General features: G+C 72.1%; 50 protein-coding genes (1 of these 50 running past the window's edge). 15 read left to right on the top strand and 35 right to left on the bottom strand.

From position 1 onward, the window contains the following. Window positions 1-292 carry the 5' portion of a GNAT family N-acetyltransferase gene (locus AB0D48_RS11710; RefSeq protein WP_362393941.1) on the bottom strand. Its footprint begins 254 nt before the window's first position, so the window shows 292 of its 546 coding nt (coding positions 1-292); the start codon lies at window positions 290-292; the stop codon falls past the left edge of the window. A 77-nt stretch (window positions 293-369) separates the two neighbouring features. Between AB0D48_RS11710 and AB0D48_RS11705 the strand changes: the two genes are divergently transcribed. Next, window positions 370-1,071: a nitroreductase family protein gene (locus AB0D48_RS11705; protein ID WP_362393938.1), complete on the top strand. Its 702-nt coding sequence runs from the start codon at window positions 370-372 to the stop codon at window positions 1,069-1,071. Window positions 1,072-1,122: 51 nt separating this feature from the next. Beyond that, on the top strand, window positions 1,123-2,049 hold the full coding sequence (locus AB0D48_RS11700) for a zinc-binding dehydrogenase (protein ID WP_362393935.1): 927 nt from the start codon (window positions 1,123-1,125) through the stop codon (window positions 2,047-2,049). A gap of 73 nt (window positions 2,050-2,122) precedes the next feature. On the opposite strand, the gene pruA is transcribed toward AB0D48_RS11700, so the two are convergent. Continuing rightward, window positions 2,123-3,754 carry an L-glutamate gamma-semialdehyde dehydrogenase gene (gene pruA, locus AB0D48_RS11695; RefSeq protein ID WP_362393932.1) on the bottom strand — a complete coding sequence of 544 codons (1,632 nt, stop codon included), beginning with the start codon at window positions 3,752-3,754 and terminating at the stop codon, window positions 2,123-2,125. A gap of 31 nt (window positions 3,755-3,785) precedes the next feature. Further along, the gene (locus tag AB0D48_RS11690) at window positions 3,786-4,712 is read right to left on the bottom strand and encodes a proline dehydrogenase family protein (RefSeq protein WP_362393929.1); all 927 of its coding nucleotides are present in this window, start codon (window positions 4,710-4,712) and stop codon (window positions 3,786-3,788) included. Between the two features lie 160 nt (window positions 4,713-4,872). Here AB0D48_RS11690 and AB0D48_RS11685 point away from each other — a divergent pair, with 160 nt between their 5' ends. Next, complete coding sequence (locus AB0D48_RS11685; protein WP_362393926.1) at window positions 4,873-6,105, top strand: helix-turn-helix domain-containing protein; 1,233 nt, start codon at window positions 4,873-4,875, stop codon at window positions 6,103-6,105. A 209-nt stretch (window positions 6,106-6,314) separates the two neighbouring features. Here AB0D48_RS11685 and AB0D48_RS11680 read toward each other — a convergent pair whose 3' ends face one another. Together AB0D48_RS11680 and AB0D48_RS11675 are read right to left on the bottom strand one after the other, a co-directional pair. Next, window positions 6,315-6,446 carry a hypothetical protein gene (locus AB0D48_RS11680; RefSeq protein WP_362393923.1) on the bottom strand — a complete coding sequence of 44 codons (132 nt, stop codon included), beginning with the start codon at window positions 6,444-6,446 and terminating at the stop codon, window positions 6,315-6,317. 190 nt (window positions 6,447-6,636) lie between these two features. Further along, window positions 6,637-7,236, bottom strand: coding sequence for a TetR/AcrR family transcriptional regulator (locus AB0D48_RS11675; RefSeq protein WP_362393920.1), 600 nt, complete (start codon window positions 7,234-7,236; stop codon window positions 6,637-6,639). A 102-nt stretch (window positions 7,237-7,338) separates the two neighbouring features. Here AB0D48_RS11675 and AB0D48_RS11670 point away from each other — a divergent pair, with 102 nt between their 5' ends. Further along, entirely contained in the window at window positions 7,339-8,895 is a 1,557-nt protein-coding gene (locus AB0D48_RS11670; RefSeq protein ID WP_362393918.1) for an MFS transporter, read from the top strand. 80 nt (window positions 8,896-8,975) lie between these two features. Here AB0D48_RS11670 and serA read toward each other — a convergent pair whose 3' ends face one another. The 6 genes from serA to AB0D48_RS11640 form a co-directional block, all read right to left on the bottom strand. Beyond that, window positions 8,976-10,565, bottom strand: a complete 1,590-nt coding sequence (gene serA, locus AB0D48_RS11665; RefSeq protein WP_362393916.1) for a phosphoglycerate dehydrogenase — start codon at window positions 10,563-10,565, stop codon at window positions 8,976-8,978. Between the two features lie 299 nt (window positions 10,566-10,864). Further along, window positions 10,865-11,866 (bottom strand): ketol-acid reductoisomerase, encoded by a 1,002-nt coding sequence (gene ilvC / locus AB0D48_RS11660; RefSeq protein ID WP_362393913.1) that lies wholly within the window; start codon window positions 11,864-11,866, stop codon window positions 10,865-10,867. 139 nt (window positions 11,867-12,005) lie between these two features. Then, window positions 12,006-12,530: an acetolactate synthase small subunit gene (gene ilvN, locus AB0D48_RS11655; RefSeq protein ID WP_267824446.1), complete on the bottom strand. Its 525-nt coding sequence runs from the start codon at window positions 12,528-12,530 to the stop codon at window positions 12,006-12,008. A 31-nt stretch (window positions 12,531-12,561) separates the two neighbouring features. Beyond that, window positions 12,562-14,442 carry an acetolactate synthase large subunit gene (locus AB0D48_RS11650; RefSeq protein WP_362393909.1) on the bottom strand — a complete coding sequence of 627 codons (1,881 nt, stop codon included), beginning with the start codon at window positions 14,440-14,442 and terminating at the stop codon, window positions 12,562-12,564. Window positions 14,443-14,646: 204 nt separating this feature from the next. After that, a complete protein-coding gene (locus AB0D48_RS11645) occupies window positions 14,647-17,562 on the bottom strand; it encodes an EAL domain-containing protein (RefSeq protein ID WP_362394348.1) in 2,916 nt (971 codons plus the stop codon). A gap of 237 nt (window positions 17,563-17,799) precedes the next feature. Next, window positions 17,800-18,747: a 2-hydroxyacid dehydrogenase gene (locus AB0D48_RS11640; RefSeq protein WP_362393906.1), complete on the bottom strand. Its 948-nt coding sequence runs from the start codon at window positions 18,745-18,747 to the stop codon at window positions 17,800-17,802. Between the two features lie 80 nt (window positions 18,748-18,827). Between AB0D48_RS11640 and AB0D48_RS11635 the strand changes: the two genes are divergently transcribed. The 3 genes from AB0D48_RS11635 (at window position 18,828) to AB0D48_RS11625 (ending at window position 21,605) form a co-directional block, all read left to right on the top strand. Next, entirely contained in the window at window positions 18,828-19,835 is a 1,008-nt protein-coding gene (locus AB0D48_RS11635; RefSeq protein WP_362393903.1) for an aldo/keto reductase, read from the top strand. Between the two features lie 280 nt (window positions 19,836-20,115). Then, window positions 20,116-21,354 carry a PQQ-dependent sugar dehydrogenase gene (locus tag AB0D48_RS11630; RefSeq protein WP_362393900.1) on the top strand — a complete coding sequence of 413 codons (1,239 nt, stop codon included), beginning with the start codon at window positions 20,116-20,118 and terminating at the stop codon, window positions 21,352-21,354. A 62-nt stretch (window positions 21,355-21,416) separates the two neighbouring features. After that, window positions 21,417-21,605, top strand: a complete 189-nt coding sequence (locus AB0D48_RS11625; RefSeq protein WP_362393898.1) for a DUF6191 domain-containing protein — start codon at window positions 21,417-21,419, stop codon at window positions 21,603-21,605. Here the strand turns inward: AB0D48_RS11625 and AB0D48_RS11620 are convergent. From AB0D48_RS11620 to AB0D48_RS11595, 6 genes are all read right to left on the bottom strand, one after another. Beyond that, on the bottom strand, window positions 21,550-24,609 hold the full coding sequence (locus AB0D48_RS11620) for an AAA family ATPase (protein WP_362393895.1): 3,060 nt from the start codon (window positions 24,607-24,609) through the stop codon (window positions 21,550-21,552). The two genes, AB0D48_RS11625 and AB0D48_RS11620, sit on opposite strands and share 56 nt — an antisense overlap. A 77-nt stretch (window positions 24,610-24,686) precedes the next feature. Further along, window positions 24,687-24,851, bottom strand: a complete 165-nt coding sequence (locus tag AB0D48_RS11615) for a hypothetical protein (protein ID WP_362393892.1) — start codon at window positions 24,849-24,851, stop codon at window positions 24,687-24,689. Between the two features lie 167 nt (window positions 24,852-25,018). Further along, window positions 25,019-25,588 carry a hypothetical protein gene (locus tag AB0D48_RS11610; RefSeq protein WP_362393889.1) on the bottom strand — a complete coding sequence of 190 codons (570 nt, stop codon included), beginning with the start codon at window positions 25,586-25,588 and terminating at the stop codon, window positions 25,019-25,021. Between the two features lie 79 nt (window positions 25,589-25,667). Continuing rightward, window positions 25,668-26,222, bottom strand: coding sequence for a GNAT family protein (locus tag AB0D48_RS11605; protein ID WP_362393886.1), 555 nt, complete (start codon window positions 26,220-26,222; stop codon window positions 25,668-25,670). 21 nt (window positions 26,223-26,243) lie between these two features. After that, window positions 26,244-28,481 carry an MMPL family transporter gene (locus AB0D48_RS11600; RefSeq protein WP_362393883.1) on the bottom strand — a complete coding sequence of 746 codons (2,238 nt, stop codon included), beginning with the start codon at window positions 28,479-28,481 and terminating at the stop codon, window positions 26,244-26,246. 208 nt (window positions 28,482-28,689) lie between these two features. Further along, window positions 28,690-29,106 (bottom strand): signal peptidase I, encoded by a 417-nt coding sequence (locus AB0D48_RS11595; RefSeq protein ID WP_362393880.1) that lies wholly within the window; start codon window positions 29,104-29,106, stop codon window positions 28,690-28,692. Between the two features lie 53 nt (window positions 29,107-29,159). Between AB0D48_RS11595 and AB0D48_RS11590 the strand changes: the two genes are divergently transcribed. From AB0D48_RS11590 to AB0D48_RS11575, 4 genes are all read left to right on the top strand, one after another. Further along, window positions 29,160-29,966: a GNAT family N-acetyltransferase gene (locus AB0D48_RS11590; protein ID WP_362393877.1), complete on the top strand. Its 807-nt coding sequence runs from the start codon at window positions 29,160-29,162 to the stop codon at window positions 29,964-29,966. A gap of 163 nt (window positions 29,967-30,129) precedes the next feature. After that, window positions 30,130-30,630 (top strand): DinB family protein, encoded by a 501-nt coding sequence (locus tag AB0D48_RS11585; RefSeq protein ID WP_362393874.1) that lies wholly within the window; start codon window positions 30,130-30,132, stop codon window positions 30,628-30,630. A 157-nt stretch (window positions 30,631-30,787) separates the two neighbouring features. Beyond that, window positions 30,788-32,872 (top strand): penicillin acylase family protein, encoded by a 2,085-nt coding sequence (locus tag AB0D48_RS11580; RefSeq protein ID WP_362394345.1) that lies wholly within the window; start codon window positions 30,788-30,790, stop codon window positions 32,870-32,872. Next, window positions 32,869-33,486 carry a GNAT family N-acetyltransferase gene (locus tag AB0D48_RS11575; RefSeq protein WP_362393872.1) on the top strand — a complete coding sequence of 206 codons (618 nt, stop codon included), beginning with the start codon at window positions 32,869-32,871 and terminating at the stop codon, window positions 33,484-33,486. The genes AB0D48_RS11580 and AB0D48_RS11575 overlap by 4 nt, the downstream gene beginning before the upstream one ends. Here AB0D48_RS11575 and AB0D48_RS11570 read toward each other — a convergent pair. Then, window positions 33,452-34,237 (bottom strand): alpha/beta hydrolase, encoded by a 786-nt coding sequence (locus tag AB0D48_RS11570; RefSeq protein ID WP_362393870.1) that lies wholly within the window; start codon window positions 34,235-34,237, stop codon window positions 33,452-33,454. The genes AB0D48_RS11575 and AB0D48_RS11570 overlap by 35 nt on opposite strands. A 178-nt stretch (window positions 34,238-34,415) precedes the next feature. Here AB0D48_RS11570 and AB0D48_RS11565 point away from each other — a divergent pair, with 178 nt between their 5' ends. Further along, complete coding sequence (locus AB0D48_RS11565) at window positions 34,416-35,876, top strand: serine/threonine-protein kinase (protein WP_362393867.1); 1,461 nt, start codon at window positions 34,416-34,418, stop codon at window positions 35,874-35,876. Between the two features lie 5 nt (window positions 35,877-35,881). Continuing rightward, on the top strand, window positions 35,882-36,247 hold the full coding sequence (locus tag AB0D48_RS11560; protein ID WP_362393865.1) for an NPCBM/NEW2 domain-containing protein: 366 nt from the start codon (window positions 35,882-35,884) through the stop codon (window positions 36,245-36,247). A 57-nt stretch (window positions 36,248-36,304) separates the two neighbouring features. Here the strand turns inward: AB0D48_RS11560 and gatB are convergent, their stop codons facing one another. The 11 genes from gatB to AB0D48_RS11505 form a co-directional block, all read right to left on the bottom strand. Next, window positions 36,305-37,816, bottom strand: coding sequence for an Asp-tRNA(Asn)/Glu-tRNA(Gln) amidotransferase subunit GatB (gatB, locus tag AB0D48_RS11555; RefSeq protein ID WP_362393863.1), 1,512 nt, complete (start codon window positions 37,814-37,816; stop codon window positions 36,305-36,307). 16 nt (window positions 37,817-37,832) lie between these two features. Next, window positions 37,833-38,078, bottom strand: a complete 246-nt coding sequence (locus AB0D48_RS11550) for a hypothetical protein (protein ID WP_362393861.1) — start codon at window positions 38,076-38,078, stop codon at window positions 37,833-37,835. Continuing rightward, on the bottom strand, window positions 38,075-39,568 hold the full coding sequence (gatA, locus tag AB0D48_RS11545) for an Asp-tRNA(Asn)/Glu-tRNA(Gln) amidotransferase subunit GatA (protein ID WP_362393859.1): 1,494 nt from the start codon (window positions 39,566-39,568) through the stop codon (window positions 38,075-38,077). Before gatA ends, AB0D48_RS11550 begins: the two co-directional genes overlap by 4 nt. 5 nt (window positions 39,569-39,573) lie before the next feature. Beyond that, window positions 39,574-39,870, bottom strand: a complete 297-nt coding sequence (gene gatC / locus AB0D48_RS11540; protein WP_030010586.1) for an Asp-tRNA(Asn)/Glu-tRNA(Gln) amidotransferase subunit GatC — start codon at window positions 39,868-39,870, stop codon at window positions 39,574-39,576. Between the two features lie 392 nt (window positions 39,871-40,262). Next, window positions 40,263-42,293 (bottom strand): bifunctional diguanylate cyclase/phosphodiesterase, encoded by a 2,031-nt coding sequence (locus AB0D48_RS11535; protein WP_362394342.1) that lies wholly within the window; start codon window positions 42,291-42,293, stop codon window positions 40,263-40,265. A gap of 546 nt (window positions 42,294-42,839) precedes the next feature. Then, entirely contained in the window at window positions 42,840-45,041 is a 2,202-nt protein-coding gene (gene ligA / locus AB0D48_RS11530) for an NAD-dependent DNA ligase LigA (RefSeq protein WP_362393857.1), read from the bottom strand. A gap of 30 nt (window positions 45,042-45,071) precedes the next feature. After that, window positions 45,072-46,055 (bottom strand): methionine synthase, encoded by a 984-nt coding sequence (locus AB0D48_RS11525; protein ID WP_362393854.1) that lies wholly within the window; start codon window positions 46,053-46,055, stop codon window positions 45,072-45,074. After that, window positions 46,052-46,741: an SDR family oxidoreductase gene (locus AB0D48_RS11520; RefSeq protein WP_362393851.1), complete on the bottom strand. Its 690-nt coding sequence runs from the start codon at window positions 46,739-46,741 to the stop codon at window positions 46,052-46,054. Before AB0D48_RS11520 ends, AB0D48_RS11525 begins: the two co-directional genes overlap by 4 nt. Before the next feature lie 21 nt (window positions 46,742-46,762). Then, complete coding sequence (locus AB0D48_RS11515) at window positions 46,763-47,713, bottom strand: hypothetical protein (protein WP_362393848.1); 951 nt, start codon at window positions 47,711-47,713, stop codon at window positions 46,763-46,765. A 1-nt stretch (window position 47,714) separates the two neighbouring features. Next, window positions 47,715-48,059, bottom strand: a complete 345-nt coding sequence (locus AB0D48_RS11510) for a DUF1330 domain-containing protein (RefSeq protein ID WP_362393845.1) — start codon at window positions 48,057-48,059, stop codon at window positions 47,715-47,717. 88 nt (window positions 48,060-48,147) lie between these two features. Next, complete coding sequence (locus tag AB0D48_RS11505; protein WP_362393842.1) at window positions 48,148-49,185, bottom strand: helix-turn-helix domain-containing protein; 1,038 nt, start codon at window positions 49,183-49,185, stop codon at window positions 48,148-48,150. 127 nt (window positions 49,186-49,312) lie between these two features. Here AB0D48_RS11505 and AB0D48_RS11500 point away from each other — a divergent pair, with 127 nt between their 5' ends. After that, window positions 49,313-50,242: an NADP-dependent oxidoreductase gene (locus AB0D48_RS11500; protein WP_362393839.1), complete on the top strand. Its 930-nt coding sequence runs from the start codon at window positions 49,313-49,315 to the stop codon at window positions 50,240-50,242. Between the two features lie 74 nt (window positions 50,243-50,316). Here AB0D48_RS11500 and mnmA read toward each other — a convergent pair whose 3' ends face one another. Further along, window positions 50,317-51,459 carry a tRNA 2-thiouridine(34) synthase MnmA gene (gene mnmA, locus AB0D48_RS11495; RefSeq protein ID WP_362393836.1) on the bottom strand — a complete coding sequence of 381 codons (1,143 nt, stop codon included), beginning with the start codon at window positions 51,457-51,459 and terminating at the stop codon, window positions 50,317-50,319. A 68-nt stretch (window positions 51,460-51,527) separates the two neighbouring features. On the opposite strand from mnmA, the gene AB0D48_RS11490 reads away from it, so the two are divergent. Beyond that, window positions 51,528-52,202 (top strand): N-acetylmuramoyl-L-alanine amidase, encoded by a 675-nt coding sequence (locus tag AB0D48_RS11490; protein WP_362393833.1) that lies wholly within the window; start codon window positions 51,528-51,530, stop codon window positions 52,200-52,202. Here the strand turns inward: AB0D48_RS11490 and AB0D48_RS11485 are convergent. The 5 genes from AB0D48_RS11485 to AB0D48_RS11465 all read right to left on the bottom strand — a co-directional run. Then, window positions 52,195-53,358: a cysteine desulfurase family protein gene (locus AB0D48_RS11485; protein ID WP_362393830.1), complete on the bottom strand. Its 1,164-nt coding sequence runs from the start codon at window positions 53,356-53,358 to the stop codon at window positions 52,195-52,197. The genes AB0D48_RS11490 and AB0D48_RS11485 overlap by 8 nt on opposite strands. Before the next feature lie 206 nt (window positions 53,359-53,564). Further along, window positions 53,565-54,422, bottom strand: a complete 858-nt coding sequence (locus tag AB0D48_RS11480) for a thioesterase family protein (RefSeq protein WP_362393827.1) — start codon at window positions 54,420-54,422, stop codon at window positions 53,565-53,567. Window positions 54,423-54,480: 58 nt separating this feature from the next. After that, window positions 54,481-55,137, bottom strand: coding sequence for a trimeric intracellular cation channel family protein (locus AB0D48_RS11475; protein ID WP_362393824.1), 657 nt, complete (start codon window positions 55,135-55,137; stop codon window positions 54,481-54,483). A 221-nt stretch (window positions 55,138-55,358) separates the two neighbouring features. Beyond that, on the bottom strand, window positions 55,359-56,459 hold the full coding sequence (locus AB0D48_RS11470; protein ID WP_362393822.1) for a dipeptide ABC transporter ATP-binding protein: 1,101 nt from the start codon (window positions 56,457-56,459) through the stop codon (window positions 55,359-55,361). Between the two features lie 5 nt (window positions 56,460-56,464). Beyond that, on the bottom strand, window positions 56,465-56,816 hold a 352-nt coding region (locus tag AB0D48_RS11465), incomplete at its 5' end, for an oligopeptide/dipeptide ABC transporter ATP-binding protein (protein ID WP_362393819.1).

Raw genomic sequence — 56,816 nt, 5'->3', positions numbered from 1 at the left:
TGATCAGGCCGCCGATCCCCCGTCGGCGCCGGTCGGCCCGTACGCCCACCCCCTCGACGTACCCGACGCGCAGCGCCCGCCCCCGGTGCACGATCCGCCGCTGCACCACGCTTCCGTGCCCGATGAGCTCGCCGCCCTCGTGCACCAGGACGTGCATCCCCCCGAGCCCGTGCTCGAAGTCCTCGTCGGAGAAGTCCCCCTCGAACGCCGCGTCGAGCAGGGCCCGGATCTCCTCCAGCGCGCCGGTGCCCAACTGCGAGGTGTGCGCGAGGCGTGTCCGTGTATCGGTCATGGAACCAGTGTCCCTCCGCCACGAATCGGCCTGCACGTTCCTGGCGGGCCCCGGGGCCGCGACCGCACACTCACCGCATGTCGCCTGATACCCAGCAATGGACCCCCACCCACGGACTGCCGTACCGTCCCGCCGCCTACCGGCCCGCGCGGATGCCGACCCGGGAATCCCTCGCCCGTGCGGCCGAGTTGCGCGTCCGGATGGACGAGCGGCGGACGGTGCGCCACTTCTCCCCCGACCCCGTGCCCGAGCAGGTCGTCCGGGACGCCGTCGCGTGCGCCGCTACCGCCCCTTCCGGGGCGCACCAGCAGCCCTGGACGTTCGTCCTCGTCAAGGACCCGGCGGTACGGCAGCAGATCCGCGCCGCCGCCGAGCAGGAGGAGGCTCTCTCCTACGACGGCCGCCTCGGCGACGAGTGGCTCGCGGCCCTGCGCCCCCTCGGCACGGACGCCGTGAAGTCCCACCTCACGGACGCCCCGGCCCTGATCGTGGTCTTCCAGCAGCGCTACTGGCTCGGCCCCGACGGTACGAAGCGCAAGCACTACTACGTCGACGAGTCGGTCGGCATCGCGGTCGGCATGCTCCTGTCCGCGCTCCACCTGTCCGGGCTGGCGGCCCTGATCCACACGCCGAGCCCGATGCGCTTCCTCTCCCACGTCCTGGACCGCCCGGAGAACGAGAAGGCCTTCGCGGTCATCCCGGTCGGCTACCCCGCCGACGACTGCGAGGTCCCGGACCTTCGGCGCAAGTCCCTGGACCAGGTTCTGACGGAGGTGTAGGGGCCCGCTCCTATCCTGGGAACCGGTCAAGATCCAAAACAGGGGGTTCCCATGATGCGCATCCGGTACGAGGTTCCCGGCGGGCCCGAGGTGCTGTTCGCCGAGGACGTGCCGGTCCCCGCGCCCGGGCCGGGCGAGTTGCTCGTCGCCGTCGAGGCCGTCGGGGTCACGCTGCCCGTCGTACGCAAGGTGCGGGAGCACGGCGAGGCCATACCGCTCGGCGGGGAGGTCGCGGGGGCCGTCGCGGCCCTCGGCGAGGGGGTGCGGGGGTTCGCGGTCGGAGACCGGGTCACCGGGCTGTGCTTCGGCCACGGGTACGCCGAGTACGCCCTCCTCGCCGCGCCGTTCGCCTCGCCCCTGCCCGAGGGGGCGGGCTCCGTGGACGCCGTCGCCCTGGTGCGCAGCGGACTCGTCGCCCGCGGCGCCGTGACGGCGGGGCAGATCGAACCGGGCGGGTCCGTGCTGGTCACGGCCGCCGCGAGCGGGGTCGGCAGCCTCGCCCTGCAGCTCGCCCGGGCCGCGGGGGCGCGCCGCGTGGTCGCCGCCGTCTCCAGCCGGGACAAGGCGGACTTCGTGCGCGGCCTCGGCGCCGACGAGGTCGTGCTGTACGACGAGCCCGCCGCCTGGGGCGAGCCGTACGACGTGGTCCTCGACGGGGTCGGCGGCGAGCTGCTCGGCCCCGCGGTGCGGGCCCTGGCCACGGGTGGCCGGCTGGTGGCGTACAGCTCGGGCGGCGGCACCGTGGAGGCGTACGAGCTGCTGGTGCGCGGCGCGTCGGTGATCGGCTTCCAGATCCGGGCCGTCGCACAGGGCCGGCCCGAGGTGTACGAGGGCTGGCGGCGCGAGCTGTGGGAGGCGCACGGCAGCGGTGCGCTGCGTACGTCCGTGCACGGGGAGATCCCGCTGGCCGAGGCCGCCCGCGCTCACGCGCTGATCGAGGGGCGGCGCAATCTGGGGAAGGTGGTCCTCACGGTGTGAGCCGGCAACTGGAACCGCCCCCGCTCCGGACTTGGGGGTACCGGAGCGGGGGCGGGGTTCAGCCGGGCTGGGATCAGCCCATGTGGGGGTAGCCGTACTCGGTCGGCGCGACCAGGGTCTCCTTGATGGAGCGGGTCGAGGTCCAGCGCTGCAGGTTGGTCGCGGCGCCCGCCTTGTCGTTGGTACCCGAGGCGCGGCCGCCGCCGAACGGCTGCTGGCCGACCACGGCGCCGGTGGACTTGTCGTTGATGTAGAAGTTGCCCGCCGCGAAGCGGAGCTTCTCCATCGCGTCCGCGGCCGCGTAGCGGTCCGCCGCGATGATCGAGCCGGTCAGGGCGTACGCCGAGACGGACTCCATCTGGGCGAGCATCGCGTCGAAGTCGGCGTCCTCGTAGACGTGCACGGCGAGGATCGGGCCGAAGTACTCGGTCGTGAAGACCTCGTTCTCCGGGTCGGTGCACGCGATGACGGTCGGGCGGACGAAGTAGCCCTCCGAGTCGTCGTACGTGCCGCCCGCGACGATCTCGCAGGTCGGGTCTGCCTTCGCCCGGTCGATCGCGGCCTTGTTCTTCGCGAACGAGCGCTCGTCGATGACGGCGCCGATGAAGTTGGTCAGGTCGCGGACGTCACCCATGGGGATGCCGTCGACCTCGGCCGCGAAGGCCTCCTTGAAGCCGTCGTTCCAGATCGAGGCCGGGACGTAGGCGCGGGAGGACGCCGAGCACTTCTGGCCCTGGAACTCGAAGGAGCCGCGGGTCAGGGCGGTCTTCAGGACCGCGCGGTCCGCGGAAGGGTGCGCGACGACGAAGTCCTTGCCGCCGGTCTCGCCGACCAGGCGCGGGTACGACTTGTACTTCTCGATGTTGTTGCCGACCGTCTTCCACAGGTACTGGAAGGTCTTGGTCGAGCCGGTGAAGTGGATGCCGGCCAGCTCGGGGTGGTTCAGGGCCACCTCGGAGACGGCGATGCCGTCGCCCGTCACCAGGTTGATGACGCCCTTGGGCAGGCCGGCCTCCTCCAGGAGCTCCATCAGGAGGACCGCGGAGTGGGTCTGCGTCGGGGACGGCTTCCACACGACCACGTTGCCCATGAGGGCGGGGGCGGTCGGCAGGTTGCCGGCGATGGCCGTGAAGTTGAACGGCGTGATCGCGTAGACGAAGCCTTCGAGGGGACGGTGGTCGCTGCGGTTCCACACGCCGGCGGAGTTCGCGACCGGCTGCTCGGCCAGGATCTGGCGGGCGAAGTGGACGTTGAAGCGCCAGAAGTCGACGAGCTCGCACGGGGTGTCGATCTCGGCCTGCTGCGCGGTCTTCGACTGGCCCAGCATGGTGGAGGCGGCGAGCTTCTCGCGCCACGGGCCGGACAGCAGCTCGGCGGCGCGCAGGATGATCGCGGCGCGGTCGTCGAAGGACATCGAGCGCCAGGCCGGGGCGGCGGCGAGGGCGGCGTCGATGGCCTCCTGCGCGTCGGCCTGGGTGGCGTTGGCGTAGGTGCCGAGCACCGACTTGTGGTCGTGCGGCTGGACCACGTCGAAACGCTCGCCGCCGCCCATCCGCTTGACGCCGTTGATCGTCATCGGGAGGTCGACCGGGTTCTCGGACAGCTGCTTGAGCTGCGTTTCGAGCCGCGCGCGCTCCGGGGTGCCGGGGGCGTACGAGTGGACCGGCTCGTTGACCGGAGCGGGGACCTGGGTCACAGCATCCATGGGGCTGGTAACTCCTTGACCTAGTTCTTGGCTAGTTCTTGGTGATCATCGAGCGGAGGAAGAACAGGAGGTTGGCCGGCTTCTCCGCGAGGCGGCGCATGAAGTAGCCGTACCAGTCGGTCCCGTACGCGGTGTAGACCCGCATCCGGTGGCCCTCGGCGGCCAGCCGCAGGTGCTCTTCGCTGCGGATGCCGTACAGCATCTGGAACTCGTACTCGTCCAGTTTGCGCCCGGCCTGGCGGGCGAGCTCCTGGCCGATGGCGATGAGCCGCGGGTCGTGGGACCCGATCATCGGGTAGCCCTCGCCCTCCATCAGGATCTTCATGATCCGGACGTACGCCTTGTCGATCTCGCCCTTGTCCTGGTAGGCGACCTCGGCGGGCTCCTTGTAGGCGCCCTTCACGATCCGGACGCGGCTGCCGGCGGCGGCCAGGCGGCGGGCGTCGGCCTCGGTGCGGAAGAGGTAGGCCTGGATCACGCAGCCGGTCTGCGGGAAGTCGCGGTGCAGTTCCTCGTGGATGGCGAACATCGAGTCGAGGGTGGTGTGGTCCTCGGCGTCGAGCGTCACGGTGGTGCCGATGGCGGCGGCGGCCTCGACGACGGGGCGCACGTTGGCGAGGGCGAGCTCGTGGCCGCCGGGGAGGGCCTGGCCGAACATCGACAGCTTGACCGACATCTCGACGGTCTCGCCGAGCCCGAGCTCCGCGAGGCGCTCGATCAGCTGGAGGTAGGCGTCACGGGCGGCGTGCGACTGCGCCACCTCGGTGATGTCCTCGCCCACGACGTCGAGGGTGACCTCCAGGCCTTTCTGCGTGAGGTCCTCGACGATCGGGATGACCTGGTCGACGGTCTCGCCGGGGATGAACCGGTTCACCACGGGCTTGGTCACCGGGGCGGCAGAGACGATACGACGCATCTTGTCGCTGCGCGAAGCGGCGAGGATCACGGGACCCAGCACGGGGGCACCTCCAGCGGGTGGCAGAAGAAAAGCGCAAGTAAAACCACCGTGAAACCTAAGGACCGGTTTGATCCTCTGCCATCGACAGCTGTCACGCATCCGTGTCCCGGATCTCATACATCTGTCTGAAGGTCCGGTTCGCGGGTGGGAGAATGCTCGGGTGAAGGGCGATTACCAGGACCTGGTGGACGAGATCTCGGCGCTGCTCGGCGCCCCGGCGACCCTGGAGAACCGGGACTTCCGGCTGATCGCGTTCGGCGCCCACGACAGCGACGACGACCAGGCGATGGACCCGGTACGGACCCGCTCGATCCTGACCCGCCAGTCGACCGCGGCCGTCCGTTCCTGGTTCGAGGGCTTCGGCATCGCCCGTGCCACCGGACCGGTCCACATCCCGGCGGCGCCGGAGGCCGGGGTGTTCCGGGGGCGGATCTGCCTGCCGGTGCGGTTCCGGGGCATCGTGCAGGGCTACGTGTGGCTCCTCGACCAGGAGCCGGGCCCGGGGCCGGCGGAGCTGGCCGCGGCCATGGAGGTGGCCCAGCGGATCGGGATCCTGCTCGCCGAGGAGGCGAAGGCGGGGGCGGAGGTGTCGCGGGAGTTCCTGGCGGTGCTCACGGCCGGGCGGGGCTGGCAGCAGGACATGGCGGTGGCCGCACTGCGGGTCGCCCTCGGCCCGGGCGGGGACGGACTGCACGCGGCGGTGTGCGTGGCGCCGTGGTCCGGGGAGGCCCCGGCGTCGGTGCCGGGCGCGGCGGCACTGTGCGTCGTACCGCGGCGCGGCGGCGGGGACACGGCTGGGACCGCGGGTGCGGGTCCGGGCGCGGGCGCGGGAGGCGAGGCGGCCGGAGGCGGCCCGGCTCTGGCGGTCCTGCTCCGGCTGCGCTCGACGGACGCGCTGGCTCCGGCCCTGACGGCGGTGGCCCGGCTGCTGCCGCGCACGACGGGACCCGCGGCGGACGGCGGGGCGGCGGCTCCGAGGACGGTGACCGCCGGGGTGGCCGATCCCTTCCGGACCCTCGTGGCGCTGCCCGACGCGTGGGAGCAGGCCGTCGCGGCGGCCCGGGCGGCCGCCGCGCAGCCCCGGTTCGGCCCGGTCGCCCGGTGGTCGGCGATCGGCCCGTACCGGCTGCTGGCGGCCTTGGCCGCCGATCCGGTGGACGATCCGGCGACGCGAGCCCTGCTGGGCCCGGCCCACCGCGAACTCGCCCGTACCGCCGAGGTGTTCCTGGACTGTGCCGGCCAGGCGGGCCGCGCGGCGGCGGCCCTGGGGATCCACCGCCAGACGCTGTACTACCGCCTCGCCCGGGTGGAGCAGCTCACCGGCCTCGACCTGGACGAGGGCGAGGACCGGCTGCTGCTCCACATGGCCCTGAAGGCCGCCCGCATGACCTGAGGCCGCGGCCCCTTTCCGGGGCGCGGACCGCCCTCACGGGCTTGCTCGGCCAGGCGCGGGCCTGCCTGCCGCACCGAGCCGCCGAGGGCGTCGGGTGCCGGGGAGGGGACCACGTGCACCCGGAAGGGGAGCACCCCCGCGCGAAGGCCGTCCTCACCGCCTGACGCACTGTCGGGCCGCCTGCGCCGACGCGCCCCGCATCACGCGATCTACCCTGCGGCGAAGGCGAGCTTGCCGGGGGCGAGGACCGCGCGGATCCCGACGGCGAGGTCCTCCCGGACCTCCGGTACGACCACGCCGACCAGCGCCCCGTCCGCGAGGGCCGGCGAGAGCCGCTCCATGAGGGTGAGCAGCGCGAGCGACGCCGACTCGCGCTGTACTCCAGCGGGCCGAGCGGTTCGGCGGCGCCGGCGCGGGAACGCGGGGCAGCCGCCCCTCGGCGGCGCCGCTCCCGCCCTCTCAACTCCCCCTCGCGCCGGGCCGGTCCGGAGGCGGGAAAGGGTGGTCGCCCGGCGGCGGTTCCGGCTCCGCCTACTCCGGATCCCCGGCTGGCTCCGGTCGCGGGCACTTCAGCCCTTCGGCCGCCGCCCGCATGCCCTCGGTGAACTCCTCGGCGCTCGCCGCCGACTTCGGGTCGAACAGCCACTGGATCATCAGGCCGTTCAGCAGCGCCTGGTAGAAGCCGCCCAGCGTCCGCTCCTCCCGCTCGGTGATCTCTTCCTCCGGGGTGCCGGTCAGCATCGCGATCAGGCCGCGGCGCCCCTCGGCCTGCGAGGCCGCGAGCATCGCCCGCAGGTCCGGCATCCGGTCACGGCTCAGCGCGACCTCCAGGCTGGCCGCCCAGACCGGACCGGCCTCCTCACGATGGGTCAGGAAGCCCTCCCAGACCGCGCGGAACCGTTCCAGCGAGCCGCCCTCCCCCGCCACGCCGTCCTGGAAGACGGCGCCCAGCTCCTGCATCAAGGCGATGAAGGCCTCGGTGAGCAGGGCGTCCTTCGAGCCGTAGTGGTAGCCGATGGAGGCCAGGTTCGCGCCCGAGGCCTTCACGATGTCGCGCGCCGTGGTGCGCACGAATCCCTTCTCGACCAGGCACTTCTTGGCGCCTTCGAGCAGATCTTCACGATGTCCCATGGCGCCACGGTAGCAAGACGCATGTCATAGACGGAAGTTCCATACGAATGTTCCATACGATCGTCATAGACAAACGTTTATGACGTCTGTACATTGCTTCTCATGACGAACCCCGCCGCCACAGCACATCTCGCCGGCCGTCGCGAATGGACCGCCTTCACCGTCCTCGTGCTGCCGCTGCTCCTGGTCTCGATGGACGTCTCCGTCCTCTACTTCGCCATCCCCGCCATCACCGAGCAGCTCGACCCGAGCGCCACCCAGCAGCTCTGGATCTTCGACAGCTACGCCTTCGCCCTCTCCGGCCTGCTGATCACGATGGGCTCGCTCGGTGACCGGATCGGCCGCCGCAAGCTGCTGTTGATCGGCGCGACCGCCTTCGGCCTCGCCTCGGTCGGCGCCGGGTACGCCACCAGCGCCGAGATGCTCATCGCCTGCCGCGTCCTGCTCGGCATCGGCGGCGCGACCCTGATGCCCTCCACGCTGGCCCTGGTACGGAACCTCTTCCAGGACGCGAAGCAGCGCGGCCAGGCCATCGCCATCTGGTCCGGCGCCATGACCGGCGGTATCGCCCTCGGTTCGGTCCTGAGCGGCGTGATGCTGAACCACTTCTACTGGGGCTCGGTCTTCCTCATCAACGTGCCCGCGATGCTGCTCCTGCTGGTCCTGGTCCCGGTGCTGGTCCCCGAGTTCAAGGACCCGGCCCCCGGCCGCTTCGACCTGCTGAGCGTGCCGCTGTCGATGGCCGCCGTGCTGCCGGTCGTCTACGGGCTCAAGGAGATCGCCGCCGAGGGCTTCGAGCCCCTCTACCTCGGCTGCCTCGTCGTCGGCCTGGCCTTCGGGTACGTGTTCGTCCGCCGCCAGCGCACCCGCGAGGACGCCATGGTCAGCCGGGCGCTGTTCCAGCGCCGTGGATTCGGCGCGGGCATCGGCCTCAACACGATCGCCGCCTTCGCCATGATGGGCTCGGCCTACTTCACCACCCAGTACCTGCAGTCCGTGCTCGGCATGGGCACCCTGGAAGCCGCCCTGTGGAGCCTCGCCCCCTCGGTCGTCATCGGCGCCGCGGCTCCCGTCTCCGCCGCCCTGGCCCAGAAGGTGGAGCGGGCCTACGTCATCGCCGGCGGGTTCGCCCTCGCCGCGACCGGATTCGCCCTGGTCAGCCTGGTCGACACCGACTCCCTGTGGCTGCTCCTGACCGGCGCCGGCGTACTGGCCTCGGGCATCGTCACCGTCATGTCCCTGGTCTCGGACATGGCGCTCGCCTCGGCCCCCGCCGAGAAGGCCGGTTCCGCCGCCTCCCTGCTGGAGACGGGCCAGGAGTTCGGCGGCGCGCTCGGCATGGCGGTACTGGGCAGCCTGGGCACCGCGGTCTACCGCAGCGACCTGGCCGACTCCGAGCCCGCCGTGCGGGAGACCCTGGGCGGGGCGGTGGCCACGGCCCACCAGCTCGGCGGGGCCGCGGGCGAGCAGGTGCTGGCCCTGGCCCGCGCGGCCTTCGTCCACGGAATGCAGTACGCGGCCTGGGGCGGTACTGCGCTGCTGCTCGCTGCGGCGGTGCTCGCCGCGGCTCTGATGCGGGGTGTCGAAGCCCCTGCCCCGCCCGCGGCGGAGCAGGCCCCGGCTCCCGCGAACGGCGTGCAGGAGCCGACGTACAACTGATTCCGCCGGTACGGGGTGAGCAGTGGAACGCGAAAGGGCCCGGGGGTCTCCCCCCGGGCCCTTCCCCTGCGTCCTGCAGGTCAGCCGAGGCTGACGGTGCGCGCCGAGACGGCGCCGATCTCGGTGGCGATGTCCGCGAGGACGTTCGCCGGGACCTCGGCGTCGACGGTGAGGACGGCGAGCGCCTCGCCGTGCTCCTCGGCACGGGCGACCTGCATGCCCGCGATGTTCAGGCCGGCCTCGCCGAGCAGCTGCCCGACCTTTCCGACCACGCCCGGGCGGTCGGTGTAGCGCAGCACGACCATGTAGTCGGCGAGCGCCAGGTCCACGTCGTACTCGCCGATGCCGACGATCTTCTGCAGGTGCTTCGGGCCGGCGAGCGTGCCGGAGACCGAGACCTCCTGGCCGTCCGACAGGGTGCCGCGGACGGTCACCACGTTGCGGTGGTCCGGGGACTCCGAGCTGGTGGTCAGGCGGACCTCGACACCGCGCTCCTGCGCGAACAGCGGAGCGTTGACGTACGAGACAGTCTCGTCGACGACGTCCTCGAAGACACCCTTGAGCGCGGAGAGTTCGAGCACCTTGACGTCGTGCTGGGTGAGCTCGCCGCAGACCTCGACGTCGAGACGGACCGCGACCTCGCCCGCGAGGGCGGTGAAGATCCGGCCGAGCTTCTCGGCGAGCGGCAGGCCCGGACGTACGTCCTCGGCGATGACACCGCCCTGGACGTTGACCGCGTCCGGCACGAGCTCACCGGCGAGCGCGAGGCGCACCGACTTGGCGACCGAGACGCCGGCCTTCTCCTGGGCCTCGTCCGTGGACGCGCCGAGGTGCGGGGTGCAGACGACCTGGTCGAGCTCGAAGAGCGGGGAGTCCGTGCAGGGCTCCTTCGCGTACACGTCGAGGCCGGCGCCGGCGACGCGGCCCTCCTTGATGGCCGAGTACAGCGCGGCCTCGTCCACGATCCCGCCGCGGGCGGCGTTGACGATACGGACGGACGGCTTCACCTTGTGCAGGGCCTCGTCCCCGATGAGACCGAGGGTCTCGGGGGTCTTGGGCAGGTGCACGGTGATGAAGTCGGCGACCTCCAGCAGCTCGTCCAGCGTCAGCATCTTGACGCCCATCTGGGCGGCGCGCGCGGGCTGTACGTAGGGGTCGTACGCGACGACCTTCATGCCGAAGGCCGACATGCGCTGGGCGACCAGGACGCCGATGCGGCCGAGGCCGACGACGCCGAGGGTCTTCTCGCTGAGCTCGACGCCCGTGTACTTGTTCCGCTTCCACTCGCCGTTCTTGAGGGCGGTGTTGGCCTGCGGGATGTTGCGGGCGGTGGCGACGAGCAGGCCGCAGGCGAGCTCGGCGGCGGTGACGATGTTGGAGGTCGGGGCGTTCACGACCATCACGCCGGCCTTGGTGGCGGCGGAGACATCGACGTTGTCGAGGCCGACACCGGCGCGGGCGACGACCTTCAGCTTCTTGGCGGCGGCGATGGCCTCTGCGTCCACCTTGGTGGCGGAGCGGACGAGGATCGCGTCGACGTCGACGATCGCGGGGAGCAGCTCCGCGCGGTCGGCGCCGTTGCAGTGCCGGATCTCGAAGTCCGGGCCGAGCGCCTCGACGGTGGCAGGCGACAGCTCTTCGGCGATGAGTACGACAGGTTTCGAGCTCACGTGGGTCCTCACAAGTCCAGTGCGGACGGCCGTCCCGACGGCCGCAGGCGGTGGAGGGGGTAGCCGCGTGGAAGACGCACGACACTGTGGGCCTGACGCGTATGTGTTGAGCAGTGTAGTGGCGCCGACGGGCCGGATTTCCGCCTGTACGGAAGGATCACCCGTCCGTGGTTGGCCGGGTTGGACAACCCGGGCTCGCAGATGCCGCGCGCCCGGCCTTCCCGACCGTCCGTGGTGTACGGGCGGCGCCCTGTGCGGCGGGGCCGGGACACGCCGTCCCGGCCCCGCCGCACGCGCGATCAGCTCTCGCTGCTGTCGACCCAGCTCATCAGCTTGCGCAGCTTCTTGCCGGTGGTCTCCAGCAGGTGCGCCTCGTCGGCCTTCTTGTACTCGTTGTACTTCGGCAGACCGGCCTTGTACTCGGCCATCCAGGTGTTGGCGAACTCGCCGCTCTGGATCTCGGCGAGGACCTTCTTCATCTCGGCCTTGGTGGCGTCGGTGATGACGCGGGGGCCGGTGATGTAGTCGCCCCACTCGGCGGTCTCGGAGACCGACCAGCGCATCTTCTCCAGGCCGCCCTCGTACATGAGGTCCACGATGAGCTTCAGCTCGTGCAGGCACTCGAAGTACGCGATCTCCGGCTGGTAGCCGGCCTCGGTCAGGGTCTCGAAACCGGCCTTGACGAGCGCGGAGGCGCCACCGCAGAGGACGGCCTGCTCACCGAACAGGTCGGTCTCGGTCTCCTCGGTGAAGGTGGTCTTGATGACGCCGGCGCGGGTGCCGCCGATGCCGGCCGCGTACGAGAGCGCGAGGGCGAAGGCGTTGCCCGAGTGGTCCTGCTCGACGGCCGCGATGCAGGGAACGCCACGGCCCTCCTCGTACTGGCGGCGGACCAGGTGGCCCGGGCCCTTGGGGGCGACCAGGGCGACGTCCACGTTGGCCGGGGGCTTGATGAAGCCGTAGCGGACGTTGAAGCCGTGGCCGAAGAAGAGCGCGTCGCCGTCCTTGAGGTGGTCCTTGATGGACTCCTCGTAGATCTCTGCCTGCAGCGGGTCCGGGGTCAGGATCATGATGACGTCGGCCCACTCGGCGGCCTCCGACACGGAAACGACCTTCAGGCCCTGCTCCTCGGCCTTGGCCTTGGACTTCGAGCCCTCCTTCAGGCCGACGACGACGTCGACGCCGGAGTCACGGAGCGACAGCGCGTGGGCGTGGCCCTGGCTGCCGTAACCGATGACCGCGACCTTGCGGCCCTGGATGATGGACAGGTCGGCGTCGTTCTCGTAGAACAGCTCGGCCACTGGGATATCTCCTTGGTGCGCTGGTGTTGCACCCACCGTACGGCGGGGAACGGATTCTGAGTCTGTCGGTCTCGCCATGCGAGCGTGAGCGTGTCCGACGTGTCTTGCGTGTCTTTTGTGTGAGGCGGTGTCAGGCCCGTCAGGCACTGCGGTCGAGCGCCCGCAGGCTGCGGTCCGTGATGGACCGTCCGCCACGCCCTATGGCGATCGTGCCGGACTGCACGAGCTCCTTGATGCCGAAGGGCTCCAGCATCTTGAGCATCGCGCCGAGCTTGTCGGTGCCGCCGGTCGCCTCGATGGTCACGGCCTCCGGGGAGACGTCGACCGTCTTGGCGCGGAACAGCTGGACGATCTCGACGATCTGCGACCGCGTCTCGTTGTCGGCGCGGACCTTCACCAGGACGAGTTCGCGCTCGATCGCGTTGTGCGACTCCAGCTCGACGATCTTGAGCACGTTGACCAGCTTGTTGAGCTGCTTCGTCACCTGCTCCAGCGGGAGGTCCTCGACGTTCACGACGATGGTGATGCGGGAGATGTCGGGGTGCTCCGTGACACCGACCGCGAGGGAGTCGATGTTGAACCCGCGGCGGGAGAACAGCGCGGCGATCCGGGCGAGGATGCCGGGCGTGTTCTCGACCAGGACGGAGAGCGTGTGCTTGGACATGTGAGGCGTTCTCTCTCTCGGCTCTCTCGGCTCAGTCGTCTTCGTTGTCGCCGAAGTCGGGACGGACGCCCCGGGCTGCCATGACCTCGTCGTTGGAGGTGCCGGCGGCGACCATCGGCCACACCATGGCGTCCTCGTGGACGATGAAGTCGATGACCACCGTACGGTCGTTGATCGCGTTGGCCTCGGCGATGACCTTGTCCAGGTCGGCCGGGTCCTCGCAGCGCAGGGCGACACAACCCATGGCCTCGGACAGCTTGACGAAGTCCGGGACGCGGGTGCCCTTGCGGGGAGCGATCGACTCGCCCAGCTGGGAGCCGACGGTGTCGTGGCCGGTCTCGTCCGCGTGGAGGACGGTGTTCGAGTAGCGCTGGTTGTAGAACAGCGTCTGCCACTGCCGGACCATGCCCAGCGCACCGTTGTTGATGATCGCGACCTTGATCGGGATGTTGTTCAGGGCGCAGGTGACCAGTTCCTGATTGGTCATCTGGAAGCAGCCGTCGCCGTCGATCGCCCAGACCGTGCGCTCGGGCATGCCGACCTTGGCGCCCATCGCGGCCGGGACCGCGTAGCCCATGGTTCCGGCGCCGCCGGAGTTCAGCCAGGTGCGGGGCTCCTCGTACTTCACGAAGTGCGAGGCCCACATCTGGTGCTGGCCGACTCCCGCCGCGAAGACCGTGCTCTTCGGCGCGAGCGCGCCGATCCGCTCGATGACCTGCTGCGGCGAGAGGCTGCCGTCCTCGGGCAGGTCGTAGCCCAGCGGGTACGTGTCGCGCCAGCGGCTGAGGTCCTTCCACCAGGCGGTGTAGTCGCCCGCGTTGCCCTCGGTGTGCTCGGCCTGGACGGCCTGGATCAGGTCGGCGATGACCTCGCGGGCGTCACCCACGATCGGGACGTCGACCTCGCGGTTCTTGCCGATCTCGGCCGGGTCGATGTCCGCGTGGATGACCTTGGCGAAGGGGGCGAAGCTGTCCAGCTTGCCGGTGACGCGGTCGTCGAAGCGGGTGCCGAGGGCGATCAGCAGGTCCGACTTCTGCAGCGCGGTGACGCCGGTGACCGAACCGTGCATGCCGGGCATGCCGACGTGCAGCGGGTGGCTGTCGGGGAAGGAACCGAGCGCCATCAGGGTGGTCGCGACCGGGACGCCGGTCAGCTCGGCGAGGACCTTCAGCTCCGCGGTCGCGCCGGACTTCATGACGCCGCCGCCGACGTACAGCACCGGGCGCTTGGCCTGGCAGATGAGCTTGGCGGCCTCGCGGATCTGCTTGGCGTGCGGCTTGGTGACCGGCCGGTAGCCGGGGAGGTCCATGGCGGGCGGCCACGTGAAGGTGGTCTTCGCCTGCAGGGCGTCCTTGGCGATGTCGACCAGGACCGGGCCGGGGCGGCCGGTGGCGGCGATGTGGAACGCCTCGGCGATCGTCCGGGGGATGTCCTCGGCTTTGGTGACCAGGAAGTTGTGCTTGGTGATCGGCATCGTGATACCGACGATGTCCGCCTCCTGGAAGGCGTCGGTGCCGATCGCCTTGGAGGAGACCTGGCCGGTGATCGCGACGAGCGGGACGGAGTCCATGTGCGCGTCGGCGATCGGGGTGACCAGGTTGGTGGCGCCCGGGCCGGACGTGGCCATACAGACGCCGACCTTGCCGGTGGCCTGCGCGTAGCCGGTGGCGGCGTGGCCGGCCCCCTGCTCGTGGCGGACCAGGATGTGACGGACCTTCTTGGAGTCCATCATCGGGTCGTACGCGGGGAGGATGGCGCCGCCCGGAATACCGAAGACGGTGTCGCACCCCACCTCTTCGAGAGAGCGGATGAGGGACTGCGCACCCGTGACGTGCTCAACGACGGCGGACTGCTGTCCGCCGGAACGGGGCCGCGGATGGTGGGCCCCGGTGGCCTGCTCGGTCATCGGCATTCTCTTCTCGAAGCTGAGGGTTTTACGAGGATTCGGCTCTGTGCCAGTGCAACAAAAAACCCCTCGTGCCGGGAGGCAAGCGAGGGGAGCGCGTCGGGTGCGTTGAGCGGGGACATGCTGGTCCCGGCTTCAGCCGACGCGCTTTCCAAGTACGAGAATTCGGGTGCGCATGGCATTGACCCTCCCTCCGGCGGGAGGGTGATGTCAAGTAGGTGGGACGGGCGTCTCATTATGTGAGCCCCTATGGATGGCCATGGATCCCCCCGGCGAACCACCGGCCAGGGCGGGCTGCACCGCTCCGCCCGGTACTGGGAAACTACCGCGCACCAGGGCGCGCCGCAGCCTGTATTCGTCGAGTGGCCCGGAGAAGGCCATTCCCTGGCCGTGGGTGCACCCCATGGCGCGCAGGGCCGTGACCTGCTCCGGAAGATCCACCCCGTCGGCCACCGACTTCATGCCCAGGTCGTTTGCGATCCGCAACAAACCGGCGGTGATCTTGTGGAGGCGGGCGGACTCGACGACGCCCTCCACCAGCCCCCGGTCCAGCTTGAGCATGTTCACCGGGAGGCGGCGCAGGGCACTGATCGCCGCATAGCCGCTCCCGAAGCCGTCCAGTGCGATTCCCACGCCGAGCCGGTGCAGGGCCGTGAGGCGTCGCTCCAGGTCGTCGAAGGGCACTCTGGGGTCGGAAACGGCGAGCTCCAGCACCAGGGCCCCGGAGGGCAGCCCGTGCCTGGTCAGCAGGGCCTCCACGGAGCCCACGGGCACGGCGCGGTCGAGGAGCCGCTGGGCGGTCATCCGGACGGCCACGGGCACGTCGTGCCCGGCCCGGTGCCGGTCGGCGGCCTGCTCGACGGCCTGCTCCAGCAGCCAGTGCCCCAGCTCGGCGGTCCGCGACGCGTCCTTGCCGACCGTGGCCGAGGACCCCTCGCTGTACTCCGCCACCCGGAGGAACTCGGCGGGGGTGAAGAGGATCCCCTGGGCGGAACGCCAGCGGGCCTGGGCGGCCACGGCGGAGACCTCGCCGGTGGACAGTGAGACCACGGGCTGGTGCAGCAGGGCGAACTCGCCCTCGTGCAGCGCGGTCCGCAGCCGCCCCGCCAGCTCGGCCTTCCGGACGACCTCTGCCTGCATCTGCGGGGCGTACATCTCGACGCGGTCCTTGCCTCCCGCCTTGGCCCGGTACATCGCGAGATCCGCATTGCGCATCAGGTCCGAAGGGGTGATCCCGGAGTCGGCGAAGGCCACGCCGATGCTTGCGGCGACCCGGACCTCGTTGCCCGCGATCCGGTACGGCTGGGAGAGGGTGGTGCGCAGCCGGTCGGCGATCTCGCGCGCCTGGTACTCGCGGGCGCTGCGGTCGCGGCTGCCGTCGCCCAGGATCAGCGCGGCGAACTCGTCGCCGCCGAGGCGGGCCGCGGTGTCCCCGGCCCGGACCGAGTCCTGGAGCCTGCGCGCGGCCTCGATGAGCAGCTCGTCGCCGGCCTGGTGGCCGATGGTGTCGTTGACCGCCTTGAAGCCGTCGAGGTCGATGAAGAGCACGGCGGTGCTGTGGTCGCCCGCCCGCCGGCCGGTCAGGGCCTGGCGGACGCGCCGGGTGAACAGGGCCCGGTTGGGCAGGTCGGTCAGCGGATCGTGCTCGGCGCTGTGCTGGAGCTGCGCCTCGAGGCGGACCCGCTCGGTGACGTCGCGGCTGTTGAGGATGAGCCCGCCCTGGTGCCGGTTGATGGTCGACTCGACGTTGAGCCACTCGCCGTCGCCCGATTTGAAGCGGCATTCGATACGGGTGGTGGGCTCCTCGGCCGGCGGCGCGGCGAGGAAGCGGCGGACCTCGTGGACCACCCGGCCGAGGTCGTCGGGGTGGATCAGGGTGGCGAGCTCGGTGCCGACCAGCTCCTCCGCCTCGCGGCCGTAGACCCCCGCGGCGGCGGGGCTCACGTAGCGCAGGGTCCCGGTGGGCGCGGCGATCATGATGACGTCGCTGGAGCCCTGGACCAGGGAGCGGAAGTGGTTCTCCTTCTGGGCCAGTTCCTGTGTCAGCGCGATGTTGTCGAGGAGCATGATGCCCTGGCGGATGACGAGGGCGAGCACGACGGTGCAGCCGGTGAAGACGACCATCCGGTCGACCTTCCGGCCGTCCACGACGTTGTAGAGGATGCCCAGGGTGCACACGGCGGCCGCGAGGTACGGGGTGAGGGCGGTCAGCGAGCCGGTGATGGGGCGGCTGTGCGGTCGCTCGACGCGCGGGTGGCCGGCGGGCTCCGGTCCCGGGTGGACGCGCCGGGCGCCCCAGGGCGCGTACGCGAGGAGCAGCGAGCCCGCGAACCAGCCGGCGTCGAGCAGTTGTCCGGACTGGTACTCCGCGCTCAGCAGCGGCGAGGTGAACAGGGCGTCGCTGAGCACGGTCAGGGCGAGCGCGGCGATGGCGGTGTTGACCGCGGAGCGGTTGGTCTCGGACCGCCGGAAGTGCAGGACCAGGACCATCGAGACCAGCGCGATGTCCAGGAGCGGGTAGGCGAGGGAGAGTGCGGCGCGCGGCACGCTGCCGGGGGCCCCGGACTGGGCGGTCCGCGCCGCGTGGGCCAGGGCCAGGCTCCAGGAGAGGGTGAGCAGGGAACCGCCGATGAGCCAGGAGTCGAGCCCGAGGCACACCCAGCCTGCGCGGGTGACCGGGCGTTTGGCGAGGACGAGGAGGCCCACGATGGCCGGCGGGGCGAAGCAGAGGAAGGCGAAGTCGGCGAGCGAGGGCTTCGGCACGTCTTGGCCGAGGATCACCTCGTACCAGCCCCAGACCGCGTTGCCGCTGGCTCCCATCAGGGAGGAGAAGGCGAAGAGCAGCCAGGCGGGCCGTTCACGGCTGTCGATCGCCCGTGCGTAGGAGCAGCACGAAATCGCGGCGAGCAGTCCTGCGGCACTGAGCCCGAAATCGCCCATGATCTCGGCGACATCCTCCGAACCCCAGTTGAGGGCGGCGCCGACGGCGTACCCGCCGCAGACCACCGCGAGGAGCAGCTGTATGGCCAGGCACTTGCCTCCGCCCGAAAGGGACGGACGGTTCAGGAGCGCCGCCCCCGGGGCATTCACCGGCCCCCCTCGCGAGCTGGTTCCGGCGCACCCCATCGTCGCCTCCGGTGGCTGTACCGCGTCGGATCCTTCGTCCATTGGCCGTGCATCGCCCGTCGCCCCCCAAAGTGTCCGATCACTCCCCAGCGCCAGACGTTCGTGGCGCAGCCCCTTCTTCCGGACGATACACCACTTTCGTCACTCAGCGACATACCTTCTCTACGCTCCGTTACCGAGCGAGGGGTTGCATCCACGGTGCGCGTTCGAGTGACTTCGGAGCGTGCACAGCGCGCGTCACCCGGTGGTCAACACCGTGTGTTCCACGGGCTCTCCGGCGGCGAACCGGGTGAGCTGGCGCACCAGCAGGCGCTTGGCGCGCGGCTCGAAAGCCGAGCTGCTGCCGCCCACATGAGGCGTGATCAGGACATTCGGAGCGTGCCAGAGCGGGTGGCCCGCGGGCAGCGGTTCCGGGTCGGTGACGTCCAGCGCCGCGCGGAGCCGGCCCGACTCGACCTCGGCCAGGAGGGACTTGGTGTCGACGACGGGGCCGCGTGCGACGTTCACGAGCAGGGCTCCGTCCTTCATGCGGCTCAGGAAGTCGGCTCCGGCCAAGCCCCGGGTGGTCTCGGTCAGCGGTGTCGTGAGGATCACCACGTCGGCCCGCGGCAGGAGTCCGGGCAGCTCGTCCAGGGCGTGGACGGGCCCGCGCGGCGCCGTCCGAGCCGAGCGGGCGACGCGGGTGACCGGCCCGCACTCGAAGGGCACGAGCCGGTCCTCGACGGCCGAGCCGATCGATCCGTAGCCGACGATCAGGACGGACTTGTCGGCGAGGGCCTCGTAGAAGCCGGCGCGCCACTCCTCGCGGTCCTGGCCGCGGACCATGCCGGGAATCCCGCGCAGGGAGGCGAGGACCAGGGCGAGGGCGAGCTCGGCGGTGCTGGCCGCGTGGACCCCGACGGCGTTGCACAGCCGTACACCGGGGCGCAGGGCGCCGAGGCCGCCGAGGACGTGATCGATGCCGGCCGTCAGGGTCTGGACGACCTGGACGGCGGGCATGGCCGCCAGCGGGCGCACGGTGACCTCGGGGGACTTCATGTACGGGGTCACGTAGAAGACGCAGTCGGCCGGATCGGCGGGGAAGGCGTCCTCGCCGTCCCAGAGGCGGTAGCGGAAGGAGTCGGGCAGGCCCTCGATCTCCGCGGCGGGGAAGGGGAGCCAGACGTCCCGGGTCTTTGCAGTCATGATCACGAGGCTATGCCAAGCCATCGCGATCAAGCCGTTACTTTGTTTGCCGGACCGGGAGGGGCGGGAGGGACGCGGGAGTGGAGCGCAGGTCGATCGGGGCGGGAGCGCTGACGGTGGGCGCCGTCGGACTCGGCTGCATGCCGATGAGCTGGGCGTACGCGCCTTCGCGCCGGCGGGGACAGGAGTCGGAGGCGGCGGTGCACACGGCCCTGGACCTGGGATCGAACCTCCTGGACACGGCCGATGTGTACGGGCCGTACACCAATGAACTCCTGCTGGGACGGGTGCTGCGGGAGCGGCGGTCCGAGGCGTTCGTCTCGGCCAAGGTCGGGCTGCGGGCCGGTGATCAGCACGTGGTGGCCGACGGGCGGCCCGGCTATCTGCGGCGGGCCTGCGACGCCTCGCTGCGGCGGCTGCGGACCGATGTCATAGACCTCTACCAGCTGCACCGGGTGGATCCGGAGGTGCCGGTGGAGGAGACCTGGGGGGCGATGGCGGAGCTGGTGGGCGCCGGGAAGGTGCGGGCGCTCGGGTTCTGCGCGCTCGGGGCGGGGGCCGGCCCGGGGGCCGGGAGGCGCGGGGACCGGGCGTACGGGACGACCGTGCGGCACCTGGAGCGGGCTCAACAGGTGTTCCCGGTGAGCGCGGTGCAGGCGGAGCTGTCGGTGTGGTCGCCGGAGGCTGCATGGCAGCTCCTGCCGTGGTGTGCGGCCCGCGGGGTGGGTTTCCTGGCGGCGATGCCGCTGGGCAGCGGGTTCCTGACCGGGACGCTCACTCCGGGCGAGGGCTTCGAGTCGGAGGACGTGCGGGCCAGGCATCCACGGTTCACGGCGCACGCGATGGCGTCGAACCAGGCGCTGGTGGCGGGGCTGCGGCGGGTGGCGGGGCGGCACGGGTCCGAGGTCACGGTCGCGCAGGTGGCCCTGGCGTGGGTGCTGGCGCAGGGGCCGCAGGTGGTTCCGGTGCCGGGGGCCGACCGGGCGCGCTGGGCGGCGGAGAACGCGCGGGCCGCGGAAGTACGGCTCACGGCCGGGGACCTGGCCGAGATCGCGGCCCTTCCGGTCGCGGTGGGTGCCTGGGACTGACCGGGGGCGGACGGCGGGGGGCCCGGGCAGGGTCGGGGGGGCCCGGGCAGGGGTGGGGGCGGGACGGACGGCGGGGCGGAACGGGGTCGGGGGCTGGGCGGACGGCCGGGCGGACCTGGGGTGGGCGGTCGGGGCGGGCGTCGGGCGACCTGGGGCGGGTCGGGGCGGGCCCGGCCCACAACCACTCGATCGGGTGTACGAGTGGTGGAACTTCGGGAACCTCTGCGGCTGTTGAGACGGGTGTAGGGGCAGGATCGGAGCACCGGAAGGGAGCAGGGCGATGCGATACGGAAGTTCTCGCGGGCGGCAGGTGGGGTGCGAGGGCCAGGGCGCGCGGCGTCGGGCCGTGCTGGCGGCGGTCGCGCTGGCGGGGTGCGGCGCCCTGCTGGCGGCGGGATGCTCGCCGGCGGGCGGCCCCGGCGCGGTGCCCGGCAGCTCTCCACCGGGCACGGCCGCGGCCGGCTCCGGATCACCCGGCCCGTCGGGGAGTCCTACCGCCTCACCGCAGGTCTCGGGCCCGCCGGCCAAGGGTTCGGTGACGGTGACGGGTGAGGTCGCCAAGGGCCTGGAGTCCCCGTGGGGCGTGGCGCCGCTGCCCGGTGGGGACCTGCTGGTCGCCTCGCGGGACAAGGGGACGATCAGCAGGGTCGCGACGGGATCGGGCGCGGTGACCCAGATCGGCAAGGTGCCGGGGGTGGCCCCGGGCGGGGAGGGCGGGCTGCTGGGTCTCGCCCTGTCGCCGTCCTTCGCCTCGGACCGGCTGGTGTACGTGTACTTCACGACGGAGTCCGACAACCGCATCGCCCGGATGCGCTACGACGAGCAGAGACCTGCCGGTCAGCAACTGGGCGCTCCGGACACGGTGTTCCGGGGCATCCCCAAGGGTCTCATCCACAACGGCGGCCGGATCGCCTTCGGTCCGGACAAGATGCTCTACGCGGGGACGGGCGAGACCGGCGACAAGGGGCTCGCGCAGGACAAGACATCGCTGGGCGGCAAGATCCTGCGGATGACCCCGGACGGGGATCCGGTGCACGGCAATCCCGAAGCCGATTCGGTCGTCTACTCGTACGGACACCGCAATGTGCAGGGCCTCGCGTGGGACAAGGACAAACGGCTGTGGGCGGCCGAGTTCGGCCAGACCACCTGGGACGAGCTGAATCTGATCGAGCCCGGCGCGAACTACGGCTGGCCGGAGGCCGAGGGGAAGGCGGGCAGACCGGGCATGCGGGACCCGGTGGCCGTGTGGAAGACCGACGAGGCCTCGCCGAGCGGGATCGCCTGGGCCGAGGGGTCGGTGTGGATGGCCGGGCTGAAGGGCCAGCGGCTGTGGCGGATCCCGCTGGCCGGGGCGGAACTCGCGGCGGAGCCCGAAGCGTTCCTGGAGGGGAAGTACGGGCGGCTGCGCACGGTGCTGGCGCTCGGCGGGGACAAATTGCTGCTGGTCACGAGCGAGACGGATGGGCGCGGATCGCCGGAAGCGGGCGACGACAGGATCCTGACACTGACGGTGCGGTAGCGGCCCGGACAGGGCCTTGGCCCCCGCGGGGGACGAAAGGCACGGTGGACGCGGTGTTCAACATGATCGAGGAGCTTTTCAACCCGGGACGCAAGCACACGAACGACGAGAAGAAGCGGCTGGAGCTGTCCCGGGTCGACGTCAATGACGGGGACCCGGGACGGGGACCGATAGACCTGGCCTCCGGCCGGGCGCTCATACGCCTCGGTGAGCGGGCTCCTGACGGGGAGCGGCCGACCCGGTCGGGGTGAAGAGGCGCAGCCGGTGGGCGAGGGCGGCCGCTTCGCCGCGGCCGGCGACTCCCAGCTTGGCCAGGATGTTCGAGACGTGGACGCTCGCCGTCTTCGGGGAGATGAAGAGCTCCTCGGCGATCTTGCGGTTGGTGCTGCCGGCCGCCACGAGGCGCAGCACCTCCCGTTCGCGGCTGGTCAGGCCCAGCTCCTCCACGGGGTCGCCCTGCGGTACGGGCGGGGGCGGGGTGGCGGTGGACAGCGGGAGCCGGGCGCGCTGCGCGAGCAGGGCCAGGTCCTCGCGCAACCGGCGTGAGCCGAGGCGGTGGGCGGTGGCGTAGGCCTCGCGGAGCAGGGCTGCGGCGGGCTCGCGGTCGGCGCCCGCGGCCAGCAGGGCCTCGGCGAGCCGGTGACGGGCCCGGGCAAGCAGGTACGGGCGCTCCAGCGGGCGGACGGCCACTTCCACGGCGGTCCAGTCGGCGACGGTGTCCCGGCCCTCGGCCCGCAGCAGCTCGGCCCGGAGGTACTCGGCGTGGGCGGTCCACACCGGTACCGGCGTGGCGAGGTGGCGGGCGGCGGTGCGCAGGACATCCAGGGCGGCGTCCCGGCCGGCCTCGGCGGCGGGGAGTCCCCGGGCGTCCGCCTCGGCCGTCGCGGCGGCGAGCAGCAGGGGCCAGGCGTAGCGGTGCTGGCCAGGGGGGAACCCGTGGTCGACGGCGGCGGCGGTCTCGGCGCGGACGTCGGCTATCCGGCCCTCTCCCGCGGCGATCCCGATCTCGAGGCGGTACAGCGGTATCCGGTGCTGGGGCTGGGTCTCGTGGGTGCCGAAGTGGGTGCGGGCGGCGTCGAGCTGCTGCGCGGCCTCGGTCAGCTCGCCCCGGGCCAGGGCCAGGTAGGCCAGCCGTGCGGAGGCGGCGCCGCGCGGGGCGGTGCTCTGGCCGACGAGCAGGGTACGGCGGGCCTGTTCTGCGGCCTCGTCCCAGCGGCCGAGGCTGTAGAGGCTCTCCGCCATGTTGCCGCGCACCCACGCCTCGGTGTCGAACAGCCGCGACTTGCTGACGAGTTCGGCTCCCTCCACGGCCAGCTCCACGGCCTCCCGCGAACGTCCTATGCCTTCCAGCTGAGAGGTGAGATTGATATGCGCACGTCCGGCGAGCAACGTGAGTCCGAGTTCGGTGGCCTGCTCCTTGACCTTGTGCAGCTCGGCGAAACCGGCCTCGCCCGTGCCGGATTCGGCGAGCAGGCAGCCGACGGTGATCCGGGCGTTGAGCTCGGTGTCCTCGGCGCCGACCATCTGCGCGTAGGCGACGGCCCGTTCGGCGGCGACGAGGTTGGCGGGTCCCGGGGTGTGGAGCATGCCCCAGCCCGCGGCCCGGACGAGGACCTCGGCGTGCACATGGGACGGGGGCAGCCCCTGGACCAGTTCCTGGGCCTTGGCGATCTCCTCCCAGCCGTCACCGCGGCCGAGGCCGGCCACGAGGCGGGAGCGCTCGGTCCAGAACCAGGCGGCCCGCAACGGGTCGGAGTCCTCCTCCAGCAGTCGCAACGCCGTCTTGGTGATCTTCAGGGCGCGTTCCCGCTCCCCTCCGTAACGGGCCGCGACGGTCGCCTCGGCCAGCAGGTCGAGCCGCTGCAGCGGGGTGGTGGCCGGGTCGCAGCCGCACGGCGGGTACACGTCGGTGTAGTCCGCCGGGCGAAGCGCCTCGCGGACGTCCTCCGGAGCGCTCTCCCACAGGTCCATGGCCCGTTCCAGCAGGCGCAGTTGCTCCGAGTAGGCGTGCCGGCGGCGGGCGGCCACGGAGGCGGCGAGCACGGCGGGCAGCGCCTTGGACGTGTCGTTCGCGTGGTACCAGTAGCTGGCCAGCCGGATGACCCGCTCCCCGGCGCGGATCAGGGACTCGTCGGCCTCCAGGGCCTCGGCGTAGCGACGGTTGACGCGGGAGCGCTCGCCGGGCAGCAGGTCGTCGCTCACGGCCTCGCGGACCAGCGAGTGGCGGAAGCGGTAGCCGTCCCCGTCGGTGGTGGCGAGCAGGATGTTGGCGCCGACGGCCGCCCGGAGGGCCTCGATGAGCTCGTCCTCGCCGAGTCCGGCGACGGCACGCAGGAGCGGGTACTCGACGGTGGAGCCGCCCTCCGCGACCAGGCGTACGACGCCCTGGGCCCGTTCGGGGAGGACTTCGACGCGGACGAGGAGCAGATCGCGCAGGGATTCGGTGAGTCCGGCGCGGCAGCCGCTCTCCCGGGAGGCGACGAGTTCCTCGACGAAGAAGGCGTTGCCGTCGGACCGGTCGAAGACGGAGTCCACGAAGTCCTCGTCGGGCTGCGAGGCGAGGATTCCGGCGAGTTGGCGGCGCACCTCGGCCCGGTTGAAGCGGGGCAGCTCGATGCGCTGGACCGTACGGAGCCGGTCCAGTTCGGCGAGGAGGGGGCGCAACGGGTGGCGGCGGTGGACGTCGTCCGCGCGGTAGGTGGCGACGACGACGAGCCGGCCGCTGGAGAGGGTGCGGAAGAGGTAGGAGAGCAGGTGCCTGGTGGAGGTGTCCGCCCAGTGCAGGTCCTCCAGGACGAGGACGACGGTGCGGTCGGCGGCGAGCCGCTCCAGCATCCGGGCCGTCAGTTCGAAGAGCCGGGCGGTGCTCTCCTCGTCGTGCGGGCCGCGCGGCGTGTCGCCGAGTTCGGGGAGGATCCGGGCGAGTTCGTCCTCCTGGCCCGCGGCCGCGGCGGCGAGCTCCTCGGGGAGCTGCCGGTGCAGGGTGCGCAGGGCAGTCGAAAACGGGGCGAAGGGAAGTCCCTCCGCCCCGATCTCCATACAGCCTCCGACGGCGACCACGGCGCCGCGGCGGGCCGCTTCGCCGAGGAACTCCTCGGTGAGGCGGGTCTTGCCGACCCCGGCCTCTCCCCCGATGAGCATCGCCTGCGGTTCACGGCCGGCGGCGCGGGTCAATGCGTCGGTGAGCACGGCCAGTTCGTCGGCTCGGCCGACGAACACCGGGCTGACAGATCTGGTCTCCACGTCGCCGAGCATCGCACAGACGTCCTGTCCGGCGGCACTCGTTATCGCTGCGCTTCTCATCACGTGTCAGGTCACGTGGCCGGCGCGGGTTATGCGGCGCGGGCGAAGCGGCTCCGGCCCCTCACCGCCCCTTCGGGTTCCTGGCTGCGAGAGGAGGCGCGGCGCGCCTTCTCGGCCGCCCGCACCAGGCGGTACGCGTCGGCCTCGCGGATGCGCTCGGCGTTGCGGGCGGCTGCGATCTCGTACTCGAACATCTCGTACTCCCTGGTTGCGTTTCTCGGGCACCTCGTTCGGCGTGATCCAAGATTCGCGTCCCAGGGGGTACCGGCACATCGGTCGCATGCCGCATCTGCCGGGGGCAGGGGGCCTTAGTCCGGGACCGGAGGTTCCCGAACAGGGCCGAGGCGGTCTAAGGCAGTGCCTAGCCGGCTGCCTTGGGGATGGTGAGGAGGAGGTCGAAGTACATGAGGACGAAGAGCAGGATGCCGAGGGCGCCCAGCGCGACGGCCGCCCAGGAGACGGACCGCACCCAGGCGGGGAGGGTGCGCTCGGGGGTGCCGAAGGCGGGCAGGGCCAGCACGAAGACGGCGATGATCAGGGCCAGGGTGGCGAAGATGCCGTTGACCAGGGCGGTGGAGTGCCACGGGCCGATGAACTGGGCGGCGATCTGCGCGTTGGCGTCGGCGGCCTGGGTCAGCTCGAGGCGGCCGGTGATGCTCTTGCGTTCGGACACGATGCCGGCGACCCAGCTGCCGCTGAGCGCGACGACGGAGAGACCGGCGGCGACGATCGCGGAAGCCGCGGCTCCGACGTGGCTCGGCTGCTCGTCCCCGGCGAGGTCCTCGGCGAACGTGTCGTCGTCCAGGTCCGCGTCGGTGCGGGCGGCGTCGGCCTCGGCCTCGGCGGGCTGGGGGATCTCGGCCTTCTTGAGGTCGGCCGGGGTTGCGTCCGCCTCGGAGGCGTTCGGGGCGGGGGTCTTCGTGGTGTCCATGCCGGGCACCGTAGGCGGCGAGTCTGAGAGGTTCATGAGAAGGGGGGCGGGCCCCGCGGCCGCGGGGCCCGGACCGGGCTCAGGCGGGACGGGCCGGGGGCCACTCGTGGGCGAGGACCGCCCAGATCTCGGTGCTCTGGCGCACACCACGGTGCAGGTGGTTCTCGCGCATCACGCCCTCGCGGGTCAGTCCGAGGCGCTCGGCGACCGCGATGCTCTTCTTGTTCCCGGTGGCGACGTGCCACTCCACGCGGTGCATGCCGCGGCCCTTGAAGGCCCAGTCGATGAGGACCCGGCAAGCGGCCGTGACCAGCCCGCGTCCGGCGGCGGCGGGCTCCAGCCAGCAGCCGACTTCGCAGTTGCCGCCCGCGGCGTCGAAGACCGGGTAGAGGACGCCGCCGACGAGCGTGCCCTCGACCCAGATGCCGAAGAAGCGGGTGCCGTCGTTCGCGGCCTTCTCGGCGTTCGAACGGAGCAGCTCGCGCGCCGAGTCCAGGTCGGTGGCACGGTCGGGGAAGCCGACGTACTGGCCGATGAACTCGCGGCCGCGGTCCATGTGGGCGAGGAATTCCTCGGCGTGCCACACCTCGAGCGGCTTGAGCTGGGCGTCTTCGGCCAGGTCTATCGCGAACATGCGTGGAGTCCTTACGGCTGGTCAGCGGGACACGGGTACGGAGTCAGCCGGCTCCGCGCTGTCTTCGCTCGGCCGCTGTGCCGGAAGTTTCGCATGAGGGCGTTCCGGGGGCTCGATGCTGATCCGGGGCAGCCGCCGGTCGAGCCATGCGGGCAGCCACCAGTTCGCGCTGCCGAGCATGTGCATCAGGGCCGGGACGAGGAGGGTGCGCAGCACGAAGGCGTCGAGGGCCACGGCCGCGGCGAGGGCGATGCCGAACATCGCGATGGTCCGGTCGCCGCTGAGGACGAAGGCCAGGAAGACGGAGATCATGATGACGGCGGCCGAGTTGATGACCCGGCTGGTCTCGGCGAGGCCCACGCGGACCGCCCGTCTGTTGTCGCCGGTCTCCAGCCATTCCTCGTACATCCGGCTGACGAGGAAGACCTGGTAGTCCATCGAGAGTCCGAACAGGACGGACACCATGATCACGGGCAGGAAGGGTTCGATCGGCCCGGCGCTGCCCAGGCCCAGCAGCTCGCTGCCCCAGCCCCATTGGAAGACCGCCACGACGACGCCGAACGAGGAGGCGACGGCGGCGACGTTCATGAGCGCAGCCTTGACGGGGATGCCGATGGACCGGAAGGCCAGCAACAGGAGCACGCAGCCGAGGGCGATGACCACTCCGACGAAGAGCGGCAGTTTCCCGATGATGACCTCGGCGAAGTCGTCGTAGCCGGCCGTCACGCCGCCGACGTGGACGTCCATGGAGTTGCCGTGTCCGGCGCGCGGAATGACGTCCTCGCGGAGCCTGTCGACGAGGTCGCTCGTGGCCCGGGACTGGGGGGCGGAGTCCGGTACGACGGTGAGGACGGCGGTGTCCCCGCTCCGGTTGAGGACCGCCGGGCCGGCGGCGGCGACGCCCTTCGCCGTACGAAGCGCCTCGGCGAGGCGCTCGACGGCGAGCCGGTCGCCGGCGCCGTCGAGGCGGGCGACCACGGCGAGCGGGCCGTTCGTTCCGGGCCCGAAGCCCTCGGCCAGCAGGTCGTAGGCCTGCCGGGTGGTGGAGCCGGCCGGGTTGTTGCCCTGGTCGGAGGTGCCGAGGTGGAGGAAGAGGGTGGGCAGTGCCAGCGCCAGCATGACGGCGGTGGCGACGACGCCCAGCAGCTTGGGGTGCCGCTCCACGAAGGCGGACCAGCGGGCGGCGAAGCCCGTGGTGTGCTCGGGCCGGGGACCGTCGGCGGCGAGTCTGCGGCGCTCGCGGCGCGAGAGCGCGCGCGTGCCGATGTACGAGAGGAGGGCGGGCAGCAGCGTGACCGAGGCGGCGACCGTCAGGACCACCGTCACGGAGGCCGCTATCGCGACGCCGTTGAGGAACCCCAGCCGCAGCACCAGCATGCCGAGCAGCGCGATGCAGACGGTGGCTCCGGCGAAGACCACGGCCCGGCCTGTGGTGGCGACGGCGTTCTCGGCCGCCTCCTCGACGGGGAGTCCGCGCGCGAGGCCCTTGCGGTGCCGGGTGACGATGAACAGCGCGTAGTCGATGCCGACGCCGAGGCCGACGAGGGTGCCGAGCATCGGGGCGAAGTCGGCGACCGGCATCGCGTGGCCGAGCAGGGTGATGCCGAAATAGGCGGTGCCCACGCTCACCACCGCGGTCGCGATGGGCAGCAGGCTCGCGGCGAGGGAGCCGAAGGCCAGGAAGAGGACCAGGGCCGCGACGGCGACGCCGATGACCTCGGCGAGGTGCGCGGTGGGGGCCTCGGTGAGCTGGATGGCGCGCCCGCCGAGTTCGACCTGGAGGCCGTCGGCCTCGGTGGCCGGGTTCTTCGCGGCGTCGACGACCGCCTCGGCCTGGGCTTTGGGCACGGCGTCGGCCGGCCGGTCGAAGGTCACCACGGCGTAGGCGGTGCGCCCGTCGGGGCTGATCCGGGCGGCGCTCTCGGAGCCGGGGCCGTAGGGGCCTGCGACCGATCCGACGCCGGGAAGCGCGGCAACGGCGTCGAGGGCCCGGGTCATGCGCTGCTGGACGTCCGGGGTGCGGGCGCTCTGATGGTCCGGGGCCCGCCACACGATGGTGTCGGTGTCTCCGCCCTGGCCGTGGAAGCCTTCCCGCAGGAGGTCGCCCGCCCGGCCGGATTCGGTGCCGGGGACCTCGTAGTCGTTGGAGAACGCCGTCCCGGCGGTCTGCGCGGCCGCCGCGGTCCCCCCGAGGGCCAGCAGCCAGATCATGACGGCGAGGAGTCGGTGCCGCATGCACCATCGTGCGAGTGCTGCCAACGGACGTGCTCCCTGGTGGTTCGGATCATTACCGGGAGACAGCCCGTCGCAAGGATCGCTTGAACTCGTGAAGGCCCGGCCGACCGCTCGGGGGATCACCCCAGAGGTCGGGCCAAATGGTCTACACCCCGACGATCTCAGCGATTCGTGATCGTTGGTCCCTTTCGTGTGCATCGTCACAGGGGGGTCGGGGTTTACGGGACGCCGGTCACTCCGTGGGGTGGCCGGACAGCTCGGGGCGGTGCTGGTCATCGGGTTCGTCGACCCGGTAGCCGGGGATCGAGGGCCAGCGGACGGTGAGGACCACCGCGTCTTCCTCCGCGTACCAGGAATGGTCGACGCCGCGTCCCCAGAGCACGTAGTCGCCCTGTTCGGCGAGGACGACGGTCCGCCCCGGGAACTCCAGCCGGAAACGGCCGCTGATCAGCACCAGCAGCGCGGTCCGCTTCTCCGCGGTCGCCCAGCGCTCCCGCTCGTCGCCCTTCGGGTGCACACCCCATTTGATCTCCACGTCCTCGCTGTGACGCGGGTCGGAGGGGTCCTTGAAGTGGCCGAGGAGCCAGCCGCGGTCGGCCGCGGCGTCGGGGGTGGCCTTGCCGGTGTAGATGGTGGAGTCGTCGTTCACGGGGTGAGGTTAATGCAGTTGTGGGGCCGGTCGGCCACTGGTGAGCTGGGCCGATGACGATGCAGACGGATCTTGACGAACTCCGCCGGGTGCGGGCCGAGTACGACGCCCGGATGCGCCGCGGCGCGCAGCCCGACGCGGCGCCGGCCCGCGTGGAGCGGGCCGGCGCGGTCGTCCGGCATACCGTGCCCGGGCCCGGCTGGAACGGCGTGCTCTGGTCGGACCTCGACGAGCAGACGGCGGACGCGGAGATCGCGGCGCAGGTCGCGCACTTCTCGGCGCTGGGGACGCCCGAGTTCGAGTGGAAGCTGTACGACTACGACCGGCCCGCGGACCTCGGCGACCGGCTGCGGGCAGCAGGCTTCGTGCCGGAGCCGGCCGAAACGCTGATGGTCGGGCGCACCGAGGAGCTCGCCGCGCTCCCGGTGGAGCCGCCGGAGGGCATCACCCTGCGGGTGGTGACGGACGAGGCGGGCGTGGACCTGATGATGGAGGTCCACGCGCGGGCCTTCGGAACCGAGCGGCCGCATATCCGGGAGCAGATGCTGAGCCTGCTCCGCGACGAGCCGGACGGCATCGAAGCCGTCCTGGCGATGGCCGGCGACACCCCGGTGAGCGCGGCCCGGATGGAGATGCCGCCGGGTGCCCCGTTCGCGGGCCTGTGGGGCGGCGGTACGGACCCGCGGTGGCGCGGCCGCGGCATCTACCGGCTGCTGGTCGCCCACCGGGCCCGTGTGGCGGCAGCGCGCGGGATCCCGTACCTCCAGGTGGACGCCTCCTCCGACAGCCGCCCGATCCTGGAGCGGCTGGGCTTCGGCGTGCTGGGCGTGACGGTGCCGTACGTGTGGACGCGCGGGTGAGGCCCGTCCCGCCGGCCGGCCCGGCCTCGTCGCCGGGCCGCGGCGGCCGTCCCGCCGATCGGTCCGGACTCATCACGGGGCCACAGGGGAGTGCCGTCCGCCGGCCGGCCCGGCCCCGTCGCCGGGCTTCCGGGCCGCGGGTCCAGCGGGCATGATCACCCGCATGGAACGCATCGACCCGCCCCTCACCGGTCACGAGCGCGAGACCCTCCGCGCCTACCTCGACTACCACCGGGCCACCCTCGCCTGGAAGTGCGAGGGCCTCGACGACGAGCAGCTGCGCCGGACCTCCATGCCCCCGTCCACCCTGTCCCTGCTGGGGCTGGTCCGGCACATGGCCGAGGTCGAACGGCACTGGTTCCGCCGCGTCCTGAGCGGCGAGGAACTCCCCCACCTGTGGTCGGACACCCACGACTTCCAGGCCGCCTACGACGCTTCCGGATCCGGCCGCGCCGAGGCGTTCGCCGCCTGGGAGGCCGAAGTGGCGCACGCCCGCCGCATCGAGGCCGCCGCCGAGTCCCTGGACGTGACGGCGTACGTGCCGAGCTGGAAGGAGGAGGCCTCGCTGCGCCTGCTCATGCTCCACCTCATCCACGAGTACGCCCGCCACAACGGCCACGCCGACCTGCTCCGCGAGGCGATCGACGGCACCACCGGCGCCTGAGCCCGGCCTGCCCGGCCCGGCCCGGCCCGGCCTGCCCGACCCCGGGCCCGGCCCCGGCTCAGAGCCACTCGGGGACCCAGCGCTTTCCCGGCACCCCTATAGTTAGGCCAGCCTAACCTAATGCACCGTGGGGAAGAGTGTGAGCAGCGTGAGCAGTGTGAGCGGCGAGAGCGCCGGCACGGGCGAGGAGTACGAGGCGCACAGGGAGTACGAGGTCTACCGCGACCCCTGGGGCATCCCCCACCTCCGCGCCGCCAATGCCCTCGACCTCGCCTACGCCCAGGGCCGCGTCACCGCCTCCGACCGCGCCTGGCAGCTGGAGGTCGAACGCCACCGCGCCCAGGGCTCCAGCGCCGCCTTCCTCGGCGCGGACTCCGTGGCCTGGGACCGGTTCGCCCGCCAGTGCCGGATCGACGACACCGCTCGCCGCTGCCACGAGGCCCTCGACCCGGAGACCGCCGCCTGGGTCGGCGCGTACGTCGACGGCGTCAACGACGGCCTGACCGCCGGCGCCGCCCGCGACGAGCGCTTCGCCCGCACCGGCCTCACCCCCACCCCCTGGGAGCCGTGGGTCCCGCTCGCCGTCTGGACCGCCACCCACGTCCTGTTCGCCGGCTTCGCCACCAAGCTGTGGCGCGAGCGCGTGGCCCGCGCCCTGGGAGAGGACGCGGTCACCCTCTTCGCCACCGACGGCCCCGGCACCGCCGGCAGCAACGGCTGGCTGGTGCCCGGCGACCGCACCGCCACCGGCGCCGCGATCATCGCGGGCGACCCGCACCGGTTCATCGAGGACCCGGGCGTCTACCAGCAGATACGCATCTCATGCCCGGAGTACGACGTCCTCGGCCTGGCCGTCCCCGGTGTCCCGGGCCTCGCCCACTTCGGGCACACCGGAACCGCCGCCTGGGCCATCACCAACGCGATGGCCGACTACCAGGACCTGTACGTCGAGCAGCTGCGCGGGGAGGGGCCCGCCCTGGAGGCGCTGGGCCCGGACGGCGTGTGGGAGGCCGTCGCCCGCCACACCGAAACCCTCACCGTGGCCGGCTGCGAGGACGTCGAGGTCGAGGTCCTGGAGACCGCCCGCGGCCCGGTCGTGGTCCGCGAAGGCGGGGACACCCTCTCCCTGCGCTACCCGCCCCGGGTCCGCCGCGACCTCGGCTTCGCCGCGCTCCCCGCCCTGCTGCGCGCCCGTACCGTCGCCGACATCGACCGCGCCCTCGACGGCTGGGCCGAGCCCGTCAACGTCGTGCACGCCGCCGACTCCGCGGGCGGCCTGCTGCACCGCGTCGCGGGCGCCGTCCCGCTGCGCCACCCCGCCAACCGGCTGCGCCCCGTACCCGCGTGGGACCAGCGGTACGCCTGGCAGGACTGGGCCCCGACCCCCGCCGAGCCCGTGCAGGGCTTCGCCGTCATGGCGAACGCCCGCGGGATCGCCTCCCCGCTCGGCGTGGAGTTCGCGCCCCCGCACAGTGCAGACCGCATCCGCGAACTGCTCAGCGGCTCCACCAACTGGTCCCCGAAGGCCATGGCCCGCATCCACGCGGACACGCACCTGGCCTCCGCCGAAGCGCTGCTCGCCCTGCTGCCCGCACTCGACGGCCTGTCCCCCGCGGCGCAGGCCCTGCGCGCCCGGCTGCTGGCCTGGGACCGGCACATGGCGGCCGACAGCACCGACGCCACCGTCTTCTCGGCCCTGCGGACCGCGACCGTACGCCGCCTCGCCGCCGATCCCGTCTTCGCGGACCTGGCGGGCGCCCCCACCGGCCCGGAGGTGTTCCACCCCTGGCTGTACCTGGTCCCCCGGATCGGATACGCCCTCGAAGGCCTGCTCACCACCTCCCTCCTCCCGGACCTCGAGCGCGTCGCGCACGTGCGCGCCGCCCTGGAGGAGACGGCGGCGAGCGGCGCGCCCGACATCCCCTGGGCGGAGGTCCACCGCCTCGCCCCCTGGTCGGCGCTGCCGGACCCGCAGGCGCAGTGGCCCGGCCTCGGCGGCGACCACGACTGCGTGAACGCCACGTCCTCCGTCCCCGGCTTCACCGACCTCACCGCCCGCGCCTCGGCGGCCCGTTACGTCTGGGACCTCGCCCATCGCGAGGACAGCCTCTGGGCGGTCCCGCTCGGCGCGGACGGCGTCACCGGCTCACCCCACCACCGCGACCAGCTCCCGCTGTGGGCGCGGTGCGAACTCGTCCCCGTCGTCACCGGCTGGGCCCGGCTCACCAAGGAATCCGCATGACCGCCACCACCCCTGCCCCCACCCGGCAGCCCGTGTACACCCGGCTCGTCGGGGGCTTCGGCACGGTCACCCTCACGCCGGTGGACCCGGCCGCCGACTCCGCCCTCATCCACAGCTGGGTCACACAGGAACGCGCCCGCTTCTGGGGCATGGGCGGGGCCAGCCGCGAGCTGGTCCAGGAGATCTACGAGGACGTCGACCGCCGCACCACCCACCACGCGTTCATGGTCGCGCGGGAGGGCGAGCAGGTCGCGCTGTTCCAGACGTACGACTGCGCCGAGGACCGGGTCAGCGAGTGCTACGAGGTCCAGCCCGGGGACGTCGGCGTGCACCTGCTGATCGGCCCGAGCAAGGGCGCTGCCCAGCACGGCTTCACCGCGGGCCTGTTGAGCGCCTTCATCTCCTACCTGTTCTCCGACGGCGGTGCCCGGCGCCTGGTCGCCGAGCCGGACGCCCGCAACGCCAAGGCCATCGCCCTCCTGGAGCGCACCGGGTTCGTACTCGGCCCGGAGGTCGAACTTCCGGAGATCGACCTGCCCGAGGTCTACCTCCCGGCCAAGCCGGCCCGCCTGGCCTTCCTCAACGCACCGGCGCCGCTGCCAGAAACCCGGTGACCAGCGCCGCCCATTCGGCGGGGCGCTCGGCGAACGGAAGGTGGCCGGTGGGCAGTTCCGCGAGCCGCGCGCCCGGCAGCGCGTCCGCCAGTTCCCGCTGAAGGGCGAGCGGCACGAGCCGGTCCCCGGTCGTGGCGATGACGAGGGCCGGTACGTCGATGCGCGCCAGCTCGGCCCGCAGGTCGGTCCCCTTGATCAGCGCGGCCTGCTCCCCGCCCCCGGGCGGAACGGTCGCCGCGGTCCCCTGCACGAGGGCCTCCACCTGCTCGGGGCTCAGCTCCTCCAGCTGCCCCTCGCCGAGGAGGAGCGGCACGAGGAACCGCGCGAGCAGTCCGTTCTCCCCGCGCCGGCCGAGCTCGGACCACAGCTCGGAGACGAGGCCGAAGCCGTGACCGGCCCTCGCGAAGCTCGCGGTGAGCACGAGCGCGGTGATCCGCTCGGGGTATCGCGCGGCGACCCGTACGGCGACGTTCCCGCCGAGCGAGTACCCGAGGACCGCGAAGCGCTCCAGCCCCTCGGCGTCGGCGGCGGCCACCAACTGATCGGCCAGATCGTCCAGTTCCAGCGGCTCCGAGGAGCGCGGGGTGCCCCCGGTGCCGGGGTAGTCGACGCCGACGACGCTGTACTCGGCGGCGAGCGCGTCCAGGATCGTCCCGAAGTTCGAGTCGACGGACCCGCCGGCGCCGTGGGTGAGCAGAAGGCCGGGCCCGCCGCTCCCGGTGCGGGCGGTGCGGGCGTAAGTGGCGGTCATGGAGTTCCTCCTTCGATTTCACAGCGGTCGCTACAGAAAGAACCGTACATTATTAAACTAGCGATCACTACAGAAACCTGTCCGATCGTCACTCTAAAGGGATGACCATTCCCATTGACCTCGCGCGTCCGGCGGCTCGAAGCTGATCCCCACTCAAACCATTGGCGCTGGGGGGAAATTGACCAGCCAGAATCTGCACATCGGGCCGGACGCGGCGGCAGACCGTTACCGGTTGCTCCGGTCGATCGGTCGCGGCGGGGAGGCCGTGCTCTATCTCGCGGAGATCGAGCTCGCCGGCGGAGCCGAGCCGGTGGTCGTCAAGGTGCTCGACTCCAAGACGACCATCACGCCCGAGATCTTCGACCGGATCAGCCAGAAGTGGAACGAGCAGGCGGAGTTGCTGCGCTTCGTCCACCGGCCCGGTGTGGTGGGCGTACGGGAGCACTTCGAGGGACCGCCGATCCACCGGCCCGGCGAGTTCTCGACCCTGACCGGGCGGGCGCTCGTCCTCGTCATGAACCACGTCGACGGGCTCGACCTGCGGGACTGGCGGGCGGAGCGGACGCTCGCCACCGCAGCCGAACGGCGCGAGGTGATGCGCACGCTGGAGCAGCTGGCCGACGTACTGGACTGGCTGCACTCGGGAAAGGCCACGCCGTCCGGTCGCCAGGTGATCCACGGCGACCTCTCCCCCGGCAATGTGATGGTCGACGCGCACGGGCAGGCCACGCTGGTGGACTTCGGCCTCAGCAAACTGACCGCCGACCACCAGACGGCGGAGGTCTGGTTCACACCGGGCTACGCGGCGCCCGAGGTCTTCGACGGGAAGCGGACGCCGGGCACGGACCGGTACGCGTTCGGGGCCATCGCGTACTTCCTGCTGAGCGGGCAGTCGCCGCCCGCCACCCCGGAGCAGCTGTCCCAGGCGCTGACGGCGGTGCCGCAGATCGCCGTGCTGGACGCCGAGCAGCGGGCGCGGATCGCCTCGATCTACTCGGCGGATCCCGGGAACCGGCCGGTGAGTCTGGCCGGCTGGATGAAGGACGTCCGTCACGCGGTGGTGTCCACGACCACCTCCACCTCGCAGCGCGTGGTGGAGGACGCCTCTCCGGCCCCTGCGGCCCCGGTCCCGATCCCGGCGAAGCCGGTGGCCCCGCCCCCGCCGGCGACCCCGCCGTCGCCGGCGGCTCCCACGCCGGCCTACGGCCCTCCGCCACAGCCGGAACCGGACACGGAGCTACAGCAACAGCTCCAGCCCCAGCCCGCAGCGCACCCCGTACCGGAGCCCGTGCCCGCCGCGTACGCGCCGACGCGACGTACCCCTTGCAGGCGACCCCGCCTCCCGAGCCCCGGAAGAAGCGCCGGACCGGGCTGGTGCTGGGCAGTGTCGCCGCCGTCGTGGTCATCGCCGCACTCGCGGTGGCCGGCGTACGGTTCCTGCAGGACAAGGACGACAAGGGAACGGACCGGACCGCGAGCGACAAGCCCTCTGCTTCCGCCTCCGACAGCCCCGAGCCGGAATCCCCGAGCCCGACGCCCACGCCCTCGGACAGCGAGAGCGCGGACACCACGGCTGAGCCCACGGCCAGCGGCTCCAGGCCCGCGGGCATCGCGCCGGACATCAAGGCCGCCGACCTGACCGTGATGACGCCCGTGTCGGGGCTGGGCAACTTCAAGATCGGCTCGGCGAAGATCAACACCAAGCAGTACGGGGCCGCCTTCATCGCGCAGCCCGACTGCAACGACGAGGCGATCACCGAGTTCGACCTCAACCGCGAGTGGAAGCACCTGGAGTTCACCGCCGGGATCGACGACGGCTCCACGCACGAGAAGGGGCGGGTCAGCGTTTCGGTGGACGGCAAGCCCGCGGCCTTCTCCGAACTCGTCGAACTCGGCAAGCCGGCCACCCAGTCGGTGGACGTGACCGGCGCCCTGCGGCTGCGCGTCAAGGTGGACATGGGCTGCGACAACGGCACGGTGGTCATCGCCGCCCCGCAGCTCACCCGCTGACGGGAACGCACGGCGGCCCCGCACCGGAAGTCCGGTGCGGGGCCGCCGACGTACGCGTTACTCGGAGACGCCCAGCTTCTCCAGGATGAGCTCCTTGACGCGCGCCGCGTCGGCCTGGCCACGGGTGGTCTTCATGACCGCGCCGACCAGGGCGCCGACGGCCGCGACCTTGCCGCCGCGGATCTTGTCCGCGATGGCCGCGTTGCCCGCGATGGCCTCGTCCACGGCCGCGCCGAGCGCGCCCTCGTCCGAGACGACCTTCAGGCCGCGCTTCTCGACGACCTCGTCCGGGGTGCCCTCGCCGGCGAGGACGCCTTCGAACACCTTGCGGGCGAGCTTGTCATTGAGCGAACCGTCGGCGACCAGCGCCGCGACCCGGGCCACCTGCGCCGGGGTGACGGGCAGCTCGTCGACCACGACGCCCTGCTCGTTGGCGTTGCGCGCCAGCTCACCCATCCACCACTTGCGCGCGGCGGCCGAGTCGGCACCCGCCTCGATCGTGGCGACGATGGAGTCCACCGCGCCCGCGTTGAGGATCGACTGCATGTCGTGCTCGGTGACGCCCCACTCCTCTCGGAGCCGGTTGCGGCGCACGCGCGGCATCTCGGGGAGGCCGGCGCGCAGCTCCTCGACCCAGTCGCGGGCCGGGGCCACGGGGACCAGGTCGGGCTCGGGGAAGTAGCGGTAGTCCTCGGCGTTGTCCTTGATGCGGCCGGCCGTGGTGGAGCCGTCCTCCTCGTGGAAGTGCCGGGTCTCCTGCACGATCGTCCCGCCGGACGAGAGAACCGCCGCGTGGCGCTGGATCTCGAAGCGGGCCGCGCGCTCGACGGAGCGCAGCGAGTTGACGTTCTTGGTCTCCGACCGGGTGCCGAAGGGCGCCTCGGGGCCGGGGCGCAGCGACAGGTTCACGTCGCAGCGCATCTGGCCCTTGTCCATGCGGGCCTCGGAGACGTCGAGCGCCTTGATGACCTCGCGCAGCTCGGCGACGTACGCCTTGGCGACCTCGGGGGCGCGCTCGCCCGCACCCTCGATCGGCTTGGTGACGATCTCGATGAGCGGGATGCCGGCGCGGTTGTAGTCCAGCAGGGAGTGGGACGCGCCGTGGATACGGCCGGTGGCGCCGCCGACGTGCAGCGACTTGCCGGTGTCCTCCTCCATGTGGGCGCGCTCGATCTCCACGCGGAAGATCTCGCCGTCCTCCAGCTGGACGTCCAGGTAGCCGTTGTAGGCGATGGGCTCGTCGTACTGGGAGGTCTGGAAGTTCTTCGGCATGTCCGGATAGAAGTAGTTCTTCCGGGCGAAGCGGCACCACTCGGCGATCTCGCAGTTCAACGCGAGACCGATCTTGATGGCGGACTCGACGCCGATCGCGTTGACGACCGGCAGGGAGCCGGGCAGACCGAGGCAGGTGGGGCAGGTCTGCGAGTTGGGCTCGGCACCCAGCTCGGTGGAACAGCCGCAGAACATCTTGGTCTTGGTGCCGAGCTCGACATGGACCTCAAGGCCCATGACGGGGTCGTACGAGGCGAGAGCGTCCTCGTACGACAGCAGTTCGGTGAAGGTGGTCACGGTGAAACTTTCCCTCTCAGCCCAGCAGGACGTCGTCGTCGCCCAGGCGCTTCAGCTCGCGGTACAGGATCGCGAGACCGGTGACGATGGCGGCGGCGGACACGACGGCATCGACCAGCTTCAGCGTGTCGTTCTCGCTGCGGGCCTTCTTGGCCTGCTTGATCACGCTGAGGGCGCCGAAGGCGGTGGTGCCGATCGACAGGTAGGTGCCGGTCTTGGACTTCTTGAAGCCCTTGGCCTTGGACAGTGCACTGGTGCTCACAGCGACGGTGCCTCCTCAAGCAGCGGGTGACCCCAGCGCGCGACGAAGGCGGCCTCGACGGCCGCGCCGACCTTGTACAGCCGGTCGTCCTTCATCGCCGGGGCGATGATCTGCAGCCCGACCGGCAGGCCGTCCTCCGGCGCCAGGCCGCAGGGCAGCGACATGGCGGAGTTGCCGGCCAGGTTGGTCGGGATGGTGCACAGGTCCGCGAGGTACATCGCCAGCGGGTCGTCGGTGCGCTCACCGATCGCGAAGGCGGTGGTCGGGGTCGTCGGGGAGACGATCACGTCGACCTGCTCGAAGGACTTCTCGAAGTCCTGCGTGATGAGCGTGCGGACCTTCTGGGCGGAGCCGTAGTACGCGTCGTAGTAGCCGGAGCTGAGCGCGTACGTGCCGAGGATGATGCGGCGCTTGACCTCGTCGCCGAAGCCGGCTTCGCGGGTCAGGGCGGTGACGTCCTCGGCGGACTTGGTGCCGTCGTCGCCGACGCGCAGGCCGTAGCGCATGGCGTCGAAGCGGGCCAGGTTCGAGGAACACTCGGACGGCGCGATCAGGTAGTACGCGGCCATCGCGAGGTCGAAGGAGGGGCAGTCCAGCTCGACGATCTCGGCGCCGAGCTCCTTGAGGAGCTCCACCGACTCGTTGAAGCGCTGGACGACGCCGGCCTGGTAGCCCTCGCCGGCGAACTGCTTGACCACGCCGACGCGCATGCCGGCGACGGAGCCGTTGCGGGCGGCCTCGACGACCGGCGGGACCGGGGCGTCGATGGAGGTGGAGTCGAGCGGGTCGTGCCCGGCGATGACCTCGTGGAGGAGCGCCGCGTCCAGGACCGTACGGGCGCAGGGACCGCCCTGGTCGAGGGAGGAGGAGAAGGCCACCATGCCGTAGCGGGATACACCGCCGTACGTGGGCTTCACGCCGACCGTGCCGGTGACGGCGGCGGGCTGGCGGATGGAGCCGCCGGTGTCCGTGCCGATGGCGAGCGGGGCCTGGAAGGCGGCCAGCGCGGCCGCGGAGCCGCCGCCGGAGCCGCCGGGGATCCGGGTGAGGTCCCACGGGTTGCCGGTGGGGCCGTACGCGCTGTTCTCGGTGGAGGACCCCATGGCGAACTCGTCCATGTTGGTCTTGCCGAGGATGACGACGTCGGCTTCCTTGAGCTTGCGCGTCAGGGTCGCGTCGTACGGCGGGATCCAGCCTTCGAGGATCTTCGAACCGACGGTGGTCGGCACCCCGACGGTGGTGAAGATGTCCTTGAGGGCGAGGGGCACGCCGGCCAGCGGGCCGAGCTTCTCGCCGGCCGCGCGCTTGGCGTCGACGGCGCGGGCCTGGGCGAGCGCGCCGTCGCGGTCGACGTGCAGGAAGGCGTGGACCTTCTCGTCGGTCGCGTCGATGCGGGCCAGGTGGGCCTCGGTGACCTCGACGGCCGTGAGCTCGCCGGAGGCGATCTTCTCGGCGGTCCGGGCGGCCGTGAGCTTGATGATGTCGGTCATGGTTGTTAGTCCTCCCCCAGGATCTGCGGCACCTTGAATCGCTGCTGCTCCTGGGCGGGAGCGCCGGAGAGCGCCTGCTCGGGGGTGAGCGAGGGACGGACCTCGTCCGCACGCATGACGTTCGTCAGGGGCAGCGGGTGGGAGGTCGGCGGGACGTCTTGGTCGGCGACCTCGGATACGCGGGCGACCGCGCCGATGATGTCGCCGAGCTGTCCGGCGAAGTGATCCAGCTCGTTGCTGGACAGCTCAAGGCGCGCCAGCCGAGCGAGGTGGACGACCTCCTCGCGCGTAATGCCAGGCATGCAGCGATCCTCTGGGGGTGGGTGGATGTTTCGTTTCGGACCCAATCCTATGGGGCCCGGCGCCCGGCCTGCGAAACGGTTTGCGCTGATGCCTGTACGTGGCCGGGCGCGAGTCCGCTGCGCGAGGCTTCCCGGGCGCCGCCCGGACCCGCGCCTCAGTCGCCGGCGCGGCTCGAAGACCGGGGCTCCGCCCCGAACCCCGCGCCTCGAACGCCGGCGGGGCTGAAATTGCCTTGCGGGCAATCCAGCCCCGGCAGGCGCAGGGTTGCTCTGCGCGCACTTCTGGGCCGGCGCCGGCCACATCCGGCCCCGCCGGCGTTTGAGGCGCGGGGCCTGGGGCGGAGCCCCAGCAGCGGCGCGGCGCCCGCAAGCCCGACCGCACCCCGGCGGAGTCAGACGGCGTCGGCTTCGGCGGCGGCCAGTTCCGCCGAAATGTCGGCGGGGCGGCGCCAGCCGCGCTCGCCGCGGGCCAGCAGCCAGGCCGTGGCCTCCTGCGGCGGCATGGCGGCGGCGACCAGCCAGCCCTGCACCGCGTCGCAGCCCAGGTCCCGCAGCCGCTCCCAGGTCTCGTCGTCCTCGACGCCCTCCGCCACGACCAGCAGGCCGAGCGAGTGCGCGAGGTCCACCGTGCACCGCACGATCTCCGCGTCCTGCGCGTCGACCGCGAGCCGGCCCACGAACGAGCGGTCGATCTTCAGCTCGCTGACCGGCAGCCGGCGCAGGTGGACCAGGGAGGAGTACCCCGTACCGAAGTCGTCCAGGGACATCTTCACGCCGTGACCGGTGAGCCCGGCCATGGTGTCCGCGGCCCGCTGGGGGTCCTCCAGGAGCACGTGTTCCGTTATCTCCAGCTGGAGGCCGCTCGCCGGGACCCCGTGCCGGGCCAGCCTCGCGGCCACTGCACCCGCGAAGCCCGGGGTGTGGACGTCGCGCGGCGAGACGTTGACGGCCACCGGGACCTTCAGGCCCTGGGCCCGCCACCGCGCCACCTGGGCGAGGGCCGTCTCCAGCACGTACTCCGTGAGGTGCGGCATCAGGCCGGAGGTCTCGGCGATCGCGATGAACTCGTCCGGGGACACCCGTCCGCGTTCCGGATGCACCCAGCGCACCAGGGCTTCGAGCCCGGCGACCTGGCCGTCGAAGCGGACCTTCGGCTGGTAGTGGAGTTCCACTTCACCTGCGTCGAGGGCCCGGCGGAGATCGCCGAGGAGGCCCAGCCGGTCGGGTGTGTTGCTGTCCCGCTTGGACTCGTACACCTCCACGCCGGTGCGGTCGCGCTTCGCCTGGTACATCGCCACGTCCGCGCGCCGCAGCAGCCCCTCCGCGTCCAGCGCGTGGTCCGGGAAGACGGCGAGGCCGGCGCTGGCCTCCAGGACGAGGGTGAGGCCGTCCAGGTCCAGCGGGGAGCTGAGTTCCGCGACCAGGTGGCGGGCGATCCGCTGGGCGCTGGTGGTGGAGTCGGCGACGGGGAGCAGGACGGCGAACTCGTCGCCGCCGAGCCGGGCCGCCTCGGCGTCCTCGGGCAGGGCCTGGCGCAGCCGGTCGGCGATCTGGAGGAGCAGCCGGTCGCCCGCCAGGTGGCCGAGGGTGTCGTTGACCGCCCGGAAGCGGTCCAGGTCGATCAGCACAAGAGCTGCCCGGGTGCCCAAACGTTCAGCCTCGTCCAGGGCGCTCCAGGCCCGTTCCAGCAGCCACTGCCGGTTCGGCAGTCCGGTCAGCGGATCGCGCAGCTGCTCCTCCGCGCGCGCCCGGGCGATCCAGAGGGTGGAGTCCAGCGCGATCAGCGGTACGGCGAACAGCGGCAGCAGCACCGGCTGCGTGACCGCGACGACGCAGATCAGCGGGGCGATGCCGAGCAGGGCGACGGCCACTAACGCCTGCCGGAGCAGGGCCGTACGGGCGACCGTGGGCAGGCCGCCGCCGCGCGGCACCAGCGCGATCCACAGCAGGACCCGGGTGGCCAGCAGGTAGGCGACGGCGACGAGGACCACCTCGGGCACCGCGTCCAGGCCCCAGGTGGTGGGGTTCCAGGGGGTCTCGACGGAGGGAGCCTCGCCGAAGGCGGCGAGTACGAGGGCCCCCGCGCCGATGCCCAGGATGTCCACGGAGCCGTGCAGCAGGCCCTGCCGCCAGCGGTGCCGGCGTGCGGCCCCGACCAGCGAGACCACCGCCAGCGAGACGAGGCCGGCGGCCACCCACCCGTAGAGGATGAGCACGCCGAGCGTGAGCGCGGCGCCCGATCCGGTGCCGCCCCACCAGCGGTCGCGGCCGAGCGCGACGAGGTGGCCGACGATGATGCCGGTGAGCAGGGCGAGGGCCCAGCCCACCGAGCCACCGGGGAACAGGGCGTGACGGTCGGTCAGGGCGGACGCGATCCCGGCGGCGAGCACCACGACGGACAGGCCCACGACGGCCAAGGACAGCACGCCGCGCCGCCCAGCTCCGGGCCCGCCGGTCGCGAGCGGCCGGGTCTCCGGTGTCCTGGACCCCAGGACACCCATCCGCCCCGCCCGCATGGACGGGATCTCCCCGCCGAATTCATGTGACGGGTCGGCGCTTTCGGTGGGTTTCATGCCCGTCCCTCTCACAGCCGGCGATGCCGATGTCACGCAATGGCCCCGATGTCATGCCATCACGGCTGGAATCGCATCCTGCAGCCGTGCACGAGGGGCGCACCCCTCAACAGTAGGACGCGAGAGGGGCCCAGGGGCAGCGGTCGGCGGTGGTTGCCCGAATGCGACCCGGCCATCCTCATCAGTACGGTATCCGCCGAACGGGTGAGTTTGAACCAGGGCCCCCTGTCAACCATCCGATGATCCGACAGGTCACCGCCCTGCCACCAGCCTTGTACCGGCCGTTTACCACCGTTCCCCGCGCCGGGCGTGCGCCCGCCCGTACGGCCGCACGCCACGCATCCGTTGGCCTTCGCTACTCCCGTCGGGCCTGTCGCCCGGTTGCCTGTAGTGGTCTTACTCCGTTCCGCCGCCGCCGTCCACCGGAAGCGCCGCCTCCCGTGCCGCGTCCGGGCCCTGCTCCAGCAGTACCTCGAAACCGGCGTCGTCGAGGATGGAGAGCTTCAACTGCACGGCCTTGTCGTACTTCGAGCCGGGGTTGTCGCCGACCACGACGAAGGAGGTCTTCTTCGAGACGGAACCGGTTACCTTGGCTCCGCGGCTCTGCAGGGCCTCCTTCGCGCCGTCCCTGGTGTGGCTCTGCAAAGTGCCGGTGACGACGACGGTCAGCCCCTCCAGCGGACGCGGCCCCGCCTCCTCGGCGGACCCTTCCTCCTCCATCCGGACCCCGGCCGCCCGCCACTTGCGCAAGATCTCCTGGTGCCACGGCTCCTTGAACCACTCCTTGAGGGAGGCCGCGATGATCGCGCCGACCCCGTCGGTGGCCGTCAGCTCCTCCTCGGTGGCCTTCTCGATGGCCTCGATCGACCGGAACTCGCGTGCGAGGGCTTCCGCGGCGACCGGACCGACATGACGGATCGACAGGCCGTTGATGATGCGGGCCAGCGGGCGGGACTTGGCGGCGGCGATGTTCTCCAGCATCGCCAGGGCGTTCTTCTTCGGCTCGCCCTTCTGGTTGGCGAAGACCGTGACGATCTTCTCCTCACCCGTCTTCGGGTCCCGCTTGGGCAGTCCGCTGTCCTGGTCCAGGACGTACGCCTTGATGGGCAGCAGCTGCTCGATGGTGAGGTCGAAGAGATCGCCCTCGTCCAGCAGCGGCGGCTGGGCCGGCTCCAGCGGACCGGTCAGGGCGGCCGCCGCCACCATGCCGAAGTTCTCGATGTCCAGACTCTGCCGCCCGGCCAGGTAGAAGAGCCGCTCCCGCAGCTGGGCGGGACAGGTCTGCCCGTTGGGGCACCGGACGTCGATGTCCCCCTCCTTCATCGGCCGCAGCGCCGTCCCGCACTCGGGGCACTCGGCGGGCATCACGAACTCCCGCTCGCTGCCGTCCCGCAGGTCCACCACCGGCCCGAGGATCTCGGGGATGACGTCGCCCGCCTTGCGCAGTACGACGGTGTCCCCGATGAGCACGCCCTTGGCCTTGACGACCTCCTGGTTGTGCAGCGTCGCGAACTCGACCTCCGAGCCCGCCACCGTCACCGGCTCCACCTGCGCGTACGGGGTCACGCGCCCGGTCCGACCGACACCGACCTTGATGTCGATCAGCTTGGTGTTGACCTCTTCGGGGGCGTACTTCCAGGCGATGGCCCAGCGCGGCGCGCGGGCGGTGGAACCGAGGCGGCCCTGGAGCGCGATCTCGTCGAGCTTGACGACCACGCCGTCGATCTCGTGCTCCACGGAATGCCGGTTCTCGCCGAAGTACGCGATGAACTCCCGGACCTCGTCTAGCGTCGTGACGACCTTGTTGTGCCGGGCCGTGGGCAGGCCCCACTCGTGCAGCAGCTCGTACGCCTGGGACTGGTGCCCGATCTCGAAGCCCTCGCGGGCGCCGATGCCGTGCACGACCATGTGCAGCGGACGGCTCGCAGTGACCTTCGGGTCCTTCTGGCGCAGCGAACCGGCCGCCGCGTTGCGCGGGTTGGCGAAGGGCTTGCCCTCGGTCTCGACGAGCCGCGCGTTGAGCTCCTCGAACTTCTCCATCGGGAAGAAGACCTCCCCGCGGATCTCGACGAGCGCCGGGATGCGGTCGCCCTTCAGCCGGTCCGGGATCTCGGCGATGGTGCGGACGTTGGGCGTGATGTCCTCACCCGTGCGGCCGTCGCCGCGGGTGGCCGCGCGGGTCAGCCGGCCGTTCTCGTAGGTGAGGTTGACGGCGAGGCCGTCCACCTTCAGCTCGCACAGGTAGTGGTAGTCCGAGGTGTTCACGTCCCGGGCGACCCGCTCGGCCCAGGCGGCCAGCTCCTCGTCGTCGAAGGCGTTGTCGAGCGAGAGCATCCGCTCCCGGTGCTCGACGGAGGCGAAGTCCGTCTCGTACGCCCCGGCCACCTTCTGCGTCGGCGAGTCGGGGGTGCGCAGCTCCGGGTACTGCTCCTCCAGCGCCTCCAGTGAACGCAGCAGCTGGTCGAACTCGGCGTCGCTGACGACCGGCTGGTCGTTCACGTAGTACCGGAAGCGGTGCTCCTCGACCTGCTCGGCCAGCAGCGCGTGCTGCTCACGCACCGCCGCCGGTGCTGCCGTGTCCTGCTGTTCGGCTGCCATGCCGTGTCCTCCCGTGCCCCGTCTCGACCGTCACTCAGGGTTGTCGGCGAGCGACCTCGCCGCCCTGACGCAATGCGCCTGCACCGCGCGCGCGTAGGCGGGCGAAGCGCCCGCCAGACCGCACGACGGGGTGACCACGACGGACTCCGCCAGAGTCCCCGGGGCCAGCCCCAGCCTGCGCCAAAGCTTCCTGACACCCATGACGCTACCGGCAGGGTCTGACAACGGGACGTCGGTGCCCGGCACCACTCCGGCGAAGAGTTTCGTACCGCCTTCGACGGCCTCTCCGATGGCGTCGTCCTCGCGCTCGGTGAGCAAGGAGAAATCGAACGACACGCCTGCGGCGCCGGCTCGCCGCAGCAGCCCGAAGGGGACCTCGGGCGCGCAGGAGTGGACGATGACCTCCCCGTCGTGGACGGCGAACAGGTCCCGCAGGGTGCCCTCGACGACCTGCCGGTCCACGGCGCGGTAGGTGCGGTAGCCGCTCGCGGACCGCACCCGGCCGAGGAGCACCGAAGTGAGCGACGGCTCGTCGAACTGGAGCACGATCTCGGCGCCGGGGATGCGCTTGCGTACGTCGGCCAGGTGCCCGCGCAGGCCCTCCGCCAGCGATCCGGCCAGGTCCCGGCAGGCGCCGGCGTCCTGGAGCACCGCCTCGCCGCCGTGCAGCTCCAGCGCTGCGGCCAGCGTCCACGGACCGACGGCCTGGACCTTGAGCCTGCCGGTGTACCCCTGGGTGAACTCCTCCAGGGCGTCCAGGTCCTCGCCGAGCCAGGACCGGGCCCTGCGCGTGTCGCGCCCGGGGCGGTCGCTGATCCGCCAGCCGCTGGGTTCCACGTGCGCGTACATCTCGACCAGCAGCCCGAGGGAGCGGCCGATCATGTCGGCGCCGGGCCCCCGCGCGGGCAGTTCGGCGAGGTACGGGAACTCCTCGAAGGACCCGGTGACGGTCTTGGCGGCCTCGCGGGCGTCGCCGCCGGGCAGCGAACCGACGCCGGTCGCGCTCGCGCTCATCGGCCGGGCCTCACGCTCAGGTCGTTCACCTCGGCGTCGCGCGGCAGGTCGATCGCCATGACGATGGTCGTCGCCACGGACTCGGGGTCGATCCACTTCGCGGGGTCGTACTCCTTGCCCTCCTGGGAGTGCACCTTGGCCTGCATGGGGCTGGCGGTGCGCCCCGGGTACACGGAGGTGACACGGATGCCGTTCGCCTTCTCCTCCTCGCGCAGCGAGTCGGCGAGGGCCTTGAGCCCGTGCTTGGAGGCGGCGTACGCGCCCCACTCGGCGTGGGCGTGCAGACCGGCGCCGGAGTTCACGAAGACGATGGTGGCGTGCGAGGCCCGCAGCGTGGGCAGCAGGAGGCGGGTGACCTCGGCGGGGGCGATCAGGTTCACGTTGAGCTGCTGGTGCCAGGTCTTGGGCCGCAGCTCCCCCACCGGTCCGAGGTCCACGATCCCGGCGATGTGCAGGAGCGAGTCGATCCGCTCGGGGATGGCCTGCTTGGAGAAGGCCCACGAGAGCCGGTCGGGATCGGCGAGGTCGCCGACGAGGACCCCCGCTCCTGGGTACCGCTCGATGAGCTGCTTGCCGCGGGCGGCGTCGCGTGCGAAGAGGACGAGGTCGTCGCCGCGGGCGTGCAGGCGGGCCGCGACAGCGGCCCCGATGCCGGATCCGGCGCCGGTGATCAGGTGAGTAGCCATACCGCCCATGCTCGCACCCCGTCAGGCCCCGGCGGCCGCGCGGTACGCCTCCTCGATCGCGGCGCGCGCGGCGGCGGCCCGGTCCGCCGTGACCGCGGGCGCGAAGCCGTGGCCGAGCAGGATGTGCGGGTGCGCGGCGGCGAGCGCCGCCCGCACGTCACGGCGCGGCCCGGCCCACCGCTCGAGCGCCTCGTCCCGTACCTCGGCCAGCACGACGGCGTGGTCCGGTACGGGCGGCGTGAAGCGGCCGCCCGAGGCGCGGACGTGCTCGTTCCAGCGGTCCTCCCAGAACTCCACGGTCCAGCCGGGCCAGCGCGCGGCGACCTCACGGGCGTGCGCCCGGGCCGTGGTCAGCCACCATCCGAGCTGGCGCCGCTCCGGGTCCACGTGGATCCCCGCACCGGCCGGCAGGCGGTGGCTCCCGTGGTGCGGTGCGCCGCGGAGCCGGTCGAGGAGGGCGGGCCCCTCCTCGACCGGATGGTCCTCGATGTCGGCGAGCACGTGACAGCGGTCGGGCCCGACGGTGACCACGGCCACCATCGGGTCGGGGTCGTCGAGCTCCTCGTCCCCCGGTTCCAGCGCCGGGCCCGGGTACACGGCGCCGCGGGCCTCCTCCGGGTCCAGGCCGAGGTGGGCGCGCAGGCCGCTCTGGCCGTCGTAGAGCCAGCGCACCTGCCAGCCGGCCCAGGCGCATCGCAGCAGCTCCAGGTGGGCGGACCTGGTCCGCGTCGAGGCGGTGCGCCCTTCCCACGCGAAGATCAGCAGGAGCCTGCGTACCGGGTCGACGAGGACGCCCGCCTCGACCATGTCGTCGGGGTACCAGCCGTCCTCCGGGGCATGATCGCGCAGGAACGGGATCACCGCCTCCGGCCCGGCCAGGACGTCGAGGTCCAGGCCCACCGCGCCGTAGGAGGAGCGGTGGCGCGTATGGCCCTCGGGGCCGGCGAGCACGAACACGGCCCGGTTGCCCACGTCACAGGCCCGCGGCTTCGCGCAGCGCGGCGGCGGTCTTCGACGCGTCGTAGTCGGCCGGGACGCCCTCGACCAGGATGACCTCGCCCTGGATGTGGTCGGTGCGCAGCGGGAGGAGCTCCTGATAGGCGGGCGAGTCGTACCAGGCGCGGGCACTGTCGATGTCCGGGAAGCCGATGACGACGACCGTGCCGGGCCAGGGGCCCTCCTTGACCTCGACCTCCTTGCCGTGGACCAGGAAACGGCCGCCGAAGGGGTCCATGGTGGACTGGATCTCCTCGATGTAGCGGAGGATGTCCTCGTTCATCGTGTCGGGGCGGATGTGGCCGATGGCGTAAGCGGTCATGACGGGCTCCCCCTCCAACCGGCCCACCGGTTGGGGCCGTTGACCAGATCCTGTCAGGCCACGGCCCCGGGGGCGATTACTCCGGAGGTCATGCCGGGACGGAACTCTGCGGCTGGAAGGTGCGGCGGTAGGCGATCGGCGAGACTCCGAGGGTGGTGCGCATGTGCTGGCGCAGGGAGTTGGCGGAGCCGAAGCCGGAGCGGTGGGCCACCAGGTCGACCGGCAGGTCGCTGGACTCCAGCAAGTGGCGGGCGATCTCCAGCCGTTGGGCGGTGAGCCACTGGACCGGGGTCATGCCGACCTCGTCCCGGAAGCGCCGGGTGAAGGTGCGCAGGCTCATCCGGGCGTGCTCGGCGAGCTCGGTCAGGGTGATCGGCTCGGCGAGGCGCTCCAGGGCCCAGGCGCGGGTGGCGGTGGTGGTGGCGACGGAGGGTTCGGGGACCGGGCGGTCGATGAACTGGGCCTGCCCGCCGTCGCGCCACGGCGGTACGACGCACATGCGGGCGGCCCGGTTGGTGGCGGCGGCGCCGTGGTCGCGCCGGATCAGGTGCAGGCACAGGTCGACGCCCGCGGAGACGCCGGCGGAGGTCAGGACGTCGCCGTCGTCGACGAAGAGGACCTCCTCGTCGACGCGGACGCGGGGGTAGGCCCGGCGGAACTCGGGCGCGAGGTTCCAGTGGGTGGTCGCGGGACGGCCGTCGAGGAGCCCGGCGGCGGCGAGCACGTAGGAGCCGGAGCAGATCGAGACCAGGCGGACCCCGGGGCGGATCCGGGCGATGGCGTCGGCGATCGCGGGCGGCAGCGGGCCGCCCAGGGCCAGCTCCGGCATGGAGTGGGTGGGCGGGATGATCACGGTGTCGGCGGCGGCCAGGGCCTCGGCCCCGGCGGCGGGCTGGAGGGTGAAGCCGCAGTCGCTGAGCACGGGCTGGCCGTCGGCGGTGCAGACGACGACCTCGTACAGGGGCTCACCGGTGTCGTCCACGGCCTGGCCGAAGACCCGGGAGGGGATCCCGAGCTCGAAGGGCGGGAATCCGGGGAGGGCGAGCACCACGACCAGGTGCCTGCCGTCCGGGCCGTTCCCGGTCCGTACCGTGCGTGCGCCGCGCGCCGTGCGTTCCTCACTCATGGCCAAATCCTGTCACATAGTGGCCGGACGGCCAACACCGCCTGGCGTCGCCGTGCCCGAATCTGGGACACGTCGCCGGGAAACAGCCCGGTATCGGACGCAATCGAACGGAATGAGGCGGACAGAGATGCGCGCGGTGATCGTGAACGGTTGGGGCGGCCCCGAGACCATGGTCGAGCGGGAGATCGAGCGGCCGGAGCCCGGCCTGGGCGAGATCCTCGTCCGGGTCCACGCCGCCGGTGTGAACCCGGTCGACTGGAAGACCCGCGCCAGCGGCGCACTGATCGCCTGGGGCGAGACGCCGATCGTCGGCTGGGACGTCTCCGGCACCGTCGAGGCGGTCGGCCCCGGCGTGACGCTGTACGCCCCGGGCGACGAGGTGTACGGGATGCCGAACTTCCCGAAGCAGGCGGGCGGCTACGCCGAGTACGTGGCGGCCCCGGCCCGGCACTTCGCCCGCAAGCCCGCCTCCCTGGACCACGTGCAGGCGGCCGCGCTGCCGCTGGCGGCGCTGACCGCCTGGCAGGCGCTGGTGGACACGGCCGGCGTCACCGCCGGCCAGCGGGTACTGGTGCACGCGGCGGCGGGCGGCGTCGGCCACCTCGCGGTGCAGATCGCCAAGGCCCGCGGCGCGTACGTGATCGGGACGGCCAGCGAGGCCAAGCACGGCCTGCTGCGCGAGCTGGGCGCCGACGAGGTGATCGACTACCGGGCGGTGGACTTCGCCGAGGCGGTCGCCGACGTGGACGTCGTCCTGGACGCACTCGGCGGGGAGACCGCCGAGCGCTCCCTGAAGGTCCTCAAGTCCGGCGGCCACCTGATCTCGCTGCCGGGGCCGGACTCCGTCCCCGCAGGTGCCGAGGGCGTGCACGCGGCCTGGGTGCTGGTCGACCCGGACCTCAAGGGCCTGCAGGAGATCGCGGCCCTGGCCGACCAGGGGCTGCTGAAACCCCTGGTGGACACCGTGCTGCCGCTGGCGGACGCCGCTAAGGCCCACGAGATCGGCGAACGGGGCCGCACCACCGGCAAGATCGTCCTGACGGTGGCCCAGCGGTAGCCGCCGGGCAGGTGCTGTGCCGGGCAGGTCGTGTGCCGGGCCGATCGGACCTGCGCAGACCGCCCGGGCAGGGCCTACGCCTGGGCGGAGGCGGCGGCGGTGGCGCGGGTGGTCGTGGCGATGGTGGCGGAGCCGACCACGCGCGTGCCGTCGTAGAGCACGATCGCCTGGCCGGGGGCCACGCCGCGGACCGGTTCGGTGAAGGAGACGCGCAGCTCGCCGTCCACGAGCTCGGCGAAGACCTCGGTCTCGCCGCCGTGGGCGCGCAGCTGGGCGGTGTACGTGCCCGGGGCGGCGGCCGTGGAGCCGCACCAGCGGGGGCGGATCGCGGTCAGGGCGGTGACGTCGAGGGCCTCGACGGGGCCGACGGTCACGGTGTTGTTCACCGGGGAGATGTCGAGGACGTAGCGCGGCTTGCCGTCGGCGGCCGGGTGGCCGATGCGCAGGCCCTTGCGCTGGCCGATGGTGAAGCCGAAGGCGCCCTCGTGGGTGCCGACCTTCTCGCCCGTCTCGTCGACGATGTCGCCCTCGGCCTTGCCGAGGCGGTTCGCGAGGAAGCCCTGGGTGTCACCGTCGGCGATGAAGCAGATGTCGTGGCTGTCGGGCTTCTTGGCCACGGCGAGGCCCCGCTCCTGCGCCTCGGCGCGGATCTCTTCCTTGGTGGTGAGGGTGTCGCCCAGCGGGAAGAGGGCGTGGGCGAGCTGCTTCTCGTCGAGGACGCCGAGGACGTACGACTGGTCCTTGGCCATGTCGGAGGCGCGGTGCAGTTCCCGGGAGCCGTCCTCGTTCAGCACGACGGTGGCGTAGTGGCCGGTGCAGACGGCGTCGAAGCCGAGGGCCAGGGCCTTGTCGAGGAGCGCGGCGAACTTGATCTTCTCGTTGCAGCGCAGGCAGGGGTTGGGGGTGCGGCCGGCCTCGTACTCGGAGATGAAGTCCTCGACCACGTCCTCGCGGAAGCGCTCGGCGAGGTCCCAGACGTAGAAGGGGATGCCGATGACGTCCGCGGCACGGCGGGCGTCGCGGGAGTCCTCGATGGTGCAGCAGCCGCGCGCGCCGGTCCGGAAGGACTGCGGGTTCGCGGAGAGCGCGAGGTGGACGCCGGTCACGTCGTGCCCGGCTTCTACCGCGCGGGCTGCGGCGACGGCGGAGTCCACGCCGCCGGACATGGCGGCCAGGACGCGGAGGGGACGGACGGTGCGCGGCAGGTTCTCAGTCATAGCACCGTCCAGAGTACGGGGAACTGCGCGGGGTCACAGCGCGTTATCGGCTGTGGGGGGTGGATCACATGGTGACCAAGGGAAACAACGGGAAGAAGCCGCCGGGGCGGAAGCCCGCGGGAAGGACCCGCAGGGCGGTGCTGTTCGGCGGGCTCGGGATCGTCACGGCGGCGGCGATCGCAGGCCGGGAGGAGATCGGCCGGGCCTGGTGGCTGCTGCCGGGGGTGGCCAAGCCGCGCAAGGAGGGCGAGCTCGACCACGCGGGCGCGAGCTGGACGGCGGCCTCGCCGGCGAACTGGCGGATGGCCGACCGGCCGGACGACTACCGGGTGGACCGGATCGTCGTCCATGTCACCCAGGGCGGCTTCGCTTCCTCGGTGGACGCCTTCAAGAACCCGTGGCACAAGGCGTCGGCCCACTACATAGTCCGCCAGGACGGGCACATAGAGCAGATGGTGCGCGAGCTGGACGTGGCCTTCCACTCGGGCAGCCGCTCGATGAACGAGCGCAGTGTCGGCATCGAGCACGTGGGCTTCGTGGACCGCCCGAAGGACTTCACGGACGCGATGTATGCGGCCTCGGCCAGGCTGGCGGCGGACATCTGCCGCCGGTACGGCATACCGGCGGACCGCAAGCACATCCTGGGCCACTCCGAGGTCCCGGGCGCCGACCACACGGACCCGGGCCCCCTCTGGGACTGGGACCGGTACGTACGCCTGGTCAAGGAGGCGCTCGCTAGCTGAGGCCCGCCGTACGGGCGCGTTCGACCGCCGGGCCGATGGCGGCGGCCAGGGCCGCGACGTCCTCCTTGGTGGAGGTGTGGCCGAGCGAGAAGCGCAGCGTGCCGCGGGCCAGCTCGGGGTCGGTGCCGGTGGCCAGCAGGACGTGGCTGGGCTGGGCCACTCCGGCGGTGCAGGCCGAGCCCGTCGAGCACTCGATGCCCTGGGCGTCGAGCAGGAGCAGCAGGGAGTCGCCCTCGCAGCCGGGGAAGCTGAAGTGGGCGTTGGCCGGGAGCCGGCCGTCGGGGTCTCCGCCGAGGACGGCGTCCGGCACGGCCGCGCGCACGGCTGCGACCAGCTCGTCCCGTAGGGCGCCGATGTCAGTGGCGAACCGCTCGCGCCGCTCGGCGGCGAGGACGGCTGCGACCGCGAAGGCGGCGACGGCCGGCACGTCGAGGGTGCCGGAACGGACGTGCCGCTCCTGGCCGCCGCCGTGCAGCACGGGTACGGGGCTCTGGTCGCGGCCCAGCAGCAGCGCGCCGATGCCGTACGGGCCGCCGACCTTGTGGCCGCTGACGGTCATGGCGGCGAGGCCGCTGTCGCCGAAGGAGACGTCGAGCTGCCCGAAGGCCTGGACGGCGTCGGAGTGCAGCGGGATCCCGTACTCGTCCGCGACGGCGGCCAGTTCGCGGACCGGCATGACGGTGCCGATCTCGTTGTTGGCCCACATCACGGTGGCCAGTGCCACGTCGTCGGGGTTCCGCTCGACGGCCTCGCGGAAGGCGTCGGCGTGCACGCGCCCGTAGTGGTCCACCGGCAGGTATTCGACCCGGGCGCCCTCGTGCTCGGCGAGCCAGTGGACCGCGTCGAGCACGGCGTGGTGTTCGACGGGGCTGGCCAGCACCCGGGTCCTGGCGGGGTCGGCGTCGCGACGGGCCCAGTAGAGGCCCTTGACGGCGAGGTTGTCGGCTTCCGTGCCGCCGGCGGTGAAGACCACCTCGCTCGGGCGGGCACCGATCGCGTCGGCGAAGGCCTCGCGGGCCTCCTCGACGGTGCGGCGGGCCCGGCGGCCGGCGGCGTGCAGGGAGGACGCGTTCCCCGTGGCGGCGAACTGCGCGGTCATCGCCGCGGCGGCCTCCGGCAGCATCGGGGTGGTGGCGGCGTGATCGAGGTAGGCCATGATGCCCCGATTCTACGAGTGCCCCGGGGCCCCGCCACGCCGCGGTCCCGGCGCGCAGGCCCCTTCGGGGCCCCTGGGGACCCGCCCCGGACCCCGCGCCCCGCATGCCGACGGGGCCGGAGTGCCCTGCGGGCACCCTCCGGCCCCCGGCCGGGGACCTGCGGACGCAATGCGACGCGGTGGTGCGCACCACGCGTCGAGAAGGGTCAGGACTGGCGCGGGGCGCGGGCCAGTTGGCGGGACTGGGCGACCAGGTGGTCCGCCGAGTCCCAGACCTCGGCGTCCTCCTCCAGGAAGCCGCCGGCCAGGTTGCGCGTGGTGATGGCGACCCGCAGCGGGCCCGGGGCCGGGCGGCGGCGGATGTGGGTGGTGAGTTCCACGGTCGGGGCCCAGCCGATCAGGCCCAGGTCGAAGGCGGTGGGCGGCAGCGCGTCCACGGCGAGGAGCATCGACAGCGGGTCGGCGTCGCGGCCGTCGGCCAGTTCGAACCAGGCCCGCATCTCGCCCTTGCCCGAGGGAGCGCCGACGGCCCAGCCCGCGGTCGCGGGGTCCAGCCGCAGCCGCAGCCGGTCGACGATCGCGGAGCTCCCGGGGATGGGGGCCGGCCCTGCCTCGGCGCCGAGGCAGTCCTCGTAGGCCGGCATGGCGGGCGGCACGGCCACCGTCCGTACGTCGTCCGGCAGGGACGAGAGGTCGCCGTAGGAGGCGAGGACGCGGATGCGCTCGACCTCGGTGCCGTTCTCGTCGTACTGGAAGAGCGAGGCCTGACCGGTGGAGAGGGTGCGGCCGACCCGTACGACCTGCGTGCGGATCACGGCGGGGCCGGGCACGGAGGAGGTCAGGTAGTGCGCGGAGACGGTGAAGGGGTCCGGGTGCGGGAGGGCCGCCGAAAGGGCCCGGCCGACGAGGGCCAGCAGGTAGCCGCCGTTGACGGCGGTGATGATCGTCCACCCGGCGGAGAGCTCCGCGTCGTACACCCCGGGCTCGCCCGCGCGCGCGGTGATCGTGGTGTCGCGGTCGAACTCGCTGTCGCCGATGGTTGCCTGGGCAGCTGCGTGTGACATGCAAACGACGGTACACCGCGAAGCTACTAAGCGGTAGCTTTCTCTTGTTACGGCTCCTCTACGGCTCTTCGGCCACCGAGGACCGGCGGTTCCAGGCCAGTGGCGCCCGCCAGTGGTAGCGCATGGCGAGCAGCCGCAGAACGAAGGTGGTGACGATCGCCAGCCCGGTGGTGACGGCGTTGAGGACGTCGAGGCTGATGAACACGGCGACCATCGAGGCACCGACGACGGCGGGGACGGCGTACATCTCGCGGTCGCGCAGCAGCGACGGCACCTCGTTGACGAGTACGTCGCGCAGTACGCCCCCGCCGACGGCCGTGGCCAGGCCCAGGGCGGCGGACGCGGTGAGGCCGAGGCCGTACTCGTACGCCTTGGTCGTGCCCGTCACGCAGAACAGCCCGAGGCCGGCCGCGTCGAAGACGTTGATGGCGCGGTTGATCCGCTGGACCTCGGGGTGCAGGAAGAAGACGAACGCGGCGGCGATCAGCGGAGTGACGAAGAAGCTGAGCTCGCCGAAGGCGGCCGGGGGGACCGCGCCGATGACGAGGTCGCGGAAGAGGCCACCGCCGAGGGCGGTGACCAGGGCGAGGACGACGATGCCGAAGACGTCGAAGTTCTTGCGTACGGCGAGCAGGGCGCCCGCGGTGGCGAAGACGAAGATGCCGGCGAGGTCCAGGGCATGCTGGATCCCGGGCGGGAAGAGATCGTGGAGCACCGGGCCATTGTCGCCTGTGGCGGGCCCGGCGGACTCCGGGGCCCGGACCCCGCCCGGACCGCGTCGGCCACGGCTCCGCCGCACGACCGGGCCCGGACCCGGCCCGGACCGCGTCGGCCACGGCTCCGCCGCACGACCGGGCTGGGCCCGGGCTCCGGGAAGGCCGGGCCGAGCCGGATCCGTGCCGCGCACGGATCCGGCCCCGCCCACACCTCCGGCCGCTACTCCGAGACCGTGACCACCGCGTCCGCCGCGCCCGGCAGGGGCTGGTCGCCCGGTGCCTGGTCGGGGGCGTTCTCCGGGTGGTGACAGGCCACCTGGTGGCCGGTCTTCAGCTCCAGCACCGGCGGTTCCTGCGTCGTGCAGATCTGCGTCGCCTTCCAGCACCGCGTGTGGAAGCGGCAGCCGCTCGGCGGGGAGATCGGCGACGGCACGTCGCCCTTGAGCAGGATGCGCCCGGTGGCCGCGCCCCGCCGCCTCGGGTCGGGCACCGGGACGGCCGACAGCAGGGCCTTGGTGTACGGGTGCATCGGGTTCTCGTAGAGCGACTTGCGGTCGGTCAGCTCCACGATCTTGCCGAGGTACATCACCGCGATGCGGTCGGAAACGTGCCGGATGACCGACAGGTCGTGCGCGATGATCACGTACGTCAGGCCCAGCTCCTCCTGGAGGTCGTCCAGCAGGTTCACCACCTGGGCCTGGATCGACACGTCCAGCGCGGAGACCGGCTCGTCGGCGACGACCAGCTTCGGCTTCAGGGCCAGGGCCCGGGCGATGCCGATGCGCTGGCGCTGGCCACCCGAGAACTCGTGCGGGTAGCGGTTGTAGTGCTCCGGGTTCAGGCCGACCAGCGACAGCAGCCGCTGCACCTCGGCCTTGAGACCGCCCTCCGGGTTCACCCCCTGCAGCTTGAAGGGGGCACCGACGATCGTGCCGACCGTGTGCCGCGGATTCAGCGAGCCGTACGGGTCCTGGAAGATCATCTGCACATCGCGGCGCAGCGGCCGCATGCCCGCCACGCTCAGGTGCGTGATGTCCTTGCCCTCGAACTCCACCGTTCCGCCGGTCGGTTCGAGCAGCCGGGTGATCAGTCGGCCCATGGTCGACTTGCCGCAGCCGGACTCGCCGACCACGCCCAGCGTCTCACCGCGCCGGACCTCGAAGTCGATCCCGTCCACGGCCTTGACGGCCCCGACCTGCCGGCGCAGCAGCCCCTTGTTGATGGGGAAGTGCTTGACCAGGCCGGTCACCTTCAGCAGCGTTTCCGCGGGCGCTTTCGCGGAGACCTGCTCAGAGGCCTCCGCCGCGCCGGTCTTCTTCATGTCGGTCACAGCTTCGGCGCAATCTCTTCGGTCCAGATCCGGGTCCGCTCCTCCTGCGACATGTGGCAGGCGGACCAGTGCCGGCTGTCGTCCTGGGTCAGCTCGGGCCGCTGGGTGCGGGTGATGCCGCCCTTGGGGATGTCGGCGTACGGGCAGCGCGGGTTGAAGGCACAGCCGCTGGGGATGTTGATGAGGCTGGGCGGCGAGCCCTTGACCGGGATGAGGCGCTCGGTCTGGTCGCGGTCGATGCGCGGCATCGAGCCCAGCAGGCCCCAGGTGTACGGGTGGCGGGGCTCGTAGAAGACCTTTTCGGCGGTGCCCCGCTCGACGCACCGGCCGCCGTACATGACGAGGATG

Origin of the sequence: Streptomyces sp. NPDC048269 (assembly GCF_040652395.1) — a bacterium.
In the GTDB taxonomy this organism is placed as follows: Bacteria; Actinomycetota; Actinomycetes; order Streptomycetales; family Streptomycetaceae; genus Streptomyces.
The sequence above is the reverse complement of the archived record's forward strand: the minus strand, read 5'-3'. Positions and strand labels throughout refer to the sequence as shown.

Coding starts and splice junctions, on each gene's coding strand:
- AB0D48_RS11480 (WP_362393827.1), bottom strand. CDS start 54,422: ATGTCACACGCAGCTGCCCAGGCAACCATCGGCGACAGCGAGTTCGAC.
- AB0D48_RS11510 (WP_362393845.1), bottom strand. CDS start 48,059: ATGACCGCTTACGCCATCGGCCACATCCGCCCCGACACGATGAACGAG.
- ligA (WP_362393857.1), bottom strand. CDS start 45,041: ATGGCAGCCGAACAGCAGGACACGGCAGCACCGGCGGCGGTGCGTGAG.
- AB0D48_RS11605 (WP_362393886.1), bottom strand. CDS start 26,222: ATGTTCGCGATAGACCTGGCCGAAGACGCCCAGCTCAAGCCGCTCGAG.
- AB0D48_RS11645 (WP_362394348.1), bottom strand. CDS start 17,562: ATGGGGTGCGCCGGAACCAGCTCGCGAGGGGGGCCGGTGAATGCCCCG.
- AB0D48_RS11485 (WP_362393830.1), bottom strand. CDS start 53,358: ATGGCCTACCTCGATCACGCCGCCACCACCCCGATGCTGCCGGAGGCC.
- AB0D48_RS11620 (WP_362393895.1), bottom strand. CDS start 24,609: ATGCTCGGCGACGTGGAGACCAGATCTGTCAGCCCGGTGTTCGTCGGC.
- AB0D48_RS11575 (WP_362393872.1), top strand. CDS start 32,869: ATGACCGCCACCACCCCTGCCCCCACCCGGCAGCCCGTGTACACCCGG.
- AB0D48_RS11585 (WP_362393874.1), top strand. CDS start 30,130: ATGGAACGCATCGACCCGCCCCTCACCGGTCACGAGCGCGAGACCCTC.
- gatC (WP_030010586.1), bottom strand. CDS start 39,870: ATGCCTGGCATTACGCGCGAGGAGGTCGTCCACCTCGCTCGGCTGGCG.
- AB0D48_RS11520 (WP_362393851.1), bottom strand. CDS start 46,741: ATGGCTACTCACCTGATCACCGGCGCCGGATCCGGCATCGGGGCCGCT.
- AB0D48_RS11505 (WP_362393842.1), bottom strand. CDS start 49,185: ATGAGTGAGGAACGCACGGCGCGCGGCGCACGCACGGTACGGACCGGG.
- AB0D48_RS11630 (WP_362393900.1), top strand. CDS start 20,116: ATGCGATACGGAAGTTCTCGCGGGCGGCAGGTGGGGTGCGAGGGCCAG.
- AB0D48_RS11610 (WP_362393889.1), bottom strand. CDS start 25,588: ATGGACACCACGAAGACCCCCGCCCCGAACGCCTCCGAGGCGGACGCA.
- mnmA (WP_362393836.1), bottom strand. CDS start 51,459: ATGACTGAGAACCTGCCGCGCACCGTCCGTCCCCTCCGCGTCCTGGCC.
- gatA (WP_362393859.1), bottom strand. CDS start 39,568: ATGACCGACATCATCAAGCTCACGGCCGCCCGGACCGCCGAGAAGATC.
- AB0D48_RS11560 (WP_362393865.1), top strand. CDS start 35,882: ATGACGCCCGTGTCGGGGCTGGGCAACTTCAAGATCGGCTCGGCGAAG.
- ilvN (WP_267824446.1), bottom strand. CDS start 12,530: ATGTCCAAGCACACGCTCTCCGTCCTGGTCGAGAACACGCCCGGCATC.
- AB0D48_RS11625 (WP_362393898.1), top strand. CDS start 21,417: ATGATCGAGGAGCTTTTCAACCCGGGACGCAAGCACACGAACGACGAG.
- AB0D48_RS11675 (WP_362393920.1), bottom strand. CDS start 7,236: ATGGGACATCGTGAAGATCTGCTCGAAGGCGCCAAGAAGTGCCTGGTC.
- AB0D48_RS11615 (WP_362393892.1), bottom strand. CDS start 24,851: ATGTTCGAGTACGAGATCGCAGCCGCCCGCAACGCCGAGCGCATCCGC.
- AB0D48_RS11570 (WP_362393870.1), bottom strand. CDS start 34,237: ATGACCGCCACTTACGCCCGCACCGCCCGCACCGGGAGCGGCGGGCCC.
- AB0D48_RS11525 (WP_362393854.1), bottom strand. CDS start 46,055: ATGAGCGCGAGCGCGACCGGCGTCGGTTCGCTGCCCGGCGGCGACGCC.
- AB0D48_RS11490 (WP_362393833.1), top strand. CDS start 51,528: ATGGTGACCAAGGGAAACAACGGGAAGAAGCCGCCGGGGCGGAAGCCC.
- AB0D48_RS11670 (WP_362393918.1), top strand. CDS start 7,339: ATGACGAACCCCGCCGCCACAGCACATCTCGCCGGCCGTCGCGAATGG.
- AB0D48_RS11640 (WP_362393906.1), bottom strand. CDS start 18,747: ATGACTGCAAAGACCCGGGACGTCTGGCTCCCCTTCCCCGCCGCGGAG.
- AB0D48_RS11470 (WP_362393822.1), bottom strand. CDS start 56,459: ATGAAGAAGACCGGCGCGGCGGAGGCCTCTGAGCAGGTCTCCGCGAAA.
- pruA (WP_362393932.1), bottom strand. CDS start 3,754: ATGGATGCTGTGACCCAGGTCCCCGCTCCGGTCAACGAGCCGGTCCAC.
- AB0D48_RS11590 (WP_362393877.1), top strand. CDS start 29,160: ATGACGATGCAGACGGATCTTGACGAACTCCGCCGGGTGCGGGCCGAG.
- AB0D48_RS11680 (WP_362393923.1), bottom strand. CDS start 6,446: ATGGAGCGGCTCTCGCCGGCCCTCGCGGACGGGGCGCTGGTCGGCGTG.
- AB0D48_RS11650 (WP_362393909.1), bottom strand. CDS start 14,442: ATGCCGATGACCGAGCAGGCCACCGGGGCCCACCATCCGCGGCCCCGT.
- AB0D48_RS11700 (WP_362393935.1), top strand. CDS start 1,123: ATGATGCGCATCCGGTACGAGGTTCCCGGCGGGCCCGAGGTGCTGTTC.
- AB0D48_RS11705 (WP_362393938.1), top strand. CDS start 370: ATGTCGCCTGATACCCAGCAATGGACCCCCACCCACGGACTGCCGTAC.
- AB0D48_RS11500 (WP_362393839.1), top strand. CDS start 49,313: ATGCGCGCGGTGATCGTGAACGGTTGGGGCGGCCCCGAGACCATGGTC.